Origin of the sequence: Enterococcus sp. DIV0800 (genome assembly GCF_050559735.1) — a bacterium.
Classification (GTDB): domain Bacteria; phylum Bacillota; class Bacilli; order Lactobacillales; family Enterococcaceae; genus Enterococcus_A; species Enterococcus_A devriesei.
Window position 1 is genome coordinate 115,344 of sequence record NZ_CP187898.1, and the last position, 56,564, is coordinate 171,907.

Annotated in this window: 67 protein-coding genes, 1 tRNA gene, 1 pseudogene and 1 riboswitch (2 of these 70 cut by a window edge); of the genes and pseudogenes, 56 read left to right on the plus strand and 13 right to left on the minus strand. The window is 41.7% G+C overall.

Features of this window, described 5'->3' with window-relative positions:
* Positions 1–386, minus strand: the beginning of a protein-coding gene (locus IGI54_RS00555; protein WP_311901261.1) for a helix-turn-helix domain-containing protein. It extends 1,117 nt beyond the left edge of the window; the window shows 386 of its 1,503 coding nt (coding positions 1–386); its start codon is at positions 384–386; its stop codon lies off the left edge, out of view.
* Positions 387–559: 173 nt separating this feature from the next.
* On the opposite strand from IGI54_RS00555, the gene IGI54_RS00560 reads away from it, so the two are divergent.
* Positions 560–1,156: a TMEM175 family protein gene (locus tag IGI54_RS00560; protein ID WP_071861752.1), complete on the plus strand. Its 597-nt coding sequence runs from the start codon at positions 560–562 to the stop codon at positions 1,154–1,156.
* Positions 1,157–1,211: 55 nt separating this feature from the next.
* Here IGI54_RS00560 and IGI54_RS00565 read toward each other — a convergent pair whose 3' ends face one another.
* Both IGI54_RS00565 and IGI54_RS00570 read right to left on the minus strand, forming a co-directional pair.
* A complete protein-coding gene (locus IGI54_RS00565) occupies positions 1,212–1,955 on the minus strand; it encodes an amino acid ABC transporter ATP-binding protein (RefSeq protein ID WP_071861751.1) in 744 nt (247 codons plus the stop codon).
* A gap of 272 nt (positions 1,956–2,227) precedes the next feature.
* Positions 2,228–3,826, minus strand: coding sequence for an ABC transporter permease subunit (locus IGI54_RS00570; protein WP_430620858.1), 1,599 nt, complete (start codon positions 3,824–3,826; stop codon positions 2,228–2,230).
* 125 nt (positions 3,827–3,951) lie between these two features.
* Positions 3,952–4,125, minus strand: a riboswitch (Lysine riboswitch).
* Positions 4,126–4,363: 238 nt separating this feature from the next.
* Here IGI54_RS00570 and IGI54_RS00575 point away from each other — a divergent pair.
* The 3 genes from IGI54_RS00575 to IGI54_RS00585 are packed head-to-tail and all read left to right on the plus strand — an operon-like array spanning position 4,364 to position 6,477.
* Positions 4,364–5,062 (plus strand): NAD-dependent protein deacylase, encoded by a 699-nt coding sequence (locus IGI54_RS00575; RefSeq protein WP_430620859.1) that lies wholly within the window; start codon positions 4,364–4,366, stop codon positions 5,060–5,062.
* 52 nt (positions 5,063–5,114) lie between these two features.
* The gene (locus tag IGI54_RS00580) at positions 5,115–5,957 is read left to right on the plus strand and encodes a chorismate mutase (protein ID WP_311900355.1); all 843 of its coding nucleotides are present in this window, start codon (positions 5,115–5,117) and stop codon (positions 5,955–5,957) included.
* Positions 5,950–6,477: a transcription repressor NadR gene (locus IGI54_RS00585; RefSeq protein ID WP_216429773.1), complete on the plus strand. Its 528-nt coding sequence runs from the start codon at positions 5,950–5,952 to the stop codon at positions 6,475–6,477. The genes IGI54_RS00580 and IGI54_RS00585 overlap by 8 nt, the downstream gene beginning before the upstream one ends.
* 39 nt (positions 6,478–6,516) lie before the next feature.
* On the opposite strand, the gene def is transcribed toward IGI54_RS00585, so the two are convergent.
* Entirely contained in the window at positions 6,517–7,080 is a 564-nt protein-coding gene (gene def, locus IGI54_RS00590) for a peptide deformylase (protein ID WP_071861746.1), read from the minus strand.
* A gap of 266 nt (positions 7,081–7,346) precedes the next feature.
* Here def and rpsO point away from each other — a divergent pair, with 266 nt between their 5' ends.
* From rpsO to IGI54_RS00610, 4 genes are all read left to right on the plus strand, one after another.
* Positions 7,347–7,616 carry a 30S ribosomal protein S15 gene (gene rpsO / locus IGI54_RS00595; protein ID WP_071861745.1) on the plus strand — a complete coding sequence of 90 codons (270 nt, stop codon included), beginning with the start codon at positions 7,347–7,349 and terminating at the stop codon, positions 7,614–7,616.
* Between the two features lie 419 nt (positions 7,617–8,035).
* Positions 8,036–10,165 carry a polyribonucleotide nucleotidyltransferase gene (gene pnp / locus IGI54_RS00600; protein ID WP_430620860.1) on the plus strand — a complete coding sequence of 710 codons (2,130 nt, stop codon included), beginning with the start codon at positions 8,036–8,038 and terminating at the stop codon, positions 10,163–10,165.
* A gap of 465 nt (positions 10,166–10,630) precedes the next feature.
* Positions 10,631–12,625, plus strand: a complete 1,995-nt coding sequence (locus IGI54_RS00605) for a KUP/HAK/KT family potassium transporter (protein WP_430620861.1) — start codon at positions 10,631–10,633, stop codon at positions 12,623–12,625.
* A 255-nt stretch (positions 12,626–12,880) separates the two neighbouring features.
* On the plus strand, positions 12,881–13,405 hold the full coding sequence (locus IGI54_RS00610; RefSeq protein ID WP_430620862.1) for a flavodoxin domain-containing protein: 525 nt from the start codon (positions 12,881–12,883) through the stop codon (positions 13,403–13,405).
* A gap of 49 nt (positions 13,406–13,454) precedes the next feature.
* Here the strand turns inward: IGI54_RS00610 and IGI54_RS00615 are convergent, their stop codons facing one another.
* The 3 genes from IGI54_RS00615 to IGI54_RS00625 form a co-directional block, all read right to left on the minus strand.
* The gene (locus IGI54_RS00615) at positions 13,455–14,831 is read right to left on the minus strand and encodes an MATE family efflux transporter (protein ID WP_071861741.1); all 1,377 of its coding nucleotides are present in this window, start codon (positions 14,829–14,831) and stop codon (positions 13,455–13,457) included.
* 122 nt (positions 14,832–14,953) lie between these two features.
* Positions 14,954–15,277, minus strand: a complete 324-nt coding sequence (locus IGI54_RS00620; protein WP_137613112.1) for a DUF960 domain-containing protein — start codon at positions 15,275–15,277, stop codon at positions 14,954–14,956.
* Positions 15,278–15,480: 203 nt separating this feature from the next.
* Positions 15,481–16,098 (minus strand): 50S ribosomal protein L25/general stress protein Ctc, encoded by a 618-nt coding sequence (locus tag IGI54_RS00625; protein WP_071861739.1) that lies wholly within the window; start codon positions 16,096–16,098, stop codon positions 15,481–15,483.
* A gap of 529 nt (positions 16,099–16,627) precedes the next feature.
* Between IGI54_RS00625 and IGI54_RS00630 the strand changes: the two genes are divergently transcribed.
* The 3 genes from IGI54_RS00630 (at position 16,628) to udk (ending at position 18,739) form a co-directional block, all read left to right on the plus strand.
* Entirely contained in the window at positions 16,628–17,344 is a 717-nt protein-coding gene (locus IGI54_RS00630; protein WP_430620863.1) for a 16S rRNA pseudouridine(516) synthase, read from the plus strand.
* An 11-nt stretch (positions 17,345–17,355) separates the two neighbouring features.
* The gene (locus tag IGI54_RS00635; RefSeq protein WP_430620864.1) at positions 17,356–18,042 is read left to right on the plus strand and encodes a YjjG family noncanonical pyrimidine nucleotidase; all 687 of its coding nucleotides are present in this window, start codon (positions 17,356–17,358) and stop codon (positions 18,040–18,042) included.
* 70 nt (positions 18,043–18,112) lie between these two features.
* Positions 18,113–18,739: a uridine kinase gene (udk, locus tag IGI54_RS00640; RefSeq protein ID WP_071861736.1), complete on the plus strand. Its 627-nt coding sequence runs from the start codon at positions 18,113–18,115 to the stop codon at positions 18,737–18,739.
* 260 nt (positions 18,740–18,999) lie between these two features.
* Here the strand turns inward: udk and IGI54_RS00645 are convergent.
* The 3 genes from IGI54_RS00645 to rpiA all read right to left on the minus strand — a co-directional run bounded on the left by IGI54_RS00645 (position 19,000) and on the right by rpiA (position 20,721).
* A tRNA-Leu gene (locus IGI54_RS00645) sits at positions 19,000–19,083 on the minus strand.
* 106 nt (positions 19,084–19,189) lie between these two features.
* Complete coding sequence (gene gpmA, locus IGI54_RS00650) at positions 19,190–19,876, minus strand: 2,3-diphosphoglycerate-dependent phosphoglycerate mutase (RefSeq protein ID WP_071861735.1); 687 nt, start codon at positions 19,874–19,876, stop codon at positions 19,190–19,192.
* Between the two features lie 164 nt (positions 19,877–20,040).
* Complete coding sequence (gene rpiA / locus IGI54_RS00655; RefSeq protein ID WP_071861734.1) at positions 20,041–20,721, minus strand: ribose-5-phosphate isomerase RpiA; 681 nt, start codon at positions 20,719–20,721, stop codon at positions 20,041–20,043.
* A 412-nt stretch (positions 20,722–21,133) separates the two neighbouring features.
* Between rpiA and rpsL the strand changes: the two genes are divergently transcribed.
* The 38 genes from rpsL (at position 21,134) to truA (ending at position 44,622) form a co-directional block, all read left to right on the plus strand.
* Entirely contained in the window at positions 21,134–21,547 is a 414-nt protein-coding gene (rpsL, locus tag IGI54_RS00660) for a 30S ribosomal protein S12 (RefSeq protein WP_010742744.1), read from the plus strand.
* Between the two features lie 46 nt (positions 21,548–21,593).
* Entirely contained in the window at positions 21,594–22,064 is a 471-nt protein-coding gene (gene rpsG / locus IGI54_RS00665) for a 30S ribosomal protein S7 (RefSeq protein WP_071861733.1), read from the plus strand.
* Between the two features lie 77 nt (positions 22,065–22,141).
* Positions 22,142–24,226: an elongation factor G gene (fusA, locus tag IGI54_RS00670; RefSeq protein WP_071861732.1), complete on the plus strand. Its 2,085-nt coding sequence runs from the start codon at positions 22,142–22,144 to the stop codon at positions 24,224–24,226.
* A 164-nt stretch (positions 24,227–24,390) separates the two neighbouring features.
* Positions 24,391–25,578, plus strand: coding sequence for an elongation factor Tu (gene tuf / locus IGI54_RS00675; protein WP_071861731.1), 1,188 nt, complete (start codon positions 24,391–24,393; stop codon positions 25,576–25,578).
* 262 nt (positions 25,579–25,840) lie between these two features.
* A complete protein-coding gene (locus IGI54_RS00680; RefSeq protein ID WP_430620865.1) occupies positions 25,841–26,593 on the plus strand; it encodes a type 1 glutamine amidotransferase domain-containing protein in 753 nt (250 codons plus the stop codon).
* A gap of 288 nt (positions 26,594–26,881) precedes the next feature.
* Positions 26,882–27,190, plus strand: coding sequence for a 30S ribosomal protein S10 (gene rpsJ, locus IGI54_RS00685; protein WP_010756438.1), 309 nt, complete (start codon positions 26,882–26,884; stop codon positions 27,188–27,190).
* A 21-nt stretch (positions 27,191–27,211) separates the two neighbouring features.
* Positions 27,212–27,841, plus strand: a complete 630-nt coding sequence (rplC, locus tag IGI54_RS00690) for a 50S ribosomal protein L3 (RefSeq protein ID WP_071861729.1) — start codon at positions 27,212–27,214, stop codon at positions 27,839–27,841.
* Positions 27,842–27,869: 28 nt separating this feature from the next.
* A complete protein-coding gene (rplD, locus tag IGI54_RS00695) occupies positions 27,870–28,493 on the plus strand; it encodes a 50S ribosomal protein L4 (protein ID WP_071861728.1) in 624 nt (207 codons plus the stop codon).
* Positions 28,493–28,783, plus strand: coding sequence for a 50S ribosomal protein L23 (locus IGI54_RS00700; RefSeq protein WP_071861727.1), 291 nt, complete (start codon positions 28,493–28,495; stop codon positions 28,781–28,783). The genes rplD and IGI54_RS00700 overlap by 1 nt, the downstream gene beginning before the upstream one ends.
* Positions 28,784–28,820: 37 nt before the next feature.
* Entirely contained in the window at positions 28,821–29,651 is an 831-nt protein-coding gene (rplB, locus tag IGI54_RS00705) for a 50S ribosomal protein L2 (protein WP_071861726.1), read from the plus strand.
* Between the two features lie 42 nt (positions 29,652–29,693).
* Positions 29,694–29,972, plus strand: coding sequence for a 30S ribosomal protein S19 (gene rpsS, locus IGI54_RS00710; protein ID WP_016179475.1), 279 nt, complete (start codon positions 29,694–29,696; stop codon positions 29,970–29,972).
* 21 nt (positions 29,973–29,993) lie between these two features.
* A complete protein-coding gene (gene rplV / locus IGI54_RS00715) occupies positions 29,994–30,341 on the plus strand; it encodes a 50S ribosomal protein L22 (RefSeq protein WP_071861725.1) in 348 nt (115 codons plus the stop codon).
* A 13-nt stretch (positions 30,342–30,354) separates the two neighbouring features.
* A complete protein-coding gene (gene rpsC / locus IGI54_RS00720) occupies positions 30,355–31,011 on the plus strand; it encodes a 30S ribosomal protein S3 (RefSeq protein WP_071861724.1) in 657 nt (218 codons plus the stop codon).
* A gap of 2 nt (positions 31,012–31,013) precedes the next feature.
* On the plus strand, positions 31,014–31,448 hold the full coding sequence (gene rplP / locus IGI54_RS00725) for a 50S ribosomal protein L16 (protein ID WP_010742757.1): 435 nt from the start codon (positions 31,014–31,016) through the stop codon (positions 31,446–31,448).
* A complete protein-coding gene (gene rpmC, locus IGI54_RS00730) occupies positions 31,438–31,629 on the plus strand; it encodes a 50S ribosomal protein L29 (RefSeq protein ID WP_071857881.1) in 192 nt (63 codons plus the stop codon). Before rplP ends, rpmC begins: the two co-directional genes overlap by 11 nt.
* 21 nt (positions 31,630–31,650) lie before the next feature.
* Entirely contained in the window at positions 31,651–31,917 is a 267-nt protein-coding gene (rpsQ, locus tag IGI54_RS00735) for a 30S ribosomal protein S17 (protein WP_010782055.1), read from the plus strand.
* Between the two features lie 55 nt (positions 31,918–31,972).
* The gene (gene rplN / locus IGI54_RS00740) at positions 31,973–32,341 is read left to right on the plus strand and encodes a 50S ribosomal protein L14 (RefSeq protein ID WP_010782054.1); all 369 of its coding nucleotides are present in this window, start codon (positions 31,973–31,975) and stop codon (positions 32,339–32,341) included.
* 35 nt (positions 32,342–32,376) lie between these two features.
* Positions 32,377–32,688: a 50S ribosomal protein L24 gene (gene rplX / locus IGI54_RS00745; RefSeq protein WP_071861723.1), complete on the plus strand. Its 312-nt coding sequence runs from the start codon at positions 32,377–32,379 to the stop codon at positions 32,686–32,688.
* Positions 32,689–32,714: 26 nt separating this feature from the next.
* Positions 32,715–33,254 (plus strand): 50S ribosomal protein L5, encoded by a 540-nt coding sequence (gene rplE, locus IGI54_RS00750; protein WP_071861722.1) that lies wholly within the window; start codon positions 32,715–32,717, stop codon positions 33,252–33,254.
* 17 nt (positions 33,255–33,271) lie between these two features.
* Positions 33,272–33,457 (plus strand): type Z 30S ribosomal protein S14, encoded by a 186-nt coding sequence (locus IGI54_RS00755; RefSeq protein ID WP_028020384.1) that lies wholly within the window; start codon positions 33,272–33,274, stop codon positions 33,455–33,457.
* Positions 33,458–33,489: 32 nt separating this feature from the next.
* Positions 33,490–33,888 carry a 30S ribosomal protein S8 gene (gene rpsH / locus IGI54_RS00760; protein WP_016179477.1) on the plus strand — a complete coding sequence of 133 codons (399 nt, stop codon included), beginning with the start codon at positions 33,490–33,492 and terminating at the stop codon, positions 33,886–33,888.
* A 31-nt stretch (positions 33,889–33,919) separates the two neighbouring features.
* The gene (gene rplF / locus IGI54_RS00765) at positions 33,920–34,456 is read left to right on the plus strand and encodes a 50S ribosomal protein L6 (protein ID WP_216429765.1); all 537 of its coding nucleotides are present in this window, start codon (positions 33,920–33,922) and stop codon (positions 34,454–34,456) included.
* Positions 34,457–34,508: 52 nt separating this feature from the next.
* Positions 34,509–34,865, plus strand: a complete 357-nt coding sequence (rplR, locus tag IGI54_RS00770) for a 50S ribosomal protein L18 (protein WP_083507461.1) — start codon at positions 34,509–34,511, stop codon at positions 34,863–34,865.
* A gap of 20 nt (positions 34,866–34,885) precedes the next feature.
* A complete protein-coding gene (rpsE, locus tag IGI54_RS00775) occupies positions 34,886–35,386 on the plus strand; it encodes a 30S ribosomal protein S5 (protein WP_071861720.1) in 501 nt (166 codons plus the stop codon).
* Between the two features lie 14 nt (positions 35,387–35,400).
* A complete protein-coding gene (gene rpmD, locus IGI54_RS00780; RefSeq protein WP_010747202.1) occupies positions 35,401–35,580 on the plus strand; it encodes a 50S ribosomal protein L30 in 180 nt (59 codons plus the stop codon).
* 41 nt (positions 35,581–35,621) lie between these two features.
* Positions 35,622–36,062, plus strand: coding sequence for a 50S ribosomal protein L15 (gene rplO / locus IGI54_RS00785; RefSeq protein ID WP_010742768.1), 441 nt, complete (start codon positions 35,622–35,624; stop codon positions 36,060–36,062).
* Positions 36,062–37,363: a preprotein translocase subunit SecY gene (gene secY / locus IGI54_RS00790; RefSeq protein WP_071861719.1), complete on the plus strand. Its 1,302-nt coding sequence runs from the start codon at positions 36,062–36,064 to the stop codon at positions 37,361–37,363. The genes rplO and secY overlap by 1 nt, the downstream gene beginning before the upstream one ends.
* Before the next feature lie 140 nt (positions 37,364–37,503).
* Positions 37,504–38,151 carry an adenylate kinase gene (locus tag IGI54_RS00795; protein WP_071861718.1) on the plus strand — a complete coding sequence of 216 codons (648 nt, stop codon included), beginning with the start codon at positions 37,504–37,506 and terminating at the stop codon, positions 38,149–38,151.
* A 174-nt stretch (positions 38,152–38,325) separates the two neighbouring features.
* Complete coding sequence (gene infA / locus IGI54_RS00800; protein WP_010742771.1) at positions 38,326–38,544, plus strand: translation initiation factor IF-1; 219 nt, start codon at positions 38,326–38,328, stop codon at positions 38,542–38,544.
* Between the two features lie 33 nt (positions 38,545–38,577).
* Entirely contained in the window at positions 38,578–38,694 is a 117-nt protein-coding gene (gene rpmJ, locus IGI54_RS00805) for a 50S ribosomal protein L36 (protein WP_010742772.1), read from the plus strand.
* A gap of 18 nt (positions 38,695–38,712) precedes the next feature.
* Positions 38,713–39,078: a 30S ribosomal protein S13 gene (gene rpsM, locus IGI54_RS00810; protein WP_084133244.1), complete on the plus strand. Its 366-nt coding sequence runs from the start codon at positions 38,713–38,715 to the stop codon at positions 39,076–39,078.
* Between the two features lie 24 nt (positions 39,079–39,102).
* Positions 39,103–39,492 carry a 30S ribosomal protein S11 gene (gene rpsK / locus IGI54_RS00815; RefSeq protein ID WP_071861716.1) on the plus strand — a complete coding sequence of 130 codons (390 nt, stop codon included), beginning with the start codon at positions 39,103–39,105 and terminating at the stop codon, positions 39,490–39,492.
* 80 nt (positions 39,493–39,572) lie between these two features.
* Positions 39,573–40,511 carry a DNA-directed RNA polymerase subunit alpha gene (locus IGI54_RS00820; RefSeq protein ID WP_010747196.1) on the plus strand — a complete coding sequence of 313 codons (939 nt, stop codon included), beginning with the start codon at positions 39,573–39,575 and terminating at the stop codon, positions 40,509–40,511.
* A 27-nt stretch (positions 40,512–40,538) separates the two neighbouring features.
* Complete coding sequence (rplQ, locus tag IGI54_RS00825) at positions 40,539–40,919, plus strand: 50S ribosomal protein L17 (protein WP_071861715.1); 381 nt, start codon at positions 40,539–40,541, stop codon at positions 40,917–40,919.
* Between the two features lie 254 nt (positions 40,920–41,173).
* A complete protein-coding gene (locus IGI54_RS00830) occupies positions 41,174–42,010 on the plus strand; it encodes an energy-coupling factor ABC transporter ATP-binding protein (protein ID WP_071861714.1) in 837 nt (278 codons plus the stop codon).
* Positions 41,986–42,855, plus strand: a complete 870-nt coding sequence (locus IGI54_RS00835) for an energy-coupling factor ABC transporter ATP-binding protein (protein WP_430620866.1) — start codon at positions 41,986–41,988, stop codon at positions 42,853–42,855. Before IGI54_RS00830 ends, IGI54_RS00835 begins: the two co-directional genes overlap by 25 nt.
* Entirely contained in the window at positions 42,845–43,642 is a 798-nt protein-coding gene (locus IGI54_RS00840) for an energy-coupling factor transporter transmembrane component T family protein (RefSeq protein ID WP_071861712.1), read from the plus strand. Before IGI54_RS00835 ends, IGI54_RS00840 begins: the two co-directional genes overlap by 11 nt.
* Before the next feature lie 233 nt (positions 43,643–43,875).
* On the plus strand, positions 43,876–44,622 hold the full coding sequence (gene truA / locus IGI54_RS00845; protein WP_430620867.1) for a tRNA pseudouridine(38-40) synthase TruA: 747 nt from the start codon (positions 43,876–43,878) through the stop codon (positions 44,620–44,622).
* A gap of 38 nt (positions 44,623–44,660) precedes the next feature.
* On the opposite strand, the gene IGI54_RS00850 is transcribed toward truA, so the two are convergent.
* The gene (locus IGI54_RS00850) at positions 44,661–47,255 is read right to left on the minus strand and encodes a YfhO family protein (protein ID WP_430620868.1); all 2,595 of its coding nucleotides are present in this window, start codon (positions 47,253–47,255) and stop codon (positions 44,661–44,663) included.
* Positions 47,256–47,480: 225 nt separating this feature from the next.
* A complete protein-coding gene (rpmB, locus tag IGI54_RS00855) occupies positions 47,481–47,669 on the minus strand; it encodes a 50S ribosomal protein L28 (protein ID WP_071861708.1) in 189 nt (62 codons plus the stop codon).
* A 310-nt stretch (positions 47,670–47,979) separates the two neighbouring features.
* On the opposite strand from rpmB, the gene IGI54_RS00860 reads away from it, so the two are divergent.
* The 7 genes from IGI54_RS00860 (at position 47,980) to IGI54_RS00890 (ending at position 56,301) form a co-directional block, all read left to right on the plus strand.
* On the plus strand, positions 47,980–48,342 hold the full coding sequence (locus IGI54_RS00860) for an Asp23/Gls24 family envelope stress response protein (RefSeq protein ID WP_071861707.1): 363 nt from the start codon (positions 47,980–47,982) through the stop codon (positions 48,340–48,342).
* Between the two features lie 29 nt (positions 48,343–48,371).
* Entirely contained in the window at positions 48,372–50,054 is a 1,683-nt protein-coding gene (locus IGI54_RS00865; RefSeq protein ID WP_216429761.1) for a DAK2 domain-containing protein, read from the plus strand.
* A 312-nt stretch (positions 50,055–50,366) separates the two neighbouring features.
* The gene (gene recG / locus IGI54_RS00870) at positions 50,367–52,397 is read left to right on the plus strand and encodes an ATP-dependent DNA helicase RecG (protein ID WP_430621462.1); all 2,031 of its coding nucleotides are present in this window, start codon (positions 50,367–50,369) and stop codon (positions 52,395–52,397) included.
* A 60-nt stretch (positions 52,398–52,457) separates the two neighbouring features.
* Positions 52,458–53,459 (plus strand): phosphate acyltransferase PlsX, encoded by a 1,002-nt coding sequence (gene plsX / locus IGI54_RS00875; RefSeq protein ID WP_071861704.1) that lies wholly within the window; start codon positions 52,458–52,460, stop codon positions 53,457–53,459.
* A gap of 117 nt (positions 53,460–53,576) precedes the next feature.
* Positions 53,577–53,822 (plus strand): acyl carrier protein, encoded by a 246-nt coding sequence (gene acpP / locus IGI54_RS00880; RefSeq protein WP_071861816.1) that lies wholly within the window; start codon positions 53,577–53,579, stop codon positions 53,820–53,822.
* Positions 53,823–54,204: 382 nt separating this feature from the next.
* Positions 54,205–54,744, plus strand: coding sequence for a PadR family transcriptional regulator (locus tag IGI54_RS00885; protein WP_071861703.1), 540 nt, complete (start codon positions 54,205–54,207; stop codon positions 54,742–54,744).
* 51 nt (positions 54,745–54,795) lie between these two features.
* The gene (locus IGI54_RS00890; protein WP_430621463.1) at positions 54,796–56,301 is read left to right on the plus strand and encodes an MFS transporter; all 1,506 of its coding nucleotides are present in this window, start codon (positions 54,796–54,798) and stop codon (positions 56,299–56,301) included.
* Between the two features lie 41 nt (positions 56,302–56,342).
* On the opposite strand, the pseudogene IGI54_RS00895 reads toward IGI54_RS00890, so the two are convergent.
* Positions 56,343–56,564: pseudogene (locus IGI54_RS00895) on the minus strand (isochorismatase family protein); it runs 278 nt beyond the window's last position.

Consider the following 56,564-nt stretch of genomic DNA (forward strand, 5'->3'; position numbering starts at 1 on the left):
ATTTTGCGAGAAACGGTCGAGCGGCTGACAAAATATTTTTCACAAAATTTTTCGATTGTTGGATTTTCTTCATTCATGAAGTATAAAATGAATTGGAACGGGACTGCTTGTTTCAATAGATGGTAGCGGTAAATATCGATCGTCGCAGTGAGATTCTCCAAGTTAACCTTACCTGCACGCATCATGATTGTCTCGTGATTCGGACTGATCTCCGCTAGTTCCTGATCGATTTCGTTTAGCTCAATCACGCTTTGTTGATAATTTAGTTCTAAATCTTCTGATAATTGACTGATCGACAAGATTTGTTTTGTAGATTGGTTTAAATATTTAAAAATATTAAAACGTAAGAGGAGCGACGAATCAAACATAAGTTCCTCATATGACATCTGTTTTCCTCCTTTTATTAAATTACTCTATTAATATGAACTTTTTTAACCAGAATACCTCCTATAATTGTACTTTATTTACACAGAACTGTCAGTTATTAACAGACAAAAAGTGAGTAATTTTATATAGTTAAAAACAAATTTCATGCTATTCTAAGAAAGAAGGTGAAAAAATGACAAAATCCCGTTTAGAAGCATTTACAGATGGTGTAGTAGCGATAGTTTTAACCGTTTTGGTGTTGAATATTCAAATACCAGATGCACCCACGCTGGCTTCTTTGAAAGCTATTACGAATATTTTATTTGCTTATGTCGTCAGTTTTATTTTTGTAGCGGTCATTTGGGTGAACCATCATCGGATGATGCAGATGGCGGAAAAAATCAATTATCGAGTGATTTGGGCAAATATTTTTTGGTTATTTTGGCTAACGTTATGTCCGGCTGTGACAAGTTGGGTCGGTCGCGATCCTGGGGAATTTTGGCCTGAAATGTCCTATGTCATTATTTATACGATGTGGAGTTTTTCTTATGGTATATTGTCTGATCAATTAATCAAGGCGAATGATCCGAATAGCCATGTTGCAAAAGTGCTGCGAAGAGATCGTCGCAGCAGAGTGTCAATGGTAATTAATTTCGCGGTGATGGCGGGCGTCTTTATTTTCCCGCCAATCGGAATATTTGGCCGCTTTTTAGTTTCGGGTATTTGGGTGATTTCTTACCGTACGGCGAATAGGTACTATGAAAAAATCTTTCATCGAAAGAAAGCGTAGCAAAAAGACTCTGACAGAAGCAGTAATTGCTTTTCTGTCAGAGCCTTTTTTTTGTTTATGGTTCAGGATGCAAGACGCGGTGTAGGAATTCTTTGGTCCGAACCTCTTTTGGATTAACAAAGATATCCTCAGGTGTGCCTTGTTCAGCGATTACACCTTGATCCATGAAGATCACGCGATCGGAAACTTCTTTGGCAAAAGCCATCTCATGAGTGACGATCACCATCGTTAAGCCGCTTTCGGCTAATTTTTTCATGATCTGCAACACATCGCCGACCATTTCTGGATCGAGAGCGGAGGTTGGTTCATCAAATAGCATGACTTCGGGGTCCATTGATAAGGCCCGGGCGATTGCGACCCGTTGCTTTTGCCCGCCGGAAAGCTGTGCTGGTTTCGCGTCAACGAAGCGATCCATGCCAACTTTTTCCAAGTTTTCCAACGCGACTTTTTTCGCTTCCTCTTCTTTGCGCCCTAAGACGGTTACTTGACCACTCATACAGTTTTGCAAAACGTTCATATTGTTGAACAAGTTGAAGGATTGAAAAACCATTCCTAAGTGAGTACGGTATTTTGGTAAATTATATCCCGGCGCCAAAACATTTTCACCTTGATACAAAATTTTACCATCTGTTGGTGTTTCTAATAAATTGATGCAGCGGAGAAAGGTTGATTTACCAGAACCAGAGGCGCCGATAATGGTCACGACTTCTCCTTTGTTGACATTCATACTGATATCTTTTAAGACGAGGTTGTCGCCGAAACTTTTTTTCAAATGCTCGATTGCAATGATATTACTCATAATGATCCTCCTTATTCGTAGTAAAGAATTAATTTTTCATCCAGAAAAATTAGTTTTATCCTCATGCCGTATACCATTCCGCTAATCTGCTAAAGCAGAACTGGCTAACTCTTGTTTAAGAATTCATTTTTCTAAATTCGAGAAAAATGAATCCGTTCGTCGTTGCGCATACCATTTTACTAACTTGCTAAAGCAAGAAGTAAAACTGGCAAACTGGCCTCCTTCATCAATCTCTGGTTTTCAGAGTTCCTGTTTGAGAAGGTGCTGTTCATTTATTTGTCTTCGCCAACGGCTACATCAACGTCATCTAAACGAACATAAGCGGATGGGCCGTCCATTTTTTTCTCGACTAGGCGTAAGATTCGGGTTGCGGTGAAGGTCAAGACAAAGTAAATCACACAAATAATGAAGTAAGTTTGGAAGAACATATAGTTCGTTCCGGCTGCGGATTTCCCTTGGAAGAACAGTTCAGAAACTGAAATGATACTTAATACCGAGGTATCTTTGATATTGATGACTAGTTCATTCCCAGTTGCTGGCAAAATATTCCGCAGGACTTGCGGCAAGACGACCTTACGCATTGTTTGTCCGTGAGTCATTCCGATTGCATGAGCAGCTTCGAATTGTCCTTGGTCGACAGCGAAAATCCCACCACGAACGATTTCAGACATATAAGCTCCAGTATTAATCGAAACAATAAAGAGTGCCGCAGCTGTTCGATTCAAATCAATTCCGAAGGCCATCGCGATCCCGTAATAGATTACCGCAGATTGAACGATCATTGGTGTACCACGGAAAATTTCGATGTAAGCATTTAACAACCAGCCAAACACTTTTTGTAGGCCGCGTTTTGCGCCGTTGTCTGATTCAGGCAAGGTACGGAAGACTCCGACGAGTAAACCAATCAAAGTTCCGACCGTGGTTCCGACGATCGCCAGCAGTAAAGTCACGCCGGTTCCGCGTAAGAACATAGAACCATTTTGTTTCAGGATACGAACAAATACATTTTCTTTTTTACCTGAGCTGCTAGTCGTTTCATCTGATGCGGGTTGGTCTTTAATAGCTTTGTCCATGATTTGTACTCGCTCATCTTGCGAGATGCCTGCTAAGGTTTGATTGACTTGCGCCATATCAGGATCACCCTTACGCATTCCGACGGAAACTTGCACATCTTCAGGATTGGTTTGGAATCCATTGGCTTTGTCGAATTCCACCATTTTTAAATCAGGATTGACGCTCTCAGCAGTGACCCCTTCAGGTCGTTCACTGACATAACCATCGATGGTGCCGGATTCTAAAGCGACCCGCATCGCTGGAAAATTGTCCATGGCTTCCTGTTTTTCAACGCCAGGGATTTGCGGAATCACACCATAGTGAAAGGTGCTTAATTGGGCGGTGATTTTCGCGCCAGAGAAATCTTTAATAGAGGTTGCTTTAGCGTATTTTGTATCTTTACGGGTGACGATAACCAGCTGTGATTCGTAATAAGGATCGGAGAAGTCGACTTCCTTGCGCCGTTCAGCAGTTGGGGACATACCGGCGATGATAGCATCGATCTTACCTGACTGCAAAGCGGGTAAGAGCCCGTCCCATTCGGTTTTGACAACGACTAATTTGCGATTCATTTTATCCGCGATTTTTTTAGCCATCTGAACATCATAACCGCCAGCATAGGCTTGGTCTCCTTGAATTTGTACTGCACCATTGCGGTCGTCTTTCTGTGTCCAGTTGAAAGGGGCGTAGCCGGCTTCCATGCCGACCCGTAATTCTCCTTCGGGGGTTTTAGCATCCGCGTGAGTGAGTAGCGGCGCTCCTAAAAATGAAATAAATAATGCGATAAAGGCGATAACTGAAAATTTTCTTCTATTCATAACTTTCTCCCTTTCTTGAAATCACGAGATTGGGTAAGGGTGTCTTTGAAAAATCTACGCAAAAAAAGCCGCCGATTTGTGTATAAGGCCGCTTGCAGATAATAAGAAGATGGTGTTCCCTCTCACAAAAACATAGCGCAACTTAGCATCACTGCTAAGACAGTCCGCAAGTTATTTGCTTGCGTCCCAACATACAAAACTTAGAGAATTTTGTACATTTCGGCGAAACTTCCTAGTCCTATTTCATCGTGTCTCTACACTCCATAGGGTTAATAAGGTTCGCGACCTCTACCTCATTGTACTGAGGCATCTCGTATTCAGTTATTATGTTTCACAGTCTAAAGGGTAGAAATGAAAAAGTCAATGGAAATCATTTGAAACGAACAAAAAAACGTGCGTATTTTTTAATTATTACCACTTTTTTGTCTGATTGGACAAAAAGAATCGAATAAAACCAGTTTTTATCGCGTAAATAGATTGAAGGATTTTTTTATTTTACCCTGCTTTTATACTATACTTAGTCTTGAGGTGACAGAAATGGAGATCACGATTGATCAAGGGGTACAAATGATTCAAGCGGCGCAAAAGATTACATTTTTGACAGGTGCAGGCGTTTCGACGCCATCTGGAGTGCCGGATTATCGCTCGTTACAAGGTGTTTATCAGGGATTTGAGGCGCCGGAATATTTATTGAGTAAGGATTGTTTGGTGAATGAGCCGCAGAAATTTTACGAATTTGTCAAACATCTGTATCATGAAGAGGCGAAGCCAAATGTGATCCATCAGAGGATGGCGAAATTGGAAGCGGAAAAGGAAGTCTGGACCGTTTCTCAAAATATTGATGGGCTGCACGCAGCAGCTGGTAGCCAGCACTTGGTGAACTTTCATGGCTCGCTGTACGACTGCTATTGCCGCAATTGCCAACAGTCAGTTGCTTGGCAAGAGTATTTACAAAGTGATCGCCATAAAGAGTGCGGTGGACAAATTCGACCAAATATCGTTTTGTATGGCGAAGGCTTTGAAGAGTCGGTGATCCAACAGGCAATCCATGCCGTGGAAAAAGCCGAACTTATAGTAATCGTCGGGACAAGCTTTCAAGTCCACCCGTTTTGTGATTTAATTTATGAAAAAAGCAGTGAGGCAAACGTATTGGTGATCAATCAAACACCGATCCAATTAGCTGGTCCTTATGATTTCATCCAGACAAATGGGGTCGCGGTGTTTGAAAAATTGTAGCGTTTTACTTAGATAGAGGATCAAAGCTTCATACGAATGAGGAGGAATGTGCGTGGAGTTAACTGAAAAAGAAAAAATGATCGCAGGAAAATTGTATTTTGCCGGCGATCCAGAATTATCGGCAGACCGCAGAGATGCCCGCGTAAAATTACGAGCAATCAATCAAGAGGCAGATAAAGACAAGCGGGAGATTTTTGTCAAAGCAGCCTTTGGCGGGACGAAGAAGCATGTCTACATTGAACCGTCGATTTCCTTTGATTATGGTTACAACATTTTTGTGGGAGAAAATTTTTATTGTAATTTCCACAATGTCTTTCTAGATATTTGTCCGATCACAATTGGGGACAATTGTATGTTTGGGCCGAACGTTCAATTATATACAGCCAGTCATCCGATCGAACCAGCGAAACGCAATAGCGGCTTAGAGCTAGGCAAGCCCATCACTATCGGTGACAATGTTTGGATCGGTGGTTCAGCAGTGATCGTTCCCGGCGTGACACTAGGAAATAATGTCGTCGTTGCAGCTGGAGCTGTGGTGACAAAATCATTTCCCGATAATGTCGTCGTTGGTGGCAATCCAGCACAGATCATCAAAACGATCGAGGAAGAATCAGAACAAGATGCACTCCTGCAAGCACGAGAAAAAATTGATCAGATCGATCAAAAGCTCGTGGCTTTGTTGGAAAAACGCATGTCAGCAGTCAGTGAAATTTCTGCTTATAAAGCACAAACGAATAAAGCAGTTTTAGATCCAAGCCGGGAAGATACGGTCTTGGCAAAAGTAGCAGATGCGGTGAAGGATGAAACGTATCGCGAGGCGATCGTTGAAACTTTTAAAGACATTATGAAGCAATCACGAACGTATCAAGAAGGGCGGTTGAAGACGGATGATTGAAGGCGAGCAACGTAAAGCTCAAATTTTAGCCGCTTTGCAGCAAGCAGAAAAGCCCATCAGCGCTACCAGCTTCGCTAAAAAATTTGGCGTTAGCCGACAGATCGTCGTTGGGGATGTTGCCTTGCTGCGAGCTTCTGGAGAAAATATCATCGCAACGGCACGAGGCTATTTATTAGAGCGGGAATCAGAAAAATTAATCAGTAAGATCGCGGTCCAACATGATCGCTCACAGGCGGAAACGGAGCTGCGCACAATCATTGATCAAGGCGGAGAAGTGATCGATGTGATCGTAGAACATCCCTTGTACGGTGAACTAGCCGGTGGGTTGCATTTGACGACCCAAAAGGATGTAGATCGCTTTTTGAATCAAGCTCAAAAAAATCAAGCGGCCTTCCTATCTGAATTAACTGATGGTATTCACTTGCATACGATCGCTTATGATTCTTTGGAAGATTTAGCCAAAATCAAACAAGCTCTTTCAGACAAAGGAATCTTATATGAAGAAAACCGTCACGCATAAACGTGACGGTTTTAAACTAGCTAGCTATGGGAATGATCATTAATCAATGACTAAGACGCCATCTTTTAATTTTAATGGATTCTTTTCATCAATGTGATCATAGAACATGATGCCGTTGATATGATCGATCTCATGTTGAACGACGATAGCATTATAATTCTTCAAGCGAATCTTATGTTTTTCGCCTTCTGCGTCAAAATAAGAAACCGTGATTCGAGCTGCTCGTACGACGTAGCCAGGAACTTCGCGATCGACTGATAAACAGCCTTCACCTTCTCCTAGACAAGCTTCTTGAACAGAATGGCTCAAAATTTTTGGATTGTACATCACGGTGCTGATGCCGCTCTCTGGTTTTTCCGGATCGATGCTAGGCACATGAACGGCGATGATCCGTTTTGAAATATCTAATTGGGGCGCCGCTAAACCGACACCACCGCGTAAATGTAGTTCTTCTGCTTTCTCGGGATCTTGACTATTTTTAAGAAATTGCAGCATTTCTTTTCCAAGTTCCACGTCTTCAGCAACTGGAGGAATCGGGACTTCTTTGGCGACAGCCCGCAAGGTCGGATGGCCTTCCCGAATAATATCATCCATTGTGATCATTAAAAAATCTCCTCTCAAGACATGATTTCATCACGTAAGTTTAACACAAAAAGTAAATCAGGTAAAAAAACTGTTTTTTCCAAATTCATTCCTTAAAAAAATTGTAATGATTATAAAAGACCCGCTTAAATTGCTATACAGCTTGATTTTTTAGAACAAATCAAGTAAAGTGTTAGAGTGTGCAAAGCACACCACCTATCACTTGGTTGGGCGATTCACCAACGCTTTACTCAGTCATAGGAAAAAATCAGAAAGAGGTGAAAAACATGGCAATCTCAAAAGAACGTAAAAACGAAATCATCAATGATTTTGCACGCCATGAAGGAGATACTGGTTCTCCAGAAGTACAAATCGCTGTATTAACGGAAGACATCAATCAACTGAATGAGCATGCACGTATCCACAAAAAAGACCACCATTCATACCGTGGCCTTATGAAAAAAATTGGACATCGTCGTAACTTGTTAGCTTACTTACGTAATACTGACATCCAACGTTACCGTGAATTAATCCAACGTCTAGGACTACGTCGTTAATTCGTACAACTATGAAAGTGAGGTTCCTAGGAATCTCACTTTTTTTTGACAGTTGCGCTTTTTCCAGCTTGTCTGGTGAAGAAGAAAAACAAGAAAGTTATTATAAACTATTGTTTTAGCAGTATAGCGCAATGTTATGCGTACGAATATTAAACTTATTTTTCGTGGGTTTCGAAAAAGGATTACCGTAAAACGAGTTAGCTGCACTTCAAGATCCTCGCCATTTTAAGTTGAGAATCCGCAGCGAAAATTTATTTATTGTAAGTATCTGAGTTCAACTCAGAAAAAATAAAACACCTTTGATTGGCGTGTTGTTCACTCTACTAACCAAATGGAAGTGGCTAAATAATTCAGCAAAAATGTTCGCTGTTTCCATTTGTTTAGTAGCGTCGCACTGGTCAAAGGGCAAAGGAGAAGTTATGTCAGAAAAACAAGTTTTCAAAACCACTTGGGGCGGACGCCCTCTGCAAGTTGAAATCGGTCAACTTGCCAAACAAGCCAATGGTGCTGTTTTAGTACGTTATGGCGACACGGTTGTATTAAGTGCCGCAGTTGCTTCAAAAGAAGCGAAGGATTTCGACTTTTTCCCATTAACCATCAACTATGAAGAAAAAATGTACGCAGTAGGTAAAATTCCTGGCGGTTTCATTAAACGTGAAGGTCGTCCAAGTACGGATGCAACGTTGACGGCTCGTTTGATCGACCGCCCAATCCGTCCGATGTTCGCAGATGGCTTCCGTAACGAAGTTCAAGTAACCAACGTGGTTATGAGTGTGGAACAAGATTGCTCGCCATCAATGGCAGCGATGTTTGGTTCTTCATTGGCGTTATCGATCTCTGATATCCCATTCGAAGGCCCAATCGCTGGTGTCGATGTTGGCCGCGTGAATGGGGAATACGTCTTGAACCCAACTGTGGAACAACATGCAGAGTCAGATATCGACTTGACGGTTGCTGGAACCAAACAAGCCATCAACATGGTGGAATCTGGCGCGAAAGAAGTTTCTGAAGAAGATATGTTAGGCGCCTTGCTATTCGGCTTTGACGCAATCAAAGAATTAGTTGCTTTCCAAGAAGAAATCGTTGCCGCTGTCGGCAAAGAAAAAATGGAAATCAAATTGTTGCAAGTTAATCCTGAACTTAAAAAAGAAATCTTCGACGGCTACTATCAAACAATGAAAACAGCCGTAATGACCATGGACAAATTGGCTCGTGAAGACGAGATCGAAAAAGTCAAAGAAACGGTCAAAGAAGTTTACGCAGAAAAATTTGCTAACATTGAGACAGAAGATTTAGTTCAAATTACGAAAGAAGTCAAACAAATCGCGGAAGATCTTGAAAAAGATGTGGTACGTGAATTGATCACGATCGATAAGATTCGTCCTGATGGCCGTAAATTGGATGAAATTCGTCCATTAGCCGCTGAAACGGGCTTATTGCCACGGGTTCACGGTTCAGGTTTATTCACGCGGGGACAAACGCAAGCTTTGTCTGCTTGTACGTTAGCTCCTTTAGGTGAACATCAAATCATTGATGGCCTTGGAACTGTTGAAAGCAAACGATTCATCCATCATTATAATTTCCCACAATTCTCTGTTGGTTCAACTGGACGCGCAGGTTCTCCTGGTCGTCGTGAAATTGGACACGGAGCATTAGGTGAACGTGCTTTGGCACAAATTATTCCAAGTGAAGAAGACTTCCCTTACACAATCCGTTTAGTAGCCGAAGTTTTAGAATCCAACGGTTCATCTTCGCAAGCAAGTATCTGTGCCGGAACTTTGGCATTGATGGACGCTGGTGTGCCAATTAAAGCACCCGTTGCAGGGATCGCAATGGGACTTGTCTCTGATGGTGAAAACTACACGATCTTGACGGATATTCAAGGTTTGGAAGATCACCTTGGCGACATGGACTTTAAAGTTGCCGGAACACAAGACGGAATCACTGCTTTACAAATGGATATTAAAATTCAAGGGATCACAGAACAAATTCTTTCTGAAGCCCTAACACAAGCCAAACAAGCCCGGATGGAAATCCTTGAAGTCTTGACTGATACAATCGCAGCACCACGCGAAGAATTAAGTCCATATGCTCCGAAGATTGAAATGATTCAAATCGATCCAGATAAGATCAAAACAGTTATCGGTAAAGGCGGCGATACCATCAACGGTATCATCGAAGAAACTGGCGTGAAAATTGACATCGATCAAGACGGCAATGTCAGCATCGCTTCTTCTGATGCAGAGATGATCAAGAAAGCCATCAAGATCATTGAAGAATTAACCAAAGAAGTTAAAGTCGGCGAAGTTTACTTAGGTAAAGTCGTTCGGATCGAAAAATTCGGCGCATTTGTCAACTTGATTAAAGGAAAAGACGCATTAGTTCATATTTCTCAATTAGCGAACGAACGTGTGAATAAAGTTGAAGATGTGGTTAAATTAGGCGACGAAGTACTTGTAAAAGTTACAGAAATCGACCGTCAAGGCCGGGTCAACGCTTCTCGTAAAGCAATGTTAAAAGAAGAAGAAACCAAAAAAGACGAAAAATAATTCGCTCGATGACGTTTTTCTTTGACAAATGGCTCTCTAAACCGGATAATACCTTTAAGTTTTAGGGGAGTAGCAACATAGAGTCCGCTCTATGCTTTTAGATCAACATCAAGTGCTGTGCACTGGTCTATCAGATAATTTGCAAGACCTAAACAATAGTGAAAGCTGTTGTTTAGGTCTTGTTTTTGCGAGTTGAACTTTTGCAGTTTGAAAAAGTATAGTGATACATCCTTGTGGATGGAACAAACCCCTTAGCTCAATCGTATGCGTAGCAAGGATAGGTTTATTTTTCCGGTTTTTGGAAAAATGAATTCCTTAAAACGAGCTAGCTGTCAGTTCTGCTTTTCGCAATTATCGGTAGACGTAAGCTTAGCGCTAAAACGACCAACATTTATTTTTTTAGCTTTAGCAATTATTCAACCAATTTTTTGAAGTTATTTTGATTATCGATCAGGAGCGTGTGTAATGGAAAAGAAAAAGAGTCATACAAAGAAATTATCAGCGGCAGGCTTGCTGATCGCGATGGGCGTGGTGTATGGCGACATCGGAACGAGTCCTTTGTATGTAATGAAGGCGATCTTGGAAGAAAACGGTGGAATCAGTACGGTCACCAATGATTTTGTTTTAGGAGCAGTATCGTTAGTTTTTTGGACAGTCATGCTGCTGACGACGGTCAAATATGTGTTGATCGCTTTACGGGCGGACAATCATGGTGAAGGCGGGATTTTCTCGTTGTATACTTTAGTCAGAAAAGGCGGCAAGTATTTGATTGTACCAGCTATGATCGGCGGCGCGGCATTACTTGCTGACGGCGTGTTGACCCCAGCTGTGACAGTAACCACTGCCATTGAAGGTCTGCGTGGCATTCCCGATTTTTATCAAGAGTTTGGTAATAATCAAAACATTATTGTGATCATCACGTTGGTCATCTTGCTCTTTTTGTTTTTGATTCAGCGTTTTGGGACAGATTTTGTCGGTAAGGCTTTCGGACCTATCATGTTCTTGTGGTTCACTTTTTTAGGCTTGATGGGACTGTTGAATATTCCCTATGACTTCAGTGTGATTAAAGCGATCAATCCTTATTATGCCGTGCATTTATTATTCAACCCAGATAATAAGATGGGAATCTTTATTTTAGGTAGTATTTTCCTAGCCACGACTGGTGCCGAGGCTTTGTATTCCGATCTAGGTCATGTCGGCAAAAAAAACATCCATTTCAGCTGGCCCTATGTTTTGATGTGTTTGATGTTGAATTACGCGGGGCAAGCCGCTTGGATCTTACATTCAAAAGGCAACGTATCGGTTGAAGGAATCGAAAATTTGAATCCCTTCTTCCAAATTTTACCCGATGGTTGGATGATCTTCGGTGTGGCGTTTGCGACCGTTGCCGCGGTGATTGCGTCACAGGCGTTGATTTCTGGTTCTTTTACGTTAGTTTCCGAAGCAATCAAATTAAAATTATTACCAAGAATGCGGATCATGTATCCGGGGAAAAGCATCGGCCAAATGTATATCCCGGCAATCAACCTGATCCTATGGGGCGCATGTTCATTAATCGTCTTGACCTTCCGCACGTCTAGCCATATGGAGGCGGCGTACGGTCTATCGATTACAGTGACGATGCTGATGACGACTTTCTTGTTGTATCATTATTTATTACAAACAGGGACTCCGAGAGTTTTAGCGACGGTGATGTTAATCTTTTTCGGTACGTTAGAAGGCTTCTTCTTTATCTCAAGTATTACTAAATTTTTCCATGGCGGGTTTGTCGCTGTGGCGATGGCGCTGCTGATTCTTGCGGTGATGTATATTTGGCATCGTAGCAATCGGGTGCAGGAGAATGCCAGTCAAGATGTGCGCTTTAAAGACTATTTACCACAGCTGCAAGAACTTCATGATGATGATAAGATTCCTTATTATCAAACCAATGTCGTCTTTTTAGTTCCACGTTTGGAAGGAGACGAGATTCCGCAGCAATTTATTTATTCGATTTTAGACAAACGCTTGAAGCGAGCGAAGGCCTATTGGTTCGTCAATGTGGAAGTAACCGATGAGCCTTATACCGAAGAATACAGTGTAGATATGATGGGAACTGATTTTATCGTGAAAGTGAAATTGTATCTAGGGTTCCGAATCGCGCAAGATGTAAATGTTTATTTGCGGCAAATCATCCATGATTTAATGAAAGAAGGTCGTTTGCCAAAACAGCCTCAGCATTATTCATTGACCCCGGGCCGCCAAGTCGGTGATTTCCGTTTCGTAATGATCCAAGAAGAACTTTCAAATATTACGAAACTGGCAAAATGGGATCGGCAAGTGATGCAGGCACGGCTGGCGATTAAACATCATACCGTTTCGCCGGAACGCTGGTTCGGCATCGAATACAGTGAAGTAACTTATGAGACGGTACCATTGATCGTCGGCGAAACCCGCAAAACCTGGCTAAAAGAACGCAAATAAGAATCTATCAAGGAGCTGGGACATTCATTTGTCTCAGCTCCTATTCATATATAAAGGGTGTGACAGAAGTAGCTTCTTCGGGAATAAGCTACTTCTGTCACAACTTCTTTTTGTCAGTTCTTTTTTGCATGAGACTAAAGTTGGAAGAAATGACACACATTATAGGGTACACTAGATTAAAGGAATTAAACTAGATCGTATGTGTGAAGCAACTTTCGTTAAACGAACAAGCTAGGCAAAAAAGGAGGCGACAAGATGGCACTAATTGTTTATGGGACACAATATGGTACGAGTAAACAATATGCGGAGAAACTGGCGGCAATTACCGGGGATTCAGTTATCGACAGCCAGCAATTACCAAAGGAGCTGCCTGGAACCCATGTAATTTTTGTTGGTTCGGTGTATGTTGGACGGATGACCGGACTGAAAAAAGTCTTGCAGGCTTTAGCTTCAACGAAAAATGAACTGACGATCGTGACTGTTGGGATGACGGATTCGCTTAGTGAAGAACTAGTAGCGGGGATTCATCAGCCGATTGCGGCAAAGGTGGCGGAGAAAAAAATTACTTTGCGAGGCTGCTATCATTTGCAAGGGAAAGTGAATTACGATGGGTTGGCGCTGAAACATAAACTAGTCATCAAACCGATGGTAGCAGCTTTTAAGAAAAAGCCAGCCAATGAATTAGATGAGCAAGCGAAAATGTTGCTGCAGGCTTTTGATCAAACAAACGCAAATGAGCCAGCAATCGATTTTGCTGCTTTGGCGGAAAGAATGAAATAGCTATAAAAAAAGACGAAATTCCCATTCATTGGGAGTTTCGTCTTTTTGGTTAGTGCTCTAAACCAATTTCTGAAGTTTCGATCATTTGTTGCTGTTGATCTAATTGTTTTAATTGACGCATCGCTTTGAAGTAAGAAGCTAATAAAACAGCGACCGAACCGATCCAAGCTAAGGGTGAAGCAAAAGCTGCACCGGCAAAACCAAAGGAGTGAGTCAAAATAATCGCTGCGAAGGACCGCATAATCAATTCCATCATACCGGCGATCGTTGGGATCTTTGCTTGGCCTAAGCCTTGCAAGGTATAACGTAAAATGAAAAGACCGGCCAAGACCCAGTAAAGCGAGCCGTTGATGTTGAAATACGTTTGGGCCAATTCAAAGACATGCGTCTCACTTGGAGCAACGAACAAAGAAACAAAAGCCCGACCACAGGTAATCACTAACGTTCCGGCTAAAATACTAAAGGCACCACTCATTAATAAGCCTTGCTTCACCCCTTGGATGATCCGGCCATATTGTTTGGCACCAAGATTTTGTGCCGTGAAAGTTGCCATAGTGATCCCGAAGGACATCATAGGCAGGACCGCGAATTGATCGATCCGACTTGCAGCAGCTTGGGCAGCAACGACATCCGTTCCTAAGGTATTAAGGGCCGATTGTAAAACAACGGCGCCAATAGCGATGATGGAAGATTGGAAGCCCATAGGTAATGCAGCCTTCAAATGGATTTGGAAATCTTCTTTATCAAAAGAAAAATGTTTGCGGCTGATTTGCAGCAGCGGAATTTTCCGACGAATGAACCAAACACATAATAAACTAGCAAAAACTTGAGCAATGACGGTAGCGTAACCAGCACCAGCAACCCCCATATGGAAGTGAATGATAAAAATCAAATCCAAAATGACGTTAACAACAACCGCGGAGGCTAAGAAAACTAGCGGTGTCCGACTATCACCTAACGCGCGTACCATATTAGATAAAAGATTGAAGCTCATGGAAGCGAAGATCCCAGCTAATAGAACAGAGATAAAATCTTGGGCGGGCTTCAACAATTCAGGGGGTGTTTGCATCAAAAGCAACAAGGGACGTAAGAAAATCAAGCTTAGGGTCGTCAGAATAACTGTGACACCTAGACTGATCACAATGGAGGTAGCAAAACTTTTCCGAACACCTTGTGCGTCTTTTGCGCCAAAGCGTTGAGCCGTAATGATGGACAATCCCGAAGTCAGACCTTGAGCAAACCCGATGATCAAGAAGCTGACGCTCCCCGTAGCACCGACAGCGGCCAAAGCATCTTTACCTAATGTCTGACCAACAACAAGCATATCCACCATACTGTAAAATTGCTGAAAAACATTTCCGACAAATAAGGGCAATGTAAACAATAAAATCAATTTCGCTGGATTTCCATGAGTCAATTCTTTCATTATTTTCCTGCTTTCTAAATAAATTTTCTGCTTGATATTACCACAAAATTTTCTGAAAGCAAGGGTCTGGCTCGAAAAAGTAAAAAAAAGAGACAACCCTTAAGAAAAGGTTGTCTTCTGGATTAGCGTTGACGAATTTCACTTGGTAATAAAATGGTTTGGCGACTGCCGTCATCGTATGCATAGACCTCTTGTGGGAATTCATTAGAAAAACCAAACGGCAGATCAATTCCCATTTCAACATCGTTGTCTTCTTGCGAGAAGTGCATCGTGACCCGACCATTATTGTTGATTAAATCAAAACTTAACATATTGTCTAATGGGATCAAGCCCTTCAAGTCTAAGTCAATGATATACCAGATACTATCTATCAGCTCGCCTGGCAAGCTGGACACCACACCGACAGAGGCATACCGACTTTTTTTTGAATCAAAAGTTTCAAACATAGATTTTTCCTCCTTTAGTTGGAATCACTTACTTATAGTATAACTTAAAGTAAGCTTGTAGTGACTTATTGTAATTCTTTTTATTAAAAAAGACCACTCATAGTACTTGGAGTCTGAAAAACTAAAAAACTTTCTTAAGACAAAGAGGATTGAGAGAAAATAAAAAAGAGGCGTAGCAAATGATTGCCCGCCTCATTCATTACTTATTCTGCTGCGTCTTCACCAATTACTTCTGGTTCAGCACCTTCAGCTGCAGGTTCTTCTTCAGGAACTTCTTGTGCTTCTTGGATTGATGCGATTTGTTCTTCAGCATCTGTTACGATCGTGTAGTCCGCGTTTTTAGGAAGATCGCCGATTGAAATTGAATCGCCGATTTCTAAACCAGAGATATCTACGTCGATTCCTTCTGGTAATTTTTCTGGTGTTGCAGAGATCGTTACGGTGTAAAGTGTTTGTGTTAAGATACCGCCTGCTTTCACCCCAGCAGCGTCGCCAACTAAGTTTAGTTCTGTTTCAGCTTCTGTTTCTTCAGAAAGGTTAACGGATAATAACTCGATATGTGTTAAATGACGAGTAAAGGTATCCGTTTGGGCATCACGCAATAAGGCGTTGACTTTCTTGCCGCCAAGTTCAAAAGCGAATACAGTGTTTGTTCCGTTTTCCCGAAGTAATTTTGAGAATTCACGTTCGTCGATAGCGATCGGTGTGCTTTCCACCTTGTAGCCATTTACGACTGCGGGAACTTTTCCTTCGTGACGCAATTTGTTGCGTAGGGAACGGGGACGTGTTGCTCTTTCTTCTACTTTCAATGATACTGCCATAACCAAATTCCTCCTTAAAATGTGACTGTCTATGGTTGACCAGACAGGTTTTATTCAAGTGATGGGTTATTCTCAGCACGATGGCTTTACGTAAAAATACGCAAAAGGACAGCTGTTTACGCAGCTGTCCCAAAAAAGTCTAAGTTCAACTTTCTCTACCAGGTCATTACGCTGTGTATGAGAAACCTTTGACACGTAACGTGTCGATTCACTTAATTTTTAATGCAAATCTCTGACTTGCATAATTAAATTCTAGGACTTCTGTCATTAAAAAGCAAGCGGAAGGGGTTCGAAAAAAGGTTTTGGGTTTCTTTTAAACGAGTTGGAATATAGGTCTGAGCCTTGTGTTCAAGGGATTTGACTACGTATCTTTTAGTTGCGAAAGTTTTTTAAAAAAATGGTTCCAGCCGTGGCATTGTAAAAGAAAATCAGACACATTTCTACTAATTTTGGAAAAATCGCCGCTTTTAGCTGAGATAGCTGGAAAATTTCTGTATAATGAAGCCGATATGTTTGAAGGAGTTTAGCCATGCGTTTAGATAAATTAATCGAAGAACAATTACACACGAGTCGCAAAGAAATGAAACGACTCTTTTTAAGTAGAAAAGTTTTGATTGATGATCAGTTGGAAATGAATCCTCAGCGGAATGTGGATAGTCGGCTGCATAAGATTGAAGTCGCTGGACAACTGCTACAAACCAAGCATGTCTATTATTTGTTGAACAAACCGGCGGGGGTAGTCACTGCCAAAAAAGACGCACGGTTTCAGACAGCGACTGAATTAGTCACGAAACATGAACGGCCGGCGGATTTATATCCGGTGGGTCGACTCGATCGCGATACGACTGGTTTATTATTATTAACAGATAACGGCCAGTTAGGCTATGCTCTTTTACAGCCGGGCTCAAAGGTTGAAAAAACCTATCTTGCCACTGTGAATGAAAAAGTTACGGCTGAGGATGTTGCCGCTTTTGCACAAGGAATCGTTTTTCATGGTGGGATTGTTTGCCAACCTGCCAAGCTAGAGGTTCTGTCTGCAGGGGCGAATGAATCCCGCGTTCGTTTGACCATTCAAGAAGGCAAGTTCCACCAAGTCAAAAAAATGTTCTTAGCCTGTGGTAAAAAAGTCACGGCTTTATCACGCGTAGCAATGGGTCCCTTACGTTTGCCGCCGGAACTTTTGGCGGGGGAGTATTGCGGGTTAACAGAATCAGAATTACAACAATTAAAAAAATATTTTAGATAGAAGGTTTGTTTATGTGTTACGAAACAATTTTATTTGATATTGATGATACCTTATTAGATTTTAAAGCAACCGAAGAGCAAGCGTTGAGCTGGCTATTCCAAGACATGGGTGTGGAACCTTCGCTGTCGGTCAAAAATGCTTATAAAAAAATGAACCAAGGTTTTTGGCGAGATCATGAGGCTGGATTACTTTCACGGCAGGATTTGTTAGACAATCGTTTTCGCTTATTTTTTGAACAATATGAACGAGAAGTCGACGGCCCAAAAACAGAAGCGCGCTATCGTCATTACTTAAATCAAGGCCACCAGCTGATGGAGAACAGTTTGGAAGTCGTTCAGCAATTAAGCCAAAAAGAAGAGCTGTATGTTGTGACCAATGGCGTCTCTGCCACGCAGCATCAACGCCTGGAAAAGTCTGGTTTGGCTCCCTATTTCAAAAAGTTTTTTATTTCTGAAGAGATGGGCGTGCATAAACCCATGAAGGAGTTTTTCGATCAAGTCTTTGCTGAGATTCCTCAAATCAATAAAGAAAAAACTGTGATCATTGGCGACTCCTTAACGTCGGACATCAAAGGTGGACAGATGGCAGGGATCGATACGATTTGGATGAATCCCGCGCAAAAAGCGGCAACGATCATCGAACCAACGTATCAGATTAGAGAATTAACCGACCTTTATCAGATTTTAGAAGATTTTTGATATTTTGATAGTAATTTGACCGTGTTTCGCTATAATAGGACTAATGAAAAACGAAAGAGGTTTTATTTGCATGAAAAACAAGCCGATCATTATTGGTGTAACGGGCGGATCTGGAAGTGGAAAAACAAGTGTCAGCCGCGCGATTTACAATCGGTTTCCTAATCATTCGATCATGATGCTGGAGCACGATTCTTATTATAAAGACCAAAGCGATATCAGCTTTGAAGAACGTCTAACAACAAATTACGATCATCCTTTTGCTTTTGATACGGATTTGCTGATTGAACACTTAAAAGAATTAACCAATTATCAATCGGTAGAAGTGCCGATCTACGATTACGTAGCCCATACGCGCAGTAGTGAAGTGTATGTTCAAGAACCCAAAGAAGTGATTATTCTAGAAGGAATTTTGATTTTAGAAGATGAACGTCTGCGGGACATGATGGATATTAAAATTTACGTTGATACGGACGATGACATTCGGATCATTCGCCGGATCAAACGGGATATGAACGAACGCGGCCGGACATTAGAATCAGTTATCGAACAATATTTGACCGTTGTCAAACCGATGTACCACCAGTTCATCGAACCAACCAAACGCTACTCAGATATCATCGTGCCAGAAGGTGGCGAAAATCACGTAGCGATTGACTTGATCGCGACCAAAGTTGCCAGTTTTTTAAATCATGAATAAAAGAACGGGTTCGACAGCATTTGTCGGACCTTTCTTTGACGCAAAAAAGGAGCTGGGACATTAATTTGTCTCAGCTCCTATTCCCGTATAAACGTTGGGTCAGAAGTAGCTTCTTCGGAAATAAGCCGAAATTTCACAAAAATTTGTGGAACAATTTTCGGAAATCCCGTCTTATTTCTCGAAGCTGAACACTTCTGTCCCAACCTCCTGTTTCGCTTATCACTCAAAAACTGAGTGAGTTCGCAAAACTTTTATTATGATGCGGCCGAGAAGACTCGAACTTCCACGGTATTGCTACCACTAGCGCCTGAAGCTAGCGCGTCTGCCAATTCCGCCACGACCGCAAATAAAGTACTTTTCTATTTTAGCACAAAAAAATATTCATGCCAGCTTTTGAATACGATCAAAAAAAATCCCGACTCACAAGCGAGCCGGGAAAAAATTTATATTTTATAAATAGTATTTTTTAGCAACAGTTAAGTCATCGTTCAAGTCATAAACCAATGGTTGACCTGTTGGGATTTCTAAGTCCATGATGTCTTCGTCAGAAATACCTTCGATGTGTTTAGCTAATGCACGTAGTGAGTTACCGTGAGCAGCAACTAAAACCGTTTTGCCGTCTTTCAAAGCAGGAGCGATTTCGTCTTGCCAGAAAGGTAATGCACGTTCCAAAGTAACTTTCAAGTTTTCGCCACCAGGAATGTCGCGAGGGTCTAACATTGAATAACGACGGTCTTGAGCTGCTGAACCTTCGTCAGTTGCTTCCATCAATGGAGGCAATACGTCGTATGAACGGCGCCAGATGTGAACTTGTTCGTCCCCGTATTTTTCAGCGGTTTCTTTTTTGTTCAATCCTTGTAATTTACCGTAGTGACGTTCGTTTAAGCGCCAAGATTTGATCGTTGGTACCCAAAGTTGGTTAGAGTATTCTAAAATGTAGTCACAAGTTTTGATCGCACGAGTTAAAACAGAGGTATAAGCTACATCAAATTCAATTCCTGCTTCTTTGATTTTACGGCCGCCTTCTTTTGCTTCTTCGACACCTTCTGGAGCCAAATCAACGTCTGCCCAGCCAGTAAATTGGTTCAATTTGTTCCATTCACTTAAGCCGTGACGAGAAAAAACTAATTTTGGCATATTATTCTCTCCTTTTGAAATTTCTGAAATTTTCAATTCCTGAATCATTGTACAATTTTTTTAGCAAGATTTCCATTAAATCGCGTGTCTTTTCGATTAATTAGGGAAGATTTACAAATTATCTGACAAAAAAATGTGAAAATACTCGAAAACTATTTTTCGGATTACCGAGTAGGGACTTCCAGTGTTTTTGGTCCTTCCGGTGTACCCACGATCACACGTGAAATCATATCAATAAATAAGCCATGCTCAACAACACCGACACATTTGTCTAATTCGTCTGCTAATGCACGAGGGTCTTCAATCACCTCTAAATGCAAATCAATAATATGATGGTCGCCGTCAGTTAATAAAATTTCTCCGGCATCCGTTTTGCGCCAAGTAGGATTGTAGCCTTTTGCTTCAAACAGGCGGAAAAGGTTATGACTACCGAAAGGCACGACCTCTACTGGTAATGGGAAATCGCCCAGCTTATTGACCATTTTACTTTCGTCTACGATCCAGATACATTCTTTAGAATATGTGGCCACTACTTTTTCAAACAGTAATGCTGCGCCGCCGCCTTTAATCCCTTGAAAATCATCGCTGATTTCGTCGGCACCATCGACGGTTAAGTCTACGGATTCAACTTCGTCGATGGTTTTTAATGGAATGCCCAGCTCTTTGGCTTGTTCTTCAGTTCGAATAGAAGTGACTACTCCTGTGATCTGCAAGTCTTCTTCTTTAACTCGTCGCCCTAGTTCTTTTACGAAATAGTACGCAGTCGAACCAGTTCCCAGCCCCACGATCATACCATCTTTGACATATGTTGCCGCTTCAATACCAACCAATTCTTTCAAATTCATTGAAATATCCCACCTTCTGATAAGTTTACGTTTATTGTAATCGCTGAAAAAGGAAAAAGATAGCCTTTTCAGTAGAAATAACTAAAAAGCGAATCCGCTTTATCGATTTGTCTGAAAGTATTTAGCTGGATAAAGTGAAGGGAATAAAATTTTTCTTATTTGATTAAAAGCAAAAGAGAAGACGGGACAAATCTATTTGTAAGAAAAAAGTCTTTAGAGTTTGTTGACAGCTAAAACTAACCATGGTATGCTATCAAAGGTGCTTTGTGAACAGGTCTCTCAAATGAGACGTGCTGACTGTGTCGAAGTACGCTTGATAGAGAATGCAGGGATGCATTATTTTTTATCGCTGAAAAAGAACCACCAGGATGTGTGGTACTAGACAGTGAATCGAGGAAGGAGGAAACAAGGAATGCCTACAATTAATCAATTAGTACGTAAACCTCGTAAATCAAAGGTGGAAAAATCAAATTCACCAGCATTGAACAAAGGATATAACAGCTTTAAAAAAGCTCAAACAAACGTAAACTCACCACAAAAACGTGGAGTTTGTACACGTGTGGGGACTATGACGCCTAAGAAACCTAACTCAGCGTTACGTAAATATGCTCGTGTTCGTTTGTCAAACTTAATCGAAGTAACAGCTTATATCCCAGGGATCGGTCATAACTTACAAGAACATAGTGTTGTTCTTTTACGTGGTGGTCGTGTAAAAGACTTACCAGGGGTACGTTACCATATCGTTCGTGGTGCACTAGATACTGCCGGTGTTAACGATCGTAAACAAAGCCGTTCTAAATACGGTACTAAAAAACCTAAAGCTTAAATCAAACGAATAGATAAAGACATATTTTCGGAAGGAGGAGTTACGTATGACTCGTAAAGGAATGATTGCAAAACGCGACGTTTTGCCAGATCCTATGTATAACTCTAAGCTAGTAACTCGTTTGATCAACCGTGTAATGGTTGACGGAAAACGTGGTACTGCTACAAATATCGTATACAGCGCTTTTAATACAATCAAAGAATCAACAGGGAATGATCCATTGGAAGTTTTCGAACAAGCAATGGAAAACATCATGCCTGTACTAGAAGTTAAAGCTCGCCGTGTTGGGGGTTCGAACTATCAAGTACCAGTTGAAGTACGTCCAGAACGTCGTACTACTTTAGGCTTACGTTGGGTTGTGAACTACGCTCGTTTACGCGGTGAACACACAATGGAAGAACGTTTAGCAAAAGAATTGATGGATGCTGCAAACAACACTGGAGCTTCTGTTAAAAAACGCGAAGATACACACAAAATGGCGGAAGCCAACCGTGCATTTGCTCATTATCGTTGGTAAGATTTTTTTGCCGGCTTCGGTCGGCAAAAAAGACTCAACTGTACTACATTTAATTTAAGAGAGGAGCAAACTAAGAAATGGCAAGAGAATTTTCTCTAGACAATACACGTAATATCGGGATCATGGCCCACGTCGATGCAGGTAAAACGACAGCGACTGAGCGTATCTTGTACTACACTGGTAAAATCCATAAAATTGGTGAAACCCACGAAGGGGCTTCTCAAATGGACTGGATGGAACAAGAACAAGAACGTGGTATCACGATCACTTCTGCTGCGACAACTGCACAATGGAAGGGTCACCGCGTAAACATCATTGATACCCCAGGACACGTGGACTTCACAATCGAAGTTCAACGTTCATTACGTGTACTTGACGGTGCGGTAACTGTTTTGGACTCACAATCAGGTGTAGAACCACAAACAGAAACTGTTTGGCGTCAAGCAACAGAATACCAAGTTCCACGTATCGTATTCTGTAATAAAATGGACAAAATCGGTGCTGACTTCCTTTATTCAGTAAGCACTTTACATGATCGTCTACAAGCGAATGCTCATCCAATCCAATTACCAATTGGTGCTGAAGATGACTTCACTGGGATCATCGACTTAGTTAAAATGAAAGCTGAAATCTACACAAACGACTTAGGAACTGAAATCCAAGAGACTGAAATTCCTGAAGAGTATAAAGAACAAGCTGAAGAATGGCGTGAAAAATTAGTAGAAGCAGTTGCTGATACTGATGAAGACCTAATGATGAAATTCTTGGAAGGTGAAGAAATCACTGAAGAAGAATTAAAAGCTGGTATCCGTAACGCTACTCTATCTGTAGACTTTTACCCAGTTTTATGTGGATCAGCCTTCAAAAATAAAGGTGTTCAATTGATGTTGGATGCAGTCATCGACTATCTTCCAGCGCCAACTGACGTTAAAGCAATCCAAGGTTTCAATCCTAAAACAGACGAAGAAACTGAACGTCCAGCTGATGATTCAGCTCCATTCTCATCACTAGCGTTTAAAGTTATGACTGACCCATTCGTAGGTCGTCTAACATTCTTCCGTGTTTATTCAGGTGTCTTGAACTCTGGTTCATACGTGTTAAATGCTTCTAAAGGCAAACGCGAACGTATCGGACGTATCCTACAAATGCACGCGAACACTCGTAAAGAAATCGAAACGGTTTACTCTGGAGATATCGCAGCAGCTGTTGGTTTGAAAGATACAACAACTGGGGATACACTTTGTGATGAAAAAGCGCCAGTTATCTTAGAATCAATCGAATTCCCTGATCCAGTTATCGAAGTCGCTGTTGAACCTAAATCAAAAGCTGACCAAGATAAAATGGGTGTTGCTTTACAAAAACTTGCTGAAGAAGATCCTTCATTCCGCGTTGAAACAAACGTTGAAACTGGCGAAACTGTTATCGCTGGTATGGGTGAACTTCACTTAGACGTCTTAGTTGACCGTATGCGTCGTGAATTTAAAGTCGATGCTAATGTCGGCGCGCCGCAAGTATCTTATCGTGAAACATTCCGTGCTGCGACAAATGCAGAAGGTAAGTTTGTACGTCAGTCTGGTGGTAAAGGTCAATACGGTCACGTATGGGTCGAATTTACGCCAAACGAAGAAGGTGCTGGCTTCGAATTCGAAAACGCGATTGTCGGTGGTGTGGTTCCTCGTGAATACATCCCAGCAGTTGAAAAAGGATTAGAAGATGCAATGGCTAATGGTGTCTTAGCTGGCTATCCATTAGTTGATATTAAGGCGAAACTTTATGATGGTTCATACCATGATGTCGATTCAAATGAAACGGCCTTCCGTGTGGCTGCGTCTATGGCGCTACGTGCTGCTGCGAAGAAAGCGAAACCTGCAATCCTTGAACCAATGATGAAAGTTACGATTACTGTTCCAGAAGATTACTTAGGTGATGTTATGGGTCACGTAACTGCTCGTCGTGGACGTGTTGAAGGAATGGAAGCACATGGTAACTCACAAATCGTTAACGCTATTGTGCCGTTAGCTGAAATGTTTGGTTATGCAACAACGCTTCGTTCTTCTACTCAAGGACGCGGAACATTCATGATGGTCTTTGACCACTATGAAGATGTACCGAAATCAGTACAAGAAGAAATCATTAAGAAAAACGGCGGAAAAGCTGAATAATTCTTAAAAGGTAATTGAATTTTGATTGAATTTTCACTAAAGCATCTATATTTTTAGTGGGAATTCATGTAAAATTACTTACTGATGATATAGGGTCGTGTCGCTTTTGGCGGCACGGACTTATCAGATAAAAAAACTAACTCAATTCAGGAGGAACATTTTAAATGGCTAAAGAAAAATTTGACCGTTCAAAACCCCATGTAAACATTGGTACTATCGGACACGTTGACCATGGTAAAACAACTTTAACTGCTGCAATTACAACTGTACTTGCTAAACAAGGCGGAGCGGAAGCAATGGACTACGCTCAAATCGACGGAGCACCTGAAGAACGCGAACGCGGAATCACTATCAACACTGCTCACGTGGAATACGAAACAGAAAACCGTCACTATGCTCACGTTGACTGCCCAGGACACGCGGACTACGTTAAAAACATGATCACTGGTGCCGCTCAAATGGACGGAGCTATCTTAGTAGTTTCTGCTGCTGATGGCCCTATGCCTCAAACACGTGAACACATCTTGTTATCTCGTAACGTTGGTGTTCCTTACATCGTTGTATTCTTAAACAAAATGGATATGGTTGATGACGAAGAATTACTAGAATTAGTTGAAATGGAAGTTCGTGACTTATTGTCAGAATACGACTTCCCAGGCGACGACACTCCAGTTATCGCTGGTTCAGCTTTGAAAGCCTTAGAAGGCGACGCTTCATACGAAGAAAAAATCTTAGAATTAATGGCTGCTGTTGACGAATACATCCCAACACCAGTTCGTGATACTGACAAACCATTCATGATGCCAGTCGAAGACGTATTCTCAATCACTGGTCGTGGTACTGTTGCAACTGGTCGTGTTGAACGTGGACAAGTTCGCGTCGGCGACGAAGTTGAAATCGTAGGTATTGCTGAAGCAACTGCTAAAACAACTGTAACAGGTGTTGAAATGTTCCGTAAATTGTTAGACTACGCTGAAGCAGGCGACAACATCGGTGCATTATTACGTGGTGTTGCACGTGAAGACATCCAACGTGGACAAGTATTAGCTAAACCAGCTTCAATCACTCCACATACAAAATTCTCTGCAGAAGTTTACGTTTTAACTAAAGAAGAAGGCGGACGTCACACTCCTTTCTTCACTAACTACCGTCCTCAGTTCTACTTCCGTACAACTGACGTAACTGGTGTAGTTGATCTACCAGAAGGTACTGAAATGGTAATGCCTGGTGATAACGTAACTATGGAAGTTGAATTAATCCACCCAATCGCGATCGAAGACGGAACTCGTTTCTCTATTCGTGAAGGCGGACGTACTGTTGGTTCAGGCGTTGTATCTACAATCCAAGCTTAATCAACCTTACAGTTAAATTGTGCTCATACGTAAAGAGTCATCGGCTTGCCGATGGCTCTTTTTTTGACTATCAAGGAAGTATAAATTTTTAAATGAATAAATCGCTTTACAGCAGGTCTAGCCGTGTCCGGCTTCGCGAAAGTCTTTCTCATTTTGCAAATAGAGAAATGTTTTTAACGGGATGGCTCTGAAGTGGGATTCGTTTATAAATCGCGATTAATTTAGTAGGATAGGGAGAAGGTTTTTAAAGGAGATGAATGAAATGATTCTTATGCCATTGCCTCATTATGGCTTTGATCCGACGGAAGCGGCGGTACCATGGAAATATTTAGCTGAACGAGGAGTGAAAATCGTTTTTGCTACGCCAGATGGGAAACCCGCGGCAACGGATGAACGATTGATTACCGGTAAAGGTTTCGGACCCTTCAAAAAATTTTTGATGGCAACACCGGAAGCAATCACGGCATATCGAGAAATGTCTAGGAACAGTGCTTTTCAGCAACCGATTCAATACGCGTCGATCGCTACGGAAAAGTATACGGCTATTTTATTACCCGGTGGTCATGATAAAGGGATGAAGACGTATTTGGAATCGAGCATTTTACAAACGAAGGTGGCCGAATTTTTTACGAGTCAAAAATTAGTTGGCGCGATTTGTCATGGGACTGTTTTGGCGGCACGGGCAACGGACCCGCAAACGAAGCATTCCGTCCTTTATGAGTATCAAACGACTGCGCTATTGAAGAATCAGGAAATGGGGGCGTATTATTTAACCGCTTTATGGCTGAAGGATTATTACCGAACCTATCCCGTGACGGTAGAAGCTGAAGTGAAATCTGTTTTAAAATCACCGGAGCAATTTCATACGGGCAGTTTTTCAGTGAAAAGAGATTCTGAGACTGATGAATCGCCGGCGTTAGTCGTAGAGGATCGGAATTATCTTTCTGCTCGCTGGCCAGGAGATGCTCATACTTTCGCGAAAAAATTTTTTCAGCGGTTGCAAGAGATGGAATGATTGGCCTCTTTATATAGAAGGAAAATAATTTTGTCTAGCATCGTTTTCTGAAAACAATAGGAAAAATCAGATTTTGACTAGAAAATCCTTGCAATCACAGACCTCCTATTATATAATCATAAAGGTGCTGTTTACAGAAGTGTGAAACACACTGGGGGGTTCGTAAAAGAATCCGCCGGCTTTGAAACGAGAGGTTGCGACACGCCCGGACGCTTTGCCACGAACGAGCGTGACGGAGATTTTCGTGGAGCTATGTCTACTTTTAAAATAGGCGAAGGAGGGAACAAGATGGCAAAACAAAAAATTCGTATCCGTTTAAAAGCGTATGAACATGGTATTTTAGATCAATCAGCGGATAAAATCGTGGAAACTGCAAAAAGAACTGGAGCTAGTGTATCTGGTCCAATTCCATTACCAACTGAACGCAGTCTTTACACAGTTATTCGTGCGACTCATAAATACAAAGATTCACGCGAACAATTCGAAATGCGGACTCACAAACGTCTAATCGACATTGTGAACCCAACACCGAAGACAGTCGATGCTTTAATGAAGCTTGACTTACCATCAGGTGTGAATATTGAAATCAAACTATAATAAGAAGATGGAGGTGTAATCATGACCAAAGGAATCTTAGGGAAAAAAGTGGGAATGACACAAATCTTCACTGAATCTGGCGAACTTATTCCAGTTACTGTAATCGAAGCTACTCCAAACGTTGTTTTACAAGTGAAAACAATGGAAAACGATGGTTACGAAGCAGTTCAATTAGGTTACCAAGATATGCGTGAAGTTTTGTCTAACAAACCTGCGAAAGGTCATGTTGCAAAAGCAAACACGGCTCCTAAGCGCTTCATTCGAGAATTCAAAGATGTTGAGCTAGGAGACTATGAAGTAGGTAAAGAAGTGAAAGTTGATACTTTCCAAGCTGGAGACATCATTGATGTTACCGGAACGACTAAAGGTAAAGGATTCCAAGGCGTTATCAAACGTCACGGACAAAGCCGCGGCCCAATGGCTCACGGTTCTCGTTACCACCGTCGTCCTGGATCTATGGGTCCTGTTGCACCAAACCGTGTATTTAAAAATAAAAAATTAGCTGGCCGTATGGGTGGCGATCGCGTAACAATTCAAAACCTTGAAGTTGTTCGTGTTGACGCTGAACGTAACGTTATCTTAGTTAAAGGCAACGTACCAGGCGCTAAAAAATCTTTAATCACTATCAAATCAGCTGTAAAGGCTAAATAATTCGTTATAGGAAAGGAGGAACTAAGGAATGCCAACTGTAGCATTATTCAAACAAGATGGAACTCAAAACGGTGACATCACTTTAAATGAAGAAATCTTCGGAATCGAACCTAATGAAAGTGTTGTATACGATGCAATCGTGATGCAACGTGCTTCATTAAGACAAGGAACACACGCTGTGAAAAATCGTAGCGCAGTTCGTGGCGGTGGCCGCAAACCATGGCGTCAAAAAGGAACTGGACGTGCTCGTCAAGGTTCTATCCGTTCACCACAATGGCGTGGAGGTGGTATCGTCTTCGGACCTACACCACGTTCATACAGCTACAAACTTCCTAAAAAAGTTCGTCGCTTAGCAATCAAATCTGTTTTATCAGAAAAAGTTGCGGAAAATAACTTAGTTGCTGTTGAAGCGTTAAGCTTTGATGCTCCTAAAACAAAAGAATTCAAACAAGTTCTTACTGGCTTGTCAATTGATTCTAAAGTATTGGTTGTATTGGAAACAGAAAACGAAGTTGCAGGCTTAGCTGCTCGTAACTTGTCAAACGTAACTGTAACTACTTCAAACAACGTTACTGTATTAGATGTAGTCGCTAATGATAAAATCTTAGCAACGCAAACTGCTCTTACTCAAATTGAGGAGGTGCTTGCATAATGAACTTACTAGACGTAATCCAACGCCCAGTGATCACTGAAAAATCGATGTTAGACATGGATGAAAAGAAATATACTTTCGAAGTGGACACTCGCGCAAATAAAACTTTAGTTAAACAAGCGGTTGAAGCTGCGTTTGACGTAAAAGTTAAAAACGTAAACATTATGAATGCTAAACCAAAAGCAAAACGTATGGGTAAATACCAAGGCTTCACTAAAAAACGTCGCAAAGCTGTTGTGACTTTAACTGAAGACTCAAAAGAAATCCAGCTTTTCGACGCTGCTGAATAAGCACAAGATTAGCGATTAATACAGGAGGGAAACAGACGTGGCGATTAAGAAGTATAAACCAACCACAAATGGCCGTCGTAATATGACAAGTTCTGATTTCGCTGAAATCACAACTTCAACACCTGAAAAAACGTTGTTAGAGCCATTAAAAAACAATGCCGGTCGTAACAACAACGGTCGCATCACTGTACGTCATCAAGGTGGCGGACATAAACGTCAATACCGTGTTATCGACTTCAAACGTAACAAAGATAACGTGGTTGCTACAGTTAAAACGATCGAATACGATCCAAACCGTTCAGCAAACATTGCATTAGTTCATTATACAGACGGAGTGAAAGCTTATATCTTAGCCCCTAAAGGCTTAGAAGTTGGCATGACAGTCGTATCTGGAACAGATGCAGACATCAAAATCGGAAACACATTACCACTTGAAAACATTCCAGTTGGTACTGTTATCCACAACGTTGAAATGAAACCAGGCAAAGGCGGACAATTAATCCGTTCAGCTGGTACAAGTGCTCAAGTACTTGGTAAAGAAGGAAAATACGTATTAGTACGTTTAAACTCTGGCGAAGTTCGTATGATCTTAGCTACTTGCCGTGCAACTATCGGTTCTGTTGGTAACGAACAACACGAATTGATCAACATCGGTAAAGCTGGTCGTTCTCGTTGGATGCGCAAACGTCCAACTGTACGTGGTAGCGTAATGAACCCTAACGATCACCCACACGGTGGTGGTGAAGGTAAAGCTCCAGTCGGACGTAAAGCTCCGGTATCTCCATGGGGTCAACCTGCATTGGGTTACAAAACACGTAATAAGAAAGCTGCATCAGACAAGCTTATTATTCGTCGTAAGACTAAATAATCAAATTGACTATGTGTCGCATATTTTGAGAGGAGGTACACCATGGGTCGTAGTTTGAAAAAAGGACCTTTCGCTGATGATCATTTGATGAAAAAGATCGAAGCACAACAAGGTGTTGAAAAGAAAAAAGTTATTAAAACTTGGTCTCGTCGTTCAACAATTTTCCCTAACTTTGTAGGATTTACAATTGCTGTTTATGACGGACGCAAACATGTACCAGTTTACATCCAAGAAGACATGGTAGGACATAAATTAGGTGAATTTGCACCATCAAGAACATATCGTGGGCATGCTGCTGACGATAAGAAAACAAGACGTTAATACTGAGGGGAGGATATCAACATGGCAGAACAAATTACATCAGCTAAAGCAATTGCGAAGACAGTTCGCACTTCTCCTCGTAAAGCACGTTTAGTAATCGATCTTATCAGAGGAAAAAGCGTAGCAGAAGCAATTTCAATCTTGAAATTCACACCAAACAAATCTGCAGGAATCATTGAAAAAGTAATGATGTCAGCAGTTGCTAACGCAGAAAACAACTTTGACTTAGATGTTGAAAACTTGGTAGTTTCTGAAGCATTTGTTAACGAAGGACCGACAATGAAACGTTTCCGTCCACGTGCAAAAGGTTCAGCTTCACCAATCAACAAGCGTACAAGTCATATTACCGTTGTGGTATCAGAAAAATAAGGAGGGATAATCAGTGGGACAAAAAGTAAATCCTATTGGAATGCGTGTAGGCATCATCCGTGAGTGGGATGCTAAATGGTATGCCGAAAAAGAGTATGCTGAATTTCTACACGAAGATTTGAGAATCCGTAAGTTCATCGCAACTAGACTTGCTGATGCCGCTGTGTCAACTGTTGAAATCGAACGCGCTGCAAACCGCGTAAACATTTCAGTTCACACTGCTAAACCTGGTATGGTTATCGGTAAGGGCGGTTCTGAAGTCGAAAGCCTAAGAAAAGAATTAAATAAATTAACTGGTAAACGAGTTCACATCAACATCGTTGAAATCAAAAAACCAGATCTAGATGCAAAATTAGTCGGCGAAGGTATTGCACGTCAATTAGAAAATCGTGTTGCTTTCCGTCGTGCGCAAAAACAAGCGATCCAACGCACAATGCGTTCAGGCGCTAAAGGAATCAAAACTCAAGTATCTGGTCGTTTGAATGGTGCGGATATCGCTCGTTCAGAAGGATACTCTGAAGGAACAGTTCCTCTTCATACATTGCGTGCCGACATCGACTACGCTTGGGAAGAAGCAAACACAACATACGGAAAACTAGGAGTTAAAGTGTGGATTTACCGTGGAGAAATTCTTCCTACAAAGAAAAACACTGAGAAAGGAGGGAAATAAGCATGTTAGTACCTAAACGTGTAAAACACCGTCGTGAATTCCGTGGAAAAATGCGCGGAGAAGCTAAAGGCGGTAAAGAGATTGCTTTTGGTGAATTCGGCTTACAAGCTGTAGAATCACATTGGATCACCAACCGTCAAATCGAAGCTTCACGTATCGCTATGACTCGTTACATGAAGCGTGGTGGGAAAGTATGGATCAAAATTTTCCCTCATAAATCATATACATCTAAAGCGATCGGCGTACGTATGGGTAAAGGTAAAGGTGCTCCTGAAGGATGGGTTTCACCAGTTAAACGCGGCAAGATCATGTTTGAAATCGCCGGTGTTCCTGAAGAAGTAGCTCGCGAAGCATTACGTCTTGCTTCTCACAAATTACCTATGAAAACGAAGATCGTAAAACGTGAGGAAATGGGTGGTGAATCGAATGAAGGTTAAAGAAATCAGAGAATTAACCACTGCCGAAATGCTAGATCAAGAAAAACAATTAAAAGAAGAATTGTTCAATCTTAGATTCCAATTAGCAACAGGTCAATTAGAAAACACTGCACGTATTAAAGAAGTACGTAAATCGATTGCACGCATTAAAACTGTGTTGCACGAACAAGCTGACAAATAGTGGAAGGAGGCCATTTCCAGTATGACTGAAGAAAGAAATCAACGTAAAGTTTATCAAGGACGCGTGGTATCTGACAAAATGGACAAAACGATCACTGTTGTCGTTGAAACCCAAAAGAATCACCCAATCTACGGTAAACGTATGAAGTATTCTAAAAAATACAAAGCTCACGATGAAAACAATGAAGCAAAAATTGGTGATATCGTGAAAATCATGGAAACTCGTCCATTATCAGCTACCAAACGTTTCCGTCTGGTTGAAATCGTTGAAAAAGCAGTGATTATCTAATCACACGAGATTTTCCTATATAGATGTTTTTTAAATCTGAAAGGAGGATACACAAGTGATCCAAGCAGAAAGCCGTTTAAAAATCGCGGACAACTCAGGCGCCCGTGAAATTTTAACTATTAAAGTTCTTGGCGGATCTGGTCGCAAAACTGCCAATATCGGTGATGTGATTGTTGCTACGGTTAAACAAGCAACGCCAGGTGGTGTTGTCAAAAAAGGTGAAGTTGTCAAAGCCGTTATCGTTCGGACTAAATCAGGCGCTCGCCGTACTGATGGTTCTTACATCAAATTTGATGAAAATGCAGCTGTTATCATTCGTGATGACAAGAGCCCAAGAGGAACACGTATCTTCGGACCTGTCGCTCGTGAACTACGCGAAGGCAATTTCATGAAGATCGTTTCATTGGCACCGGAAGTATTATAATCGAAAGATTCAACCAAAGGAGGTGCGCAACAGTAATGTTCGTTAAAAAAGGCGATAAAGTAAAAGTTATCTCTGGTAAAGACAGAAATAAAGAAGGCGTAGTTTTAGAAGCCCTTCCTAAAAAAGATAAAGTCGTTGTTGAAGGTGTTAATGTCGTTAAAAAACATCAGAAAGCCTCTCAAACTGCCCCTCAAGGCGGTATCGTTGAGGTCGAAGCACCAATTCACGCTTCAAATGTTATGGTCATCGACCCTTCAAATGGAGAAGCGACACGCGTTGGCTACAAAGTGGTTGACGGCAAGAAAGTCCGCGTTTCTAAAAAAACCGGCGAAACTCTAGATAAATAATTAAACAAGGAAGGAGGATCTTATAGATGAACCGCCTAAAAGAAAAATTTGTAAGTGAAATTACACCATCTTTGATGGAAAAATTTAACTATGATTCAGTTATGGAAGTTCCTAAAGTTGAGAAAATCGTCATCAACATGGGTGTTGGTGATGCGGTATCAAACGCAAAAAACTTAGACAAAGCTGTTGAAGAATTAGCCTTGATCGCTGGTCAAAAACCAATCATCACTAAAGCTAAAAAATCAATCGCTGGTTTCCGTTTACGTGAAGGAATGCCTATCGGTGCGAAAGTAACACTACGCGGAGAAAGAATGTATGAATTCTTAGACAAATTAGTGACTGTGTCACTTCCACGTGTACGTGACTTCCACGGAGTAAGCAAAAAATCCTTTGATGGCCGCGGTAACTTTACTTTAGGTGTCAAAGAACAATTGATCTTCCCTGAAGTAGATTATGATTTAGTTGATAAAGTCCGTGGTATGGATATCGTTGTTGTTACAACTGCGAAAACCGATGAAGAATCACGCGAATTATTAACACAACTTGGAATGCCATTCCAAAAATAATCAAGGAGGCGAAAAAATTGGCTAAAAAATCAATGATTGCTAAAAACAAACGCCCTGCAAAACATTCAACGCAAGAATATACTCGCTGCGAACGTTGCGGACGTCCACATTCAGTTTATCGTAAATTTCATCTTTGCCGTATTTGCTTCCGCGAACTTGCCTACAAAGGTCAAATTCCCGGCGTGAAGAAAGCAAGCTGGTAAAATAAACTCGCATAAAGGAGGTAAACAGTTCAATGGTCATGACAGATCCAATTGCAGATTTTCTAACTCGTATTCGTAATGCCAACATGGTAAAACACGATACAGTTGAAGTACCTGCTTCAAAAATCAAACGTGACATCGCCGAAATCCTTAAACGTGAAGGTTTCGTACGTGATGTTGAATATATCGAAGATGACAAACAAGGCATGATCCGTGTGTTCCTTAAATACGGTAAAAATGACGAACGTGTTATCACGAACTTGAAACGTATTTCTAAACCAGGCTTACGTGCTTACGTCAAAGCTGACGAAGTACCAAAAGTATTAAACGGTTTAGGTATCGCAATCATCTCTACTTCTGAAGGTTTAGTAACTGATAAAGAAGCAAGAGGCAAAAACGTCGGCGGCGAAGTCTTAGCTTACGTTTGGTAATATCAAACAATCCATGAGGAGGTGTCTTTAAGTGAGCCGTATTGGTAATAAATTAGTCGTTTTACCTGCAGGAGTTGAAGTAACTCAAAACGGAAACGATGTAACTGTTAAAGGACCTAAAGGTGAATTAACGCGTACTTTTTCTGCTGATATCAAAATGAGCATCGAAGGAAACGAAGTAACGTTCACTCGTCCAAACGACAGCAAAGAAATGAAAACAATCCACGGAACAACTCGTGCAAACTTCAATAACATGGTTGTTGGTGTTTCAGAAGGGTTCCAAAAAGCATTAGAATTAATCGGGGTTGGGTACCGTGCGCAATTACAAGGATCAAAACTTGTATTGAACGTTGGTTACTCTCATCCAGTTGAGATCGTAGCACCAGAAGGCGTTACAATCGAAGTTCCTGCGAATACGCAAGTAATCGTTAAAGGATCAAACAAAGAAGTAGTAGGCGAATTAGCTGCGAAAATCCGCGGAACTCGTCCTCCAGAACCTTATAAAGGCAAAGGTATTCGTTATGTTGGCGAATATGTACGTCGTAAAGAAGGTAAAACTGGTAAATAGTAGGTCAAACCTACTTGCGGCCTAGGCCAGCTTAAACAAAGAGGTGACAATTGTGATTTCAAAACCAGATAAAAATAAGACACGCCAAAAACGCCACATGCGCGTTCGCGGTAAGATCTCTGGTACTGCTGAGTGCCCACGCTTGAACGTTTTTCGTTCTAACAAAAACATCTACGCGCAAGTAATTGATGACGTAGCGGGTGTGACGCTTGCAAGTGCCTCTGCCTTGGATAAAGAAATTTCAGGTGGAACAAAAACTGAACAAGCACAAGCTGTTGGGAAACTAGTAGCAGAACGTGCTTCTGAAAAAGGTATTAAGAAAGTAGTCTTTGACCGTGGTGGATACCTTTACCATGGCCGTGTAGCAGCTTTAGCTGAAGCAGCACGCGAAAATGGACTAGAATTTTAGGAGAAGGAGGAACACCATTCATGGTTTATATCGATCCAAATCATTTGGAATTAGAAGACCGCGTAGTAGCGATCAACCGTGTTACTAAAGTTGTTAAAGGTGGACGTCGTCTACGTTTTGCGGCATTAGTTGTTGTCGGTGACAAAAACGGTCACGTAGGCTTTGGTACTGGTAAAGCACAAGAAGTACCTGAAGCGATTCGTAAAGCAATCGAAGATGCTAAGAAAAACCTAGTCGAAGTACCGATGGTAGGAACAACGCTTCCTCACGAAGTTATTGGTGTATTCGGCGGTGGACGTATCTTGATGAAACCTGCTGTAGAAGGTGCCGGAGTTGCTGCTGGTGGACCAGTTCGTGCCGTCTTGGAATTAGCTGGCGTTGCCGATGTAACTTCTAAATCTTTAGGTTCAAACACACCGATCAACGTTGTTCGCGCAACTGTTGAAGGATTGACTCAATTGAAAAAAGCAGAAGACGTTGCAGCATTACGCGGCATCTCTGTAGAAAACTTAGCTAATTAAGGAGGACGAATGTAATGGCTGAATTAAAAATTACTTTAAAACGCAGTATTATCGGACGTCCTCAAAACCAACGTGACACTGTTAAAGCGTTGGGTCTGAAAAAAATGAATAGCACTGTCGTTAAACCTGCTAATGATGCAATCAAAGGTATGGTTAACACAGTCTCTCATTTAGTGGACGTAGAAGAAGTTTAATCAAATAATGATGATTACAATCTAAGGAGGTGCCCTATATAATGAAACTTCATGAATTACAACCTGCCGAAGGTTCACGTAAAGTTCGCAATCGCGTTGGACGTGGTACTTCATCAGGTAACGGAAAAACATCTGGACGTGGTCAGAAAGGTCAAAAGGCTCGTTCAGGCGGTGGTGTGCGTTTAGGTTTTGAAGGTGGTCAAACGCCTTTATTCCGTCGTTTACCAAAACGCGGATTTACGAATGTAAACCGCAAAGAGTACGCTGTAATCAATTTAGATGTCTTAAATCGTTTTGAAGACGGAACTGAAGTAACTCCTGTTGCTCTAGTTGAAGCTGGAATCGTGAAAAACGAAAAAGCCGGAATCAAAGTTTTAGGAAACGGATCATTAGACAAAAAACTAACCGTTAAAGCAGCGAAATTCTCGAAACATGCTCAAGAAACAATTGAAGCTGCTGGTGGTTCAATCGAGGTGATTTAATGTTCAAACTTTTAAAGGATTCTTTCAAAGTTCAGAACATCCGATCACGGATTTTGTTCACCGTTTTAATGCTTCTAGTTTTTAGGCTAGGTGCTCAGATCACTGTACCAGGAGTTGACGCACATGGGTTGCAAGGCCTGAGTGAAATGCCATTTTTCAGAATGTTGAATTTGGTCAGCGGCTCAGCTATGCAAAACTTTTCGATCTTCTCGATGGGGGTTTCCCCTTATATCACTGCTTCAATTGTTATTCAATTGTTACAGATGGATATTGTTCCTAAGTTCGTTGAATGGTCAAAACAAGGGGAAGTTGGACGTAAGAAGTTGAATCAGGCAACACGCTATTTGACTTTAGTCTTGGCTTTTATTCAGTCTGTTAGTATTACAGCTGGATTTGATTATTTTGCACAATTTGGTTTTGTGCCAAATCGCAATGTTCAAACCTTCGTTACGATTGGGTTGATTCTAACAGCAGGTACCATGTTCGTAACTTGGCTGGGAGAACAAATCACTGAAAAAGGAATTGGAAATGGTGTTTCGATGATTATCTTTGCAGGGATTATTTCCCGCTTACCGCAAAGTATCAAAGATATCTTCGATGATTATTTCGTAAATATCGATCCTAGTGATATTTGGAAATCAGTGATTTTCGTGGTGATTTTATTGATTGCTATTATCTTGATTGTCGTTTTTGTAACGTACTTTCAACAAGCAGAAAGAAAAATCCCTATTCAATATACTAAGCAAGTCGCAGGGGCACCAACGAGTAGTTATCTACCATTAAAAGTAAATGCTGCCGGTGTTATCCCAGTTATCTTTGCCAGCTCGTTTATTGCTACGCCCAATGCGGTGTTGCAAGCATTAGCCAGCAGATATCAAGCGGAAGGCTGGTACGATGTTTTAACGAAGTTATTCAGTTATAACACAGTTCCAGGTGCTGCGATTTATACTGTTCTGATTGTTGCTTTCACCTTCTTCTATGCTTTTGTTCAGGTCAATCCTGAAAAATTAGCAGAGAACTTACAAAAGCAAGGAAGTTATATTCCTCGCGTAAGACCAGGTAAAGGAACGGAAGAATATGTTTCTGCAATTTTGATGCGTTTAAGTGTAGTAGGTGCTATCTTCTTAGGACTGATCGCCTTGATTCCAATTATCGCGCAAATGGTTTGGAACTTGCCTCAATCAATCGGTTTGGGTGGTACAAGTCTTTTGATCGTAGTTGGTGTCGCATTAGAAACTGCGAAACAACTAGAAGGACTCATGCTGAAACGACGCTATGTCGGCTTCATGGATGGAGAATAGATTCGTGTGTTGAGGGTTTTCCTCAACGCCGGTCTTTACCAGTTTTACTACTTGCTTTGGCAAGTGAGTAAAAAGGTATGCGTATCAAATGAAAAGATGATTTTTCATTGTACGTATACAAATATTTAGGAGGGAAAACAATGAACCTGATCTTAATGGGACTGCCTGGAGCAGGCAAAGGAACACAAGCAGAAAGAATCGTTGCAACGTACAATATTCCACACATCAGCACGGGGGATATGTTCCGAGAAGCAATCAAAAACGAGACAACACTCGGATTGAAAGCAAAATCATATATGGATGCAGGGGATTTGGTTCCAGATGAAGTTACGAACGGTATCGTTAAGGAACGTTTAGCTCAACAAGACACTGAAAAAGGTTTCTTGCTGGATGGATTTCCTCGTACTTTAGATCAAGCCAAGGCATTAGCTGAAATGTTAACCGACTTGAACAAAAAGATTGATGCTGTAATTGACATTCAAGTAGCAGAAGACGTGTTAGTTGAACGTTTAGCAGGACGCTTCATGTGCCGCAATTGTGGCGCGACTTATCATAAAATCTTTAACCCTACGAAAGTAGAAGGAACTTGCGACCGCTGTGGCAGTCATGAGTTTTATCAACGTGAAGATGATAAGCCTGAAACAGTTAAAAATCGTTTAGCTGTCAATGTTAAAAACAGCGAACCAATTTTAGCTTATTACGATGAAGAAGGTTTGTTATATCCAGTTAATGGAGATCGTGAAATTGATGCCGTATTTGCGGATGTAGAAAAGATTATCAATAAATAATTTGCCTACCAACTTGAGATGCAGTTTATCTTGCCAAGTTCGATGTTTTATGATAGAATTTGTCAGTCCGACTTCTAGCTATTTTAGGAGTTAGCTTAAGAATTAAGGTGGGAACTGCAGTTTCCGCCATTTTATCGTGTGAAAATGCGAAACAACTACAAGGAGGTACTCTGCGTGGCAAAAGAAGATATGATTGAAATCGAAGGAACAGTCGTCGAAACTTTGCCGAATGCAATGTTTAAAGTCGAATTGGAAAACGGACACGAAGTTCTTGCACACGTATCTGGTAAAATCCGGATGTATTACATTCGAATCTTACCTGGAGATAAGGTTACAGTAGAACTTTCTCCCTATGATTTGAGCCGTGGTCGCATTACCTATCGCTTTAAGTAAGTTGTACTCCGTAAAACTTCAGGAGGTATAATCATGAAAGTAAGACCATCAGTAAAACCAATGTGTGAACATTGTAAAGTTATTCGTCGTAACGGACGAGTTATGGTGATTTGCCCAGCAAACCCAAAACATAAACAACGTCAAGGATAATTGGAGGTGTAATTAAGTATGGCTCGTATTGCAGGAGTAGATATTCCTCGTGATAAACGCGTAGTAATTTCCCTTACTTATATTTTCGGTATTGGTAATACTACAGCGAAACAAATTTTAGCCGATGCAGGTGTTTCTGAAGATGTTCGTGTACGTGACTTAACGAACGAACAAACAGACGCTATCCGTGCTGAAGTTGATAAATTAAAAGTTGAAGGCGATCTTCGTCGTGAAACTAACTTAAATATCAAGCGTTTGATGGAAATCGGTTCTTACCGTGGAATCCGTCATCGTCGTGGCTTGCCAACTCGTGGACAAAACACGAAGAACAACGCTCGTACTCGTAAAGGCCCAGCTCGCGCTATCGCCGGCAAGAAAAAATAATTAGTGAAGGAGGTATAAATCTTCATGGTAGCAAAGAAAGTTAATCGTAAACGTCGTGTGAAGAAGAATATTGAAACAGGTATTGCTCATATTCATTCGACTTTCAATAATACAATCGTCATGATTACTGATGCTAGCGGAAACGCATTGGCATGGTCATCTGCAGGTTCATTAGGCTTCAAAGGTAGTAAAAAATCTACACCTTTCGCTGCTCAAATGGCTGCTGAAACAGCAACAAAAGCTGCAATGGAACATGGATTGAAAAGTGTTGAAGTAACTGTTAAAGGACCTGGTTCTGGTCGTGAAGCAGCGATTCGTTCATTGCAAGCAACTGGTTTAGAAGTAACTGCAATTCGTGACGTGACTCCAGTACCTCATAATGGATGCCGCCCTCCAAAACGCCGTCGTGTTTAATGAGTGCCTCTTTTCTATGAGTTTTACAGGAACGTCATTGAACAAGACACTTTTCGTTTTGAAAGGGGTAAAAGACAAGAATGATTGAATTCGAAAAACCAAGAATCACAAAAATTGATGAAGACAGAGATTATGGCAAGTTCGTTGTTGAACCTTTGGAAAGAGGTTATGGAACTACTTTAGGTAATTCTCTACGTCGTATTCTACTTTCTTCTTTACCAGGCGCAGCCATTACTAATATTCAAATCGATGGGGTGTTACACGAATTCTCAACCATCAAAGGTGTACGTGAAGACGTGGTGCAAATCATCTTGAATATCAAAGGTTTGGCGTTGAAATTATTCGCCGAAGAAGAAAAAACCCTTGAGATCGATATTACTGGACCAGCTACGGTCACTGCCGGCGATATTATCGTTGACAGCGACGTTGAAATCTTGAATAAAGATATGTACATTTGTACTGTTGCTGAAGGTGCGACATTCCATGCTCGCCTAACAGTAAAACCTGGTCGAGGCTATGTTCAAGCAGACGAAAATAAAAAGGAAGATATGCCAATTGGTGTCCTTCCGGTCGATTCTATCTACACACCAGTTCGTAAAGTAAACTACCAAGTTGAAAATACTCGGGTTGGTCGTCGTGATGATTTCGATAAATTAACGATGGAAATTTGGACTGACGGATCGATCATTGCTCAAGAAGCATTGAGTCTTGCAGCGAAAATTTTAACTGAACATTTAGATATTTTTGTTAATCTGACTGATGAAGCTAAAAATGCTGAAATCATGGTAGAAAAAGAAGAGACGCAAAAAGAAAAAATGCTAGAAATGACCATCGAAGAACTAGACTTGTCTGTACGTTCGTATAATTGCTTGAAACGTGCCGGAATTAATACGGTTCAAGAATTAACGAATAAGTCTGAACCAGAAATGATCAAAGTACGTAATTTAGGCCGTAAATCACTTGAAGAAGTGAAAGCTAAATTGCATGATCTTGGCTTAGGACTACGTAAAGACGATTAATATTGTTGACAAAGGAGGGAAACCTACGTGAGTTACCGTAAATTAGGACGCACATCTAGCCAACGTAAAGCAATGTTGCGTGACTTAACAACTGACTTAATTATCAACGAACGTATCGTTACGACTGAAGCTCGTGCGAAAGAAGTTCGTTCAACTGCTGAAAAGATGATTACCTTAGGAAAACGCGGGGATCTTCATGCACGTCGTCAAGCTGCTAGCTTTGTACGTAATGAAATCGCTGATGTTCGCGAAGAAAACGAAGAAATCGTTGTTGAATCTGCATTACAAAAATTATTCAACGACATCGCTCCTCGTTACGCTGAACGTCAAGGAGGATACACTCGTATCTTAAAAACTGAACCTCGTCGCGGCGACAACGCCCCTATGGTTGTTTTAGAACTTGTATAATAATCACTCTTCACTTTATAGATGATTCTTTTAGAGTGTTATGATGTTGGAGATTTTTCTCCGAGTCTAGCTCAGCGCCGCTTCCCAGATTGTCTGGGAAGCCGGCACTCATCATAAAGTGTTTTTTTATACCCAAAATTGCTGTCATGACAGATCGGTATACAAAAGCATTTTATCGAGTATCAAGGATTGATAAAATGAAGCTTTTTTGCTAGGCTTAGAACAGATTTTCAAAGAAGTGGAAAGGTGTAACCATGGAGCCAATTATTGAAATCAATCAAATAGAATTTAGTTATCAAGAAGAAACGAATCCAGCGTTAAAAAATGTCAGCTTTTCCATTGAGCGTGGTGAATGGGTAGCTATCGTGGGTCATAATGGTTCAGGAAAATCGACCTTAGCCAAAGCGATTAATGGGTTGCATCTGCCACAAAAAGGCACGGTGCATGTTGGCGGCAAAGAATTGTCTGAAGAAACTGTCTGGGACATTCGTCGTCAAGTAGGGATGGTTTTTCAGAATCCAGACAATCAATTTGTCGGAGCGACAGTAGAAGATGATGTGGCCTTTGGTTTAGAAAACCAAGGAATCGAGCGAAGCGAAATGCAGCACCGCGTGCAAGATGCCTTAGAAAAAGTCAAAATGCAAGACTTTGCGACCCGTGAGCCTGCCCGTCTATCTGGTGGACAAAAGCAACGGGTAGCGATCGCTGGTGTGGTTGCGTTACGCCCAGATATTATTATTCTAGATGAAGCAACCAGTATGCTTGACCCTGAAGGTCGTGACGATGTCATCGCGACGATTCGTAAAATCAAGGAAGAAAGCGAATTGACGGTCATTTCAATTACTCATGATATTGACGAAGCCGCCAGTGCCAACCGCATTTTAGTCATGCGCGACGGAGAACTGTATCAAGAAGGCACGCCAGATGAGATTTTTTCTGAAGGGCCGAAACTCGTGGCATTAGGATTGGATTTGCCATTTCCTGAAAAATTGAAAGCGGCGTTAAAAGCGCGTGGGGTTACTGTCCCGCAAAATTATTTAGATGAAGAAGGGATGGTGGATTGGTTATGGACATCCGTTTTGAAAAAGTAAGTTATGTTTATCAACCAAATACGCCCTTTGAACAACGTGCCTTGCATGAGATTGAACTAAATATCAAGGAAGGCTCTTACACCGCTTTAGTTGGACATACCGGCAGTGGGAAGTCTACCTTGTTGCAACATTTAAATGCGCTATTAAAACCAACGGCTGGGGAGGTCACAATTGGTGATCGCATTATCACACCTACCACTGATAATAAAAACTTAAAGCCCGTTCGAAAAAAAGTTGGGATCGTTTTTCAATTTCCTGAAGCACAGCTATTTGAAGAAACCGTCGCAAAGGATATTGCTTTTGGTCCGAAAAATTTTGGGATCAGTGAAGAAGATGCCTACGTCCTAGCAAGAGAAAATTTAAAATTAGTTGGGCTTGATGAAGAATATTTGGAACGTTCGCCTTTTGAGCTATCAGGAGGTCAAATGCGACGTGTTGCGATTGCCGGGGTTCTGGCAATGGAACCGGAAGTATTGGTCTTAGATGAGCCGACAGCGGGCCTAGATCCGCTTGGTCGTAAAGAGATGATGGAAATGTTCTGGCGTTTGCATCAAGAAAAGAATATGACGATTGTTTTAGTTACTCATTTAATGGATGATGTGGCGAATTTTGCTGATTACGTTTACGTATTGGAAAAAGGTCAAGTAGTCAAACATGGCGAACCAAAAAAGGTATTTGAAGATGTTGCTTGGCTAAAGGAAAAACAATTAGGTGTTCCTCAAGCAACGGCATTTGCTGAAAAAATGCAGGCGCGAGGCGCTGAATTTGATCAACTGCCTTTAACAGAGGGCGAGTTGGCGGATTGGATCCTTCAACAGGCAGGGGGCAACGCCCATGATGAATAAATTGATTTTTGGTCGTTATATTCCCGGTGATTCATTGATTCATCGTTTAGATCCAAGAGCCAAATTGGTTGCTAGTTTTTATTTCATTGGGATTATTTTCTTAGCAAATAATTGGCAAAGCTATTTATTTTTAGCCGTTTTTACACTGTTTGCGGTCTTTTTGTCAAAAATTAGTCTAAGCTTCTTTTTACGGGGAGTTCGCCCGCTGATTTGGCTGATCATCTTCACGGTAGCTTTGCAAATGCTGTTTACTCGTGGTGGGACACTGTATTGGTCCTGGGGTGTCTTTAGCCTTTCGTCTTACGGCATCCAAAACGGATTATTTATTTTCTGCCGGTTTGTTTTGATTATTTTTATGTCTACTTTGTTGACGCTGACGACACCGCCATTATCGATGTCTGACGCGATCGAGTCTTTGTTGAATCCTTTGAAACGATTCCATTTACCGGTGCATGAAATCGCCTTGATGTTATCAATCGCCTTGCGCTTTGTACCGACATTAATGGATGAAACCGAAAAAATCATGAACGCGCAACGAGCCCGGGGAGTAGATTTCAACGATGGCAATTTGATTCAAAAAGTCAAAGCGATCGTGCCATTATTAATTCCGCTGTTTGTCAGCAGCTTCAATCGAGCAGAGGATTTAGCGACAGCGATGGAAGCCCGCGGCTATCGTGGCGGTGAAGGCCGCAGCAAATACCGTAAATTAAAATGGGCTAATCGAGACACGTTTGTTTTAGTCGTCTTTGCAGCGGCGACGATTATTTTAATCTTTTTACGGAGTTAAGTTTGAAAAGCCAAAATTTTCTTAAGAAGACGCTTCGGCGTTTTCTTTTTTCTTTGTTCTGACCGATATACTAGGATGAAAACAGGATTAGTGAAATGAAGCGATTGCCTGCTGGGAACTATAAAAAGTGTTACTAGGAGATGATAAATATCATCCAACTGATCTGTGCGCGTTGGAATCGGCTTGAAAAGCTGTTATAATGACAAGGATTTTTATGGTTGAGGAGCGGGAGAATGGTAAGATATAAAGCAGTCATCGCTTATGATGGTACGCATTTTAATGGTTTTCAGAAGCAGCCGAATGGACGGACGGTGCAGCAAGAAGTCGAAAAGACCTTACAAAAAATGAATAATGGTGAACCTATAACGATTTTCGGCTCAGGTCGAACAGATGCTGGGGTCCATGCGCTGGGACAGGTCATTCATTTTGATTATCCGCAGGAACGGCCGTTGGAACGGATGCGTTTTGCCTTAGATACTCAGACGCCAGAGGATATCGCGGTGTCTTCAGTGGAAATCGCGGCGGATGATTTTCATGCTCGCTATCATGTAGTGGAGAAGACTTATCATTTTAAGGTTCAGATTGAAAAGCCCCGTAGTCCGTTTCGGCGCTTTTACGCGTCGTATTTTCCTTATCCCCTTGATTTGAATTTGATCAGACAGGCGTTGCCGGATTTATTGGGAACCCATGATTTTACGTCCTTTTGCGCGACGGGCGGCGCAATCGAAGATAAGGTGCGTACGATCTATCAGGCGGATCTAGTGGTAAATGAAGCGGGAACGGAACTGACCTTCATTTTTCGCGGCAATGGCTTCTTATATAAAATGATTCGGATTTTAGTCGGGACGTTATTAAAAATCGGCAATGGTCGGATTCCGGCAGATAGTATTCCGGAAATTCTTGCGGCAAAAGATCGAAATCTGGCTGGTCCGACTGCTCATCCAGAAGGACTGTATTTGGCAGAAGTAAAATATGAATAAAAAAATGAGCTGCGACCTGTCGCAGCTCATTTTTTTATTTAATGTCGATAGGTCTTCCGAGGCTTTAGCGTCCGTAAGTAAAATAGGAACAGCCCAATCGCGACAACGAAGGAGATGGCGCCTGCAATAAAGCCCTTTGGTAAATAGCTGAAGGTGACTTTGTGCTTGCCTTTAGGAACATGAATACTGACAAAAGCATTTTGGAAGGCTTTTGTCTGCACTTTTTTGCCGTCGATTTTGGCGGTCCAGCCTTCATCGTAGGGAATCGTAGTGATCAATGTCCGAGCTTCTTCACTGTCAACCGTTCCTTCGGCGCTGTGCTTGCCAACCGTCATAGCGACACCGTTGTCTTTGATTCTATCGACAGCCAATTTGTAGGCAACAGTATCTAACGCCAATACTTGTGGATTTTGGAAGCTGATGGATTTGGTACCATAAAAGCTAGCGGTAAAAGTAACCATCGTCGCTTTTTGATAATAACCTAGATCATAATACTGTCCACTGATGCCGATTTGCGCTTGGCGCGTTTGTCCGTTGGCGGTGACTGTCGCGGTAGAGCTCTCTAATTCAGCGAAGTCATAAGGGTAGAGACTTAGATAAGCTTGAGTATTAGCAGGAATCTGTACCCGCCATGAAACCTCTTTGGCGACGTTGCTTTGCTTTTCAGTGATCGTCGTGATATTGCCAGCGTTGGTGACATTGGCATTTTTTGTGCCGACTTGATTCATGGGCAAGAATTGGAAATATTGAAACTGTTCTTGTGATAAGCCGTTGAATAATTGGGTTTGGGTCCCTAAATTATCGTTCGGCAAAGCTTGCAGTTTATCAATACTCCGTGGCGCCGTAAAGGCTAAGGGCAACGCATTGTCGTTTTCGAATAGATTATATTCGCCGACGCTGTCGATTTTACTGAAACCGTATTTATTTAAATTTTTCGCCTTGGCGATATTGTATTTGATTCCAGTGAAGGCATCCGCCAGTAAAGTATTGTTTTGGTAACGGATATTCAAACTGGTTCCTCTTGAACGAAAGCCTAGCTGATCCATGTAACCGGAAGAATGGCGATTACGGATGGATGAGAACATGCTGATGCCGCTGTAACCGTAATTAAAGGTATCGTTGGAAGAAACCGGATCAAGATTTTCCATGCGGTAAAAGCTTTGATTGTCCTCTTTTGTTTTATCCACTAGCGCTTTAATGGATGGATAAGGTTCGGTATAAAGGCTGCGAGATGCATAGTTCCAGTCCTTCAAGATGCCACGAGCCATAAAATCACTATTGATAAAGGCTTCAGAACCCATGATTAACAATAAAATAACGGTCAAAGTTTTCAACGGAATCTTATTGAAATAATGTCCGGTAAAGAGCAGCGCGTAGACCGCCATAAAACCAACAGACAAATAAAGTGAAATCGGTTTGAGATAATTATAATCTTTGCCCTTCATTCCCCAGAAAATCGCGAATAAGGCAATCAAGATCAGACAAGCGGCCACCAATTGCAATGTGTTATCGCGGTCTAATTTTTCCCAGCCCCAAGCTGCCAAAGTAATCACTAAGAAGGATAGCAAATAAGCATAGCGGAACAAGAACATGTTTGGTGCGTGCATACCATGCCAAAATAAATTCATTGGTTGGATATAAAAGCTGGCAATCAAAATTGCGGCGATTGCCCCATAAGCCAGTTTATTCTTCCAAGGAATCTTTTTACAGATAAAGAAAAACAAGCACAATGCCAAAGGCAACAAACCGATATAAATAAAAGGAATCGAGCCGTATTTGGTAGTGTCGTAAGAGCCAATCATATTCTTGGCAATAACATCCCACCAAGCAGTCGCTTCGGTCTTAAAGGTTGTGATCTTAGTCAATTCCTCGCCATTCGTCCGCAGATCAAGGATCGACGGCAGAATCATGATCATCGAGGCAAAACCGGCCAATAAGGAAGTAATTCCGTAAGGCAGAATCCTTTTTTTATAAACCTTCCAGTTGGTAAAAAGGCGGGCGATGAAATACAGGACAGAAAAAATACCGATCATAAAGCCCATATAAAAACTCGTTAAAAACAACATTAAATAGGAAACAAACAGTACCGTCGGCTTCTTCAAATCCATTACCCGATTAATACCCCAGATGATCAAGGGCAGATAAACAAAGGCATCTAGCCACATGATGATCTCAGAATGGGCGATGGTAAAGGACATCAAAGCGTAGCTGACGCTTAAAGCGACGCGGGACCAGTTGGGCAATTTGAAACTGCCTTTAGCATAAAACCAAAAGGCTAAACCGGCGGAGCCGATTTTCAACAAAGTCAAAAAATACAAGGCGTCCGGCATCAACTGATTAGGGAAAAAGATCACCAACGGCGTAAAGAAGCCGCCAAGATAGTAAGAGACCAAGGACAAATAGTTCAAGCCTAGCGAAGCATTCCAATTATAAAAAAAGCCCTGCTTGCCTAAAAGCATATTACGAAAACTTGCGTGGAAATTCGAAAATTGGGAAAAGGCATCGCTGGCTAAAACACTCCGGCTTGACCCGGGATAAATCCCAATCGTTAAATAAACGATCACCATCAGCAAAACAGGCAGCAAAAAGCTCGCCAGCAAATACCAACGGTTTTCTTTAAGGTAGTTCTTCATATAAAATCACCAAACTTCTTTCAACAGACTATCCAAATTCTACCATAGAAGCGAGGGATTATTGTGAAGGAGCTATGAAACTGAAGCAAATTTTTGTAAAAAGAGAGTTGAAAAAGAACAACAAAAAAAGTGAGCCAGAATAACTAGCTCACTTTCTATTAGACGATTATGTATATTTTTCTAAAAAATAAAAACCGCTCTATAAGAACGGTTTGATTGAATAGATTAAACTCGTTCAACTTTTCCTGATTTCAAAGCACGAGTTGAAACCCAAACTTTTTTAGGTTTTCCGTCGATTAATACACGAACTTTTTGTAAATTAGGTTTTACAGTACGTTTAGTAGCGTTCAAAGCGTGAGAACGGTTGTTTCCGCTACTTGTTTTACGACCAGTAAAATAGCAAACTTTTGCCATGTGTTGTTTCCTCCTTATACCTTGATTTCGGAGCGCTTCTTTGGCTCATACTAAAATAATTTAGCACATCTTGTCTAAATTAGCAAGTGAATTTTTTTAGAAAGATTGACAAGCGCAGTGTTTGCGGGTAAATTATACTCTGTTAGCGTAAAAAAACTTTGTATTTTAAGTAGTACTTTAAAAGGCGGGACAAAACCTGCCTAGTATCAGCAAATCGCAATGGAACTTTCTTTTATTTGTCATAGGGCTATGATAAACTGTTATAGTAGAAAAAATGGGCAATTAGGCCTATTTAAGGAGGCTAACAACTATGGCTGTGAAAATTAATACACAGACTGGTATGATCGAAATTTCAAACGACGTCATCGCGACGGTTGTCGGCGGTGCAGTTACTGACGTGTTTGGTATCGTCGGTATGGCTAGTAAAAAACAAATCAAAGATAATATCACAGAAATTTTAAGAAAAGAAAATTATTCACGGGGCGTCGTTGTGCGTCAAGAAGAGAACGGAATCGCGGTTGATGTCTATACGATCATCAGCTACGGCACGAAGATCTCAGAAGTGTCACGAAATGTCCAAGAAAAAGTGAAATACAATTTGGAAACGATGCTTGGGGTCAAAGCCAATTCAGTGAATGTTTATGTTCAAGGTGTACGTGTTCTGCCGGACTAAAGGCAGCGTTCTTAAGGAGGACTAAGTAAGTGAAGGTAACAGAAATCAGCGCGAGTCAATTCCAAGAAATGGTAGAGGCTGGCGCTAAACGTCTGCAAGTCAATGCAGAGTATGTCAATTCATTAAATGTTTTTCCCGTACCGGATGGAGATACAGGGACTAACATGAATTTATCAATGACCAGCGGCGCGACTGCCGTTGTGAATTCTGCTTCAGAAAAAGTCGGCGAGTTAGCCAATGTATTAGCCAAAGGTTTGCTGATGGGTGCACGGGGAAATTCCGGTGTAATTTTATCACAGTTATTCCGCGGCTTTTCGAAGCAAATCTTAGATGTGGATACATTGAATGCCAAAGATTTAGCTGAAGCTCTTGTTCACGGTGTGGAAACTGCTTATAAAGCGGTTATGAAGCCCGTTGAAGGCACAATCTTGACTGTAGCGCGTGAATCTGCCAAAGCGGGTGAACGGAAAGCCAAGCAAACGGACGATGTGATCGAAGTGATGGCATCGGTTGTGAAATACGGGAAAAAAGCGTTAGACAAGACACCAGAGATGCTGCCAGTCTTAAAAGAAGTTGGCGTCGTAGATAGCGGAGGTCAAGGACTGTTGTTCATTTATGAAGGCTTTTTAAGTGCTTTAAATGGCGAATTCCAAGCCGATGATACGTATGAACCTAGTCCAGCTGAAATGGATGAAATGGTGAATGCCGAGCATCATCGCAGTGTACAAGGCCAATTAGCAACGGAAGATATCAAATTTGGTTACTGTACAGAGATCATGGTGCGTCTTGGCGAAGGCCCAACTGTCGACAGCCAATTTGATTATGATAAATTCCGTAATTACTTAGATGGCATCGGTGATTCTTTATTAGTCGTGAACGATGATGAAATCGTCAAAGTCCATGTCCATACGGAACACCCAGGGGAAGTCATGAATTATGGTCAAAAATTCGGTGCTTTAATCAAAGTCAAAGTTGATAACATGCGTCAACAGCATGAAACGATCTTGGAGCATGATGAAGAAGTCGCTGCCTTTGAAGCGACACCAGCGGAACGCAAACCTTATGGGATCATCGCGATCGCTGCCGGTGAAGGTGTCCAAGAATTATTCAAGAGCTTAGGGGCTGATTTTGTTATCAGTGGTGGTCAAACCATGAACCCAAGTACTGAAGATATTCTGAAAGCCATCGAAGAAGTCAATGCCGATCAAGTGATCGTCTTACCAAATAATAAAAATATCTTCATGGCCGCCGATCAAGCAGCAGAAGTTGCCGGTATCCCGGTAGCCGTTGTTCCAAGTAAAACGGTCTCTCAAGGAATGACAGCGATGTTAGCCTTCAACGGCGATCAAAGCTTGGAAGACAATAAAGTTGCAATGACAGAAATGCTTGAATCGGTCGTTAGCGGACAAATTACTAACGCAATTCGTGACACTGCCATCGACGGGGTGGAAATCCACGAAGGTGACTATCTAGGAATGATCGATGGTAAAATCGTTCTTTCTGAAGCGGACAAGTATCAAGCAGCTTTAGATACCTTGAACAAAATGATCAGTGAAGATATCGAGATCATCACGATCATTGTCGGTGAAGAAGGTACACAAGCAGAAGCCGAAAAATTAAGTTCAGCCATTGAAGCAAGCTATCCAGACTTAGAAGTTGAGATCCACGAAGGAAAACAACCCGTCTATCCATACTTGCTTTCAGCAGAATAAATCAAAGCAGTCGGAGGGAGTGAGCCAAGAATATCTGGCTCACTCCCTCAAGTATTTCTTGCTGCAAAAACGTATGTTAGATTAGAAAAATGGTATGCGCACGAAGATCGATTCATTTTTTTCGGATTTTGAAAAAATGAATTCAACCAAGTGAGGTAGCTGCCAGTTTAACTAAACCAGAAAATAATTTTTAGCATTAAGTTAAGCAGAATCTGAAGGAACTAGTGGAATGGTATGTCAGCTCGACAATCAACCAAATTTTTCACTCTTTGAAAAATTTATTCATTAATAGGAGAAAGGAGTGTGAGCCCAATGATTCAAGAGGCGGTCTCGGTCTTGCCGGGTGTAGGTCCAAAGCGAGCCCAAACCTTAGCCGAGCTAGGGATTTTTACGATCGAGGATTTGTTAAGCTATTATCCTTTTCGTTATGAAGATATCCAAGAAAAAAATTTATTAGAGATCAACGATCAAGAAAAGGTGACGCTGAAGGGTGTGATCGTTTCGGCACCCGTCGTTAGTCGCTTTGGCTACAAAAAAAGTCGGCTGCAGTTTCGCATGATGCAGGATCACGCGGTCTTCATGGTCTCCTTTTTTAATCAGCCTTATTTAAAAGATAAAGTAGAAGTCGGAGAAGAATTAGCCGTCTATGGTAAATGGGATGCGAAGCGGAAGTCAATGACAGGTATGAAAATCTTAGGCGGTAAGCAGACGGAAGAATATGCGCCAATCTATCACGTCACTAAAGCGATCCGCCAAAGTACGCTGGTGGATTTGATCAAGGTCGCCTTTGAAAAATTTGGCGAGCAAGTCACAGAAAATCTGCCAGCTTACTTGATTGAAAAATATCGCTTGATGCCCCGCAAACAAGCGATGCGGGCGATGCACTTTCCTAAGATCCCAGCAGAAAGCCAGCAGGCTAAGCGGCGGGTTGTTTTTGAAGAATTTTTCTTGTTTCAAATGCGGATGCAAGGTTTGAAGCAAAGCGAACGCAGTGAGAAAAATGGGATAGCGATTCGTTACGACGTGGAGCGTTTGAAACAATTCACCCAGAAGCTGCCCTTTGAATTAACGGATGCCCAAAAGCGGGTGACGAATGAAATTTGTTATGATCTCCGAAGCAAAAAACACATGCAGCGTTTACTGCAAGGGGACGTTGGGAGCGGGAAGACCGTCGTTGCGGCGATTGCGTTATATGCAACAATGACCGCAGGCTTTCAAGGTGCACTAATGGTGCCCACCGAAATTTTGGCTCAGCAGCATTTGGAGAGTTTGAATCAATTATTTGATTCGTTAGAAATGACGACGGCGCTATTAACTGGCTCGACGAAAACCAAAGAACGACGAGCAATCTTAGCGGGTTTGCAAAACGGTGAGATCGACGTGGTAATTGGGACGCATGCTCTGATCCAAGATGATGTGCAATTTGCCAAGCTGGGCTTAGTAATCACCGATGAACAGCATCGCTTCGGTGTCAACCAGCGGCGGGTTTTACGAGAAAAAGGCTTGCATCCGGATGTCCTCTTCATGACAGCGACGCCGATCCCCCGGACACTGGCGATTACAGCTTATGGCGAGATGGATGTTTCGATTATTGATCAAATGCCGGCTGGACGGATTCCGGTTAAAACTAGCTGGATCAAGCCGAAGCAATTGGAACATACATTGGATTGGGCAAAACAGGAATTGCAGCTGGGTCATCAGCTTTACGTCATCTGTCCTTTGATTGAAGAATCTGAAGCTTTAGACGTCAAAAATGCGACAGAGATTTATGAACACTTGAGCGAATATTATGCACCAGATTATCAGGTCAGCCTCTTGCACGGGAAAATGAAAAATGCCGAGAAAGAGACGATCATGGAGGAATTTAAAGACAATCAAAGTCAAATCCTCGTTTCTACGACGGTGATTGAAGTTGGGGTCAATGTGCCCAACGCGACGGTGATGTTTATTATGGATGCTGATCGTTTTGGTTTAGCTCAGCTTCACCAATTGCGGGGCCGGGTTGGCCGGGGGTCTGACGCGTCGTATTGTATCCTAGTCGCCAGTCCGAAAAATGACATGGGGAAAGAACGCATGAAAATCATGACTGAGACGAACAATGGTTTTGTCTTAAGTGAAAAAGACTTAGAATTACGTGGACCAGGGGAAGTGTTCGGCTTCCGCCAATCTGGTTTGCCGCAATTTCTAATTGCTGACTTGGTCAACGATGCCACGGTGTTAGAAGTCGCTCGCGATGAGGCCAATCAAATTTGGCAAATCGAAAATTGGCGGCAGCAGCCAGCCTTTGCTCCCTTAGCTCAGGTACTGAAGCCAACTGAAACTGGTGAAACATACTTTGATTAGTGTGCTATACTGTAAAAAATATTATAGGTTAACAATGATATGAAGAAGGAGAACAATTTCATGAAAATTGCTGTAGATGCAATGGGCGGCGACTTTGCGCCAAAAGCCATTGTCGAAGGCGTGATGCTTGCCCAAAAAAAACACCCAGAGATCGAGTTCCAATTGTATGGAAAAGAAGACGCGATTCGCGAATATCTGACAAACGAAAAAAATATCACAATCATTCATACGGATGAAAAAATCAATAGTGATGATGAACCGGTTAAGGCGATCCGCCGTAAAAAAACCGCTTCGATGGTTTTAGCGGCACAAGCAGTTAAAGAAGGAAAAGCCGATGCGATCTTTTCTGCCGGGAATACCGGTGCGTTGTTAGCGGCGGGCCTATTTGTGGTAGGGCGGATCAAAGGGATTGAACGTCCCGGCTTGATGTCTACTTTACCCGTGTTAAACGGCGACCAAGGCTTCGATATGCTAGATCTAGGTGCCAATGCGGAAAATAAAGCAGAGCATCTTCATCAATACGCGATCTTAGGTTCTTTTTATGCGAAACACGTTCGTGGAATCGCAAAACCACGAGTTGGTCTGTTGAACAATGGAACAGAAGAAACGAAGGGCAGCGAATTGACAAAAGAAGCCTTTAAGCTGTTGCAAGCCGAAGAAAGTATCAATTTTGTCGGCAACGTTGAAGCGCGTGAACTATTAAATGGGGTAGCCGATGTCGTGGTGACGGACGGTTTTACCGGCAATGCGGTGTTAAAAACGATTGAAGGAACCGCGATGGGCTTAATGAGCCTGTTAAAAGGCAGTATCAATGATGCGGGTGTCAAAGGAAAAATGGGCGCCTTGATGTTGAAAGATACCTTATACGGCTTAAAAGATAAATTGGACTACTCTGCTCATGGCGGCGCAGTGCTCTTTGGTTTGAAAGCACCGGTGATTAAAACCCATGGTTCAACAGGTCCTGAAGCGGTCGCCAATACGATTGATCAGATACATACGATGCTAGAAACCGATGTCGTAGGGCAATTGGTCCAATTTTTTGAGACACAAAAAGGCGAGTAGCCCCAAGTTTATTTTCCCGAAAAAGGTAGACAAAGTGGGTAAACATCAGTAAAATGAACTGTGACCTTCTAGTAAAACATAAACGCATAATAGTTGATCAAGTGGAGGTGAATGTTGTTGACTCGTGAAGAAGTATTTAGCAAAGTTGCTGAAATAATTTCAAATCATTTTGAAATCGACAAAGATAAAGTGACTCTTGGATTGAGTATCAAAGACGACTTAAATGCAGATTCAATTAGTATCATGGAATTTGTCTTAGAATTAGAAGATGAATTTGGAACTGAGATTTCAGATGAAGACGCTGAAAAAATTGAAACAGTTGGAGCTGCGGTTGATTACATTATGGAAACTAATCAAGCTTAAGCCAGACGGACGTGAAATCATTTTGATTTCACGTTTTTTTGACTATAAAGGAAGTATAAATTTTTAATTGAATAAATCGCTTTACAGTAGATCTAGCCATGTCGGGCTTCACGAGTTCTGCTGTTTGTTTTTAAGGGAATCGTAGGCCTTCGAAGATAGAATTATTTTCCGATTTATGGGAAAATGAACGCCTTTAGGATGAGCTAGCTCTCCTTTAAAGGCAATGCTTGCTATAGAAAATAGAAATTTTGGGAGGGACAAATGATGGTCTCTCTTTTTTGTTTTTCCGAAACTTTCTGAAACAAAAGGATTGACAATGTGTCGAAAAGACCTATAATGAAAAAGCTATAGGTCGAAAAGACTGATGGGGGGAGTAATCGAAATGTATGATCTTTTGATTTTAGGCTCGTTATTGACGGGTGATAAGACGGGGTACAAGCTGCAGAAAATTATGAGTCTTGCGTTATCGCCAATGCGAAAAATTTCTAATGGCATTTTGTATCCAGTCTTGGATAAATTAGAGGAACAAGGCTTGGTGACTTCTCAACTGCATGAGGATGGGCGAAAATCAAAACTGCTGCATTTGACAGACAAGGGTCGTGAACACTTTTTTGCCTTGATGCGAGAGCCAGTACCTCAAGATGCTAAGCGAGAAGATATCTTGCATTTCAAATTACGTTCCATTGATAGTGTTCCAGTGGCGGATCAAATCACGATCTTGATGCAGTACCGAGAATTCATGCAAAAGGATTTGGCAATTTACCAAGCAGCCCAAAAAGATATGTTGGATCATGCGGAACGTTTGCCTGACTATGCTCAGCGATTTCAAACGTTAGTGGCGGTTTATGATTTGGATATCAAAGTGGCGGAAACGAAAATTGCTTGGGTAGATCAACGCCTTGGGGAGATAAAGAGAAAGTAGGAAAAATCAGTGAGAGAGAATAATTATCGCAAATGGCTTTCGTTAGTAGCCATGTCTTTAGGAGTGTTTATGGGGCTGTTGGATGTCACCGTTGTAAATGTGGCACTACCAACGATGCAAAAAGCTTTCAATGAAAGTTTTAATTCATTACAGTGGGTCTTGAATGCCTATACCTTAGTCTTTGCTGTCACCTTATTAATCGTTTCAAAAATGGGGGATATGTACGGTCGTAAGAAAATATTTATCGCGAGCTTGATTTTATTCGTGATTGCTTCAGTCGTTAACGGAATGGCTAGTTCGTTATTGATTTTAGATATTGGCCGCGGAGTACAGGCGGTCGGCGGAGCCGGCATGATGTCGTTGTCAATGGCATTAGTCGCTTCGAATTTTGACGGCAAGCAACGAGACGTCGCTTTGGGGATACTCGGTTCGGTGATTGGTTTATCATCAGCTTCTGGTCCGTTAGTCGGCGGGTTGTTAGTCGATGCCTTTGGTTGGTCTTCGATTTTTTATGTGAATTTACCAGTCGGGATCATTGCGGTGATTATGACGGCGGTCTTTGTCAAAGAAACCCCGAGCTATGGACGAGATCAAAAGATTGATTTTCTAGGTATGCTTTTTTCGGCCGCGACATTATTCAGTGCTATTTATGGTCTGATCCAAAAAGAAACCAATACAAGCTGGGCTTGGACGGATATGCGAGTGGCTGGCTGGTTGATTTTGGCGGTCGTTCTATTAATTGCCTTCATTATTATTGAAAGCAAAGTAGAAGCACCGATGATGAATTTGAAGATGTTTAAGCACATCAATTTTGTCGGTTCAGTGATCGTAGCTTTCGCTTTAGGCTCAGGGATTTACGCCTTCAGCACGTATTTGACGGTTTTAATGCAAAACTATATCGGCTGGTCTGCTTTTGATACCGGCGTACATCAATTAGCGATGTCTGTCTGGTCATTGGTTTTAGGTCCAGTGGTAGGTATCTTAGGCAATCGTTTCTCTAAGAAATGGATGATTGTCGTAGGTATGATCTTAGGCGGCATCGGTTTTATTTTATTGATTAATAATTTATCCGTCGATATGGGCTTCAAACAATTATGGCTGACCTTAGTCTTTGTCGGGATCGCTAATGGGATCGTGAATCCGGTCTTGAATTCCGCTGGGATGGAGGGCGTTGCTCCTCATGAAATGGGTATGGCTTCGGGCTTATTGAACGTCTTTCGTCAATTCGGCACGTCCTTCGGGGTGGTTATTTTGGGAATGGTGGAAGCCAATCGTTATAATTCCTATTTTGAGGATCATCTTTCTGCTGTCAAAATGCCGGCACAAGCAGCGGCGGGACTCCACAAGGCGATCATTAACGCCGGACCATTTTCCGGTCATCAAATCGCTTTTAGTGAACGTTTAAGTAAAGTGCCTTTTGCCCATGACTTCCAACAAGTCGTCATCAAAGCTTTCGACCACGGAATGGTAGGCGTCAGTCTAACAGCGGCAGTGATCGTGTTGATTGGTGCGGCAGGTGCAATCTTCTTTATGCGTGACGCTAAAACGACAATTTAAGGATAAAAAAAGTAGCGCCCGGTCTGGGTGCTACTTTTTTATTACAGTAATTGTAAGAATCGCTTATTCCAAATTTTTTCGTAAAAGGCGATGGTGTCCGCCGCGGAAAGAAAAGAATGATCATAAGTAGTCGAAAAATTTTTCTTCATCGTTAATGAATAGCCTAAGCCGTGAGCGAATTTGATGGTGGTGTCGATGCAATATTCGGTTTGAGCCCCGCAGACTTCTAAGGAGTGGCAATCTTTTTCAGTTAGCGTTGTTTG

Bases quoted from the DNA above. Each gene is read 5' to 3' on its own strand.
- IGI54_RS00560 (WP_071861752.1), top strand. From the start codon at position 560: ATGACAAAATCCCGTTTAGAAGCATTTACAGATGGTGTAGTAGCGATA.
- IGI54_RS00565 (WP_071861751.1), bottom strand. From the start codon at position 1,955: ATGAGTAATATCATTGCAATCGAGCATTTGAAAAAAAGTTTCGGCGAC.
- IGI54_RS00570 (WP_430620858.1), bottom strand. From the start codon at position 3,826: ATGAATAGAAGAAAATTTTCAGTTATCGCCTTTATCGCATTATTTATT.
- IGI54_RS00575 (WP_430620859.1), top strand. From the start codon at position 4,364: ATGGAGATCACGATTGATCAAGGGGTACAAATGATTCAAGCGGCGCAA.
- IGI54_RS00585 (WP_216429773.1), top strand. From the start codon at position 5,950: ATGATTGAAGGCGAGCAACGTAAAGCTCAAATTTTAGCCGCTTTGCAG.
- def (WP_071861746.1), bottom strand. From the start codon at position 7,080: ATGATCACAATGGATGATATTATTCGGGAAGGCCATCCGACCTTGCGG.
- rpsO (WP_071861745.1), top strand. From the start codon at position 7,347: ATGGCAATCTCAAAAGAACGTAAAAACGAAATCATCAATGATTTTGCA.
- pnp (WP_430620860.1), top strand. From the start codon at position 8,036: ATGTCAGAAAAACAAGTTTTCAAAACCACTTGGGGCGGACGCCCTCTG.
- IGI54_RS00605 (WP_430620861.1), top strand. From the start codon at position 10,631: ATGGAAAAGAAAAAGAGTCATACAAAGAAATTATCAGCGGCAGGCTTG.
- IGI54_RS00610 (WP_430620862.1), top strand. From the start codon at position 12,881: ATGGCACTAATTGTTTATGGGACACAATATGGTACGAGTAAACAATAT.
- IGI54_RS00615 (WP_071861741.1), bottom strand. From the start codon at position 14,831: ATGAAAGAATTGACTCATGGAAATCCAGCGAAATTGATTTTATTGTTT.
- IGI54_RS00620 (WP_137613112.1), bottom strand. From the start codon at position 15,277: ATGTTTGAAACTTTTGATTCAAAAAAAAGTCGGTATGCCTCTGTCGGT.
- IGI54_RS00625 (WP_071861739.1), bottom strand. From the start codon at position 16,098: ATGGCAGTATCATTGAAAGTAGAAGAAAGAGCAACACGTCCCCGTTCC.
- IGI54_RS00630 (WP_430620863.1), top strand. From the start codon at position 16,628: ATGCGTTTAGATAAATTAATCGAAGAACAATTACACACGAGTCGCAAA.
- IGI54_RS00635 (WP_430620864.1), top strand. From the start codon at position 17,356: ATGTGTTACGAAACAATTTTATTTGATATTGATGATACCTTATTAGAT.
- udk (WP_071861736.1), top strand. From the start codon at position 18,113: ATGAAAAACAAGCCGATCATTATTGGTGTAACGGGCGGATCTGGAAGT.
- gpmA (WP_071861735.1), bottom strand. From the start codon at position 19,876: ATGCCAAAATTAGTTTTTTCTCGTCACGGCTTAAGTGAATGGAACAAA.
- rpiA (WP_071861734.1), bottom strand. From the start codon at position 20,721: ATGAATTTGAAAGAATTGGTTGGTATTGAAGCGGCAACATATGTCAAA.
- rpsL (WP_010742744.1), top strand. From the start codon at position 21,134: ATGCCTACAATTAATCAATTAGTACGTAAACCTCGTAAATCAAAGGTG.
- rpsG (WP_071861733.1), top strand. From the start codon at position 21,594: ATGACTCGTAAAGGAATGATTGCAAAACGCGACGTTTTGCCAGATCCT.
- fusA (WP_071861732.1), top strand. From the start codon at position 22,142: ATGGCAAGAGAATTTTCTCTAGACAATACACGTAATATCGGGATCATG.
- tuf (WP_071861731.1), top strand. From the start codon at position 24,391: ATGGCTAAAGAAAAATTTGACCGTTCAAAACCCCATGTAAACATTGGT.
- IGI54_RS00680 (WP_430620865.1), top strand. From the start codon at position 25,841: ATGATTCTTATGCCATTGCCTCATTATGGCTTTGATCCGACGGAAGCG.
- rpsJ (WP_010756438.1), top strand. From the start codon at position 26,882: ATGGCAAAACAAAAAATTCGTATCCGTTTAAAAGCGTATGAACATGGT.
- rplC (WP_071861729.1), top strand. From the start codon at position 27,212: ATGACCAAAGGAATCTTAGGGAAAAAAGTGGGAATGACACAAATCTTC.
- rplD (WP_071861728.1), top strand. From the start codon at position 27,870: ATGCCAACTGTAGCATTATTCAAACAAGATGGAACTCAAAACGGTGAC.
- IGI54_RS00700 (WP_071861727.1), top strand. From the start codon at position 28,493: ATGAACTTACTAGACGTAATCCAACGCCCAGTGATCACTGAAAAATCG.
- rpsS (WP_016179475.1), top strand. From the start codon at position 29,694: ATGGGTCGTAGTTTGAAAAAAGGACCTTTCGCTGATGATCATTTGATG.
- rplV (WP_071861725.1), top strand. From the start codon at position 29,994: ATGGCAGAACAAATTACATCAGCTAAAGCAATTGCGAAGACAGTTCGC.
- rplP (WP_010742757.1), top strand. From the start codon at position 31,014: ATGTTAGTACCTAAACGTGTAAAACACCGTCGTGAATTCCGTGGAAAA.
- rpmC (WP_071857881.1), top strand. From the start codon at position 31,438: ATGAAGGTTAAAGAAATCAGAGAATTAACCACTGCCGAAATGCTAGAT.
- rpsQ (WP_010782055.1), top strand. From the start codon at position 31,651: ATGACTGAAGAAAGAAATCAACGTAAAGTTTATCAAGGACGCGTGGTA.
- rplX (WP_071861723.1), top strand. From the start codon at position 32,377: ATGTTCGTTAAAAAAGGCGATAAAGTAAAAGTTATCTCTGGTAAAGAC.
- rplE (WP_071861722.1), top strand. From the start codon at position 32,715: ATGAACCGCCTAAAAGAAAAATTTGTAAGTGAAATTACACCATCTTTG.
- rpsH (WP_016179477.1), top strand. From the start codon at position 33,490: ATGGTCATGACAGATCCAATTGCAGATTTTCTAACTCGTATTCGTAAT.
- rpsE (WP_071861720.1), top strand. From the start codon at position 34,886: ATGGTTTATATCGATCCAAATCATTTGGAATTAGAAGACCGCGTAGTA.
- rpmD (WP_010747202.1), top strand. From the start codon at position 35,401: ATGGCTGAATTAAAAATTACTTTAAAACGCAGTATTATCGGACGTCCT.
- rplO (WP_010742768.1), top strand. From the start codon at position 35,622: ATGAAACTTCATGAATTACAACCTGCCGAAGGTTCACGTAAAGTTCGC.
- secY (WP_071861719.1), top strand. From the start codon at position 36,062: ATGTTCAAACTTTTAAAGGATTCTTTCAAAGTTCAGAACATCCGATCA.
- IGI54_RS00795 (WP_071861718.1), top strand. From the start codon at position 37,504: ATGAACCTGATCTTAATGGGACTGCCTGGAGCAGGCAAAGGAACACAA.
- rpmJ (WP_010742772.1), top strand. From the start codon at position 38,578: ATGAAAGTAAGACCATCAGTAAAACCAATGTGTGAACATTGTAAAGTT.
- rpsM (WP_084133244.1), top strand. From the start codon at position 38,713: ATGGCTCGTATTGCAGGAGTAGATATTCCTCGTGATAAACGCGTAGTA.
- rpsK (WP_071861716.1), top strand. From the start codon at position 39,103: ATGGTAGCAAAGAAAGTTAATCGTAAACGTCGTGTGAAGAAGAATATT.
- IGI54_RS00820 (WP_010747196.1), top strand. From the start codon at position 39,573: ATGATTGAATTCGAAAAACCAAGAATCACAAAAATTGATGAAGACAGA.
- IGI54_RS00830 (WP_071861714.1), top strand. From the start codon at position 41,174: ATGGAGCCAATTATTGAAATCAATCAAATAGAATTTAGTTATCAAGAA.
- IGI54_RS00835 (WP_430620866.1), top strand. From the start codon at position 41,986: ATGGACATCCGTTTTGAAAAAGTAAGTTATGTTTATCAACCAAATACG.
- IGI54_RS00840 (WP_071861712.1), top strand. From the start codon at position 42,845: ATGATGAATAAATTGATTTTTGGTCGTTATATTCCCGGTGATTCATTG.
- truA (WP_430620867.1), top strand. From the start codon at position 43,876: ATGGTAAGATATAAAGCAGTCATCGCTTATGATGGTACGCATTTTAAT.
- IGI54_RS00850 (WP_430620868.1), bottom strand. From the start codon at position 47,255: ATGAAGAACTACCTTAAAGAAAACCGTTGGTATTTGCTGGCGAGCTTT.
- rpmB (WP_071861708.1), bottom strand. From the start codon at position 47,669: ATGGCAAAAGTTTGCTATTTTACTGGTCGTAAAACAAGTAGCGGAAAC.
- IGI54_RS00860 (WP_071861707.1), top strand. From the start codon at position 47,980: ATGGCTGTGAAAATTAATACACAGACTGGTATGATCGAAATTTCAAAC.
- recG (WP_430621462.1), top strand. From the start codon at position 50,367: ATGATTCAAGAGGCGGTCTCGGTCTTGCCGGGTGTAGGTCCAAAGCGA.
- plsX (WP_071861704.1), top strand. From the start codon at position 52,458: ATGAAAATTGCTGTAGATGCAATGGGCGGCGACTTTGCGCCAAAAGCC.
- IGI54_RS00885 (WP_071861703.1), top strand. From the start codon at position 54,205: ATGTATGATCTTTTGATTTTAGGCTCGTTATTGACGGGTGATAAGACG.
- IGI54_RS00890 (WP_430621463.1), top strand. From the start codon at position 54,796: ATGTCTTTAGGAGTGTTTATGGGGCTGTTGGATGTCACCGTTGTAAAT.